Annotated in this window: 55 protein-coding genes (2 of these 55 only partly in view); 32 read left to right on the top strand and 23 right to left on the bottom strand. The window is 66.4% G+C overall.

Annotated features, from left to right (window positions below; all coding sequences use genetic code 11):
* The 6 genes in view from QTI04_RS02510 to QTI04_RS02485 are tightly spaced (at most 37 nt apart) and all read right to left on the bottom strand, a layout consistent with a single transcriptional unit that may run on beyond the window.
* Window positions 1-248, bottom strand: the 5' end (the start) of a protein-coding gene (locus tag QTI04_RS02510; RefSeq protein ID WP_286614059.1) for an alpha/beta hydrolase. 622 nt of this gene lie to the left of the window's left edge; the window shows 248 of its 870 coding nt (coding positions 1-248); the start codon lies at window positions 246-248; its stop codon lies beyond the left edge, outside the window.
* Window positions 245-2596 carry a xanthine dehydrogenase family protein molybdopterin-binding subunit gene (locus QTI04_RS02505; RefSeq protein WP_286614058.1) on the bottom strand — a complete coding sequence of 784 codons (2352 nt, stop codon included), beginning with the start codon at window positions 2594-2596 and terminating at the stop codon, window positions 245-247. The genes QTI04_RS02510 and QTI04_RS02505 overlap by 4 nt, the downstream gene beginning before the upstream one ends.
* On the bottom strand, window positions 2593-3102 hold the full coding sequence (locus QTI04_RS02500) for a (2Fe-2S)-binding protein (RefSeq protein WP_286614057.1): 510 nt from the start codon (window positions 3100-3102) through the stop codon (window positions 2593-2595). Before QTI04_RS02500 ends, QTI04_RS02505 begins: the two co-directional genes overlap by 4 nt.
* On the bottom strand, window positions 3099-3950 hold the full coding sequence (locus QTI04_RS02495) for a xanthine dehydrogenase family protein subunit M (protein WP_286603905.1): 852 nt from the start codon (window positions 3948-3950) through the stop codon (window positions 3099-3101). Before QTI04_RS02495 ends, QTI04_RS02500 begins: the two co-directional genes overlap by 4 nt.
* A gap of 2 nt (window positions 3951-3952) precedes the next feature.
* On the bottom strand, window positions 3953-4435 hold the full coding sequence (locus QTI04_RS02490; RefSeq protein WP_286614056.1) for a CoxG family protein: 483 nt from the start codon (window positions 4433-4435) through the stop codon (window positions 3953-3955).
* A 37-nt stretch (window positions 4436-4472) separates the two neighbouring features.
* Window positions 4473-5549 carry a hypothetical protein gene (locus QTI04_RS02485; RefSeq protein ID WP_286614055.1) on the bottom strand — a complete coding sequence of 359 codons (1077 nt, stop codon included), beginning with the start codon at window positions 5547-5549 and terminating at the stop codon, window positions 4473-4475.
* A gap of 65 nt (window positions 5550-5614) precedes the next feature.
* Here QTI04_RS02485 and QTI04_RS02480 point away from each other — a divergent pair, with 65 nt between their 5' ends.
* The 6 genes from QTI04_RS02480 to QTI04_RS02455 all read left to right on the top strand — a co-directional run bounded on the left by QTI04_RS02480 (window position 5615) and on the right by QTI04_RS02455 (window position 12532).
* Window positions 5615-6304: a TetR/AcrR family transcriptional regulator gene (locus QTI04_RS02480; protein ID WP_286614054.1), complete on the top strand. Its 690-nt coding sequence runs from the start codon at window positions 5615-5617 to the stop codon at window positions 6302-6304.
* A gap of 196 nt (window positions 6305-6500) precedes the next feature.
* Window positions 6501-6893, top strand: a complete 393-nt coding sequence (locus QTI04_RS02475) for a TraR/DksA C4-type zinc finger protein (protein ID WP_286614053.1) — start codon at window positions 6501-6503, stop codon at window positions 6891-6893.
* A gap of 23 nt (window positions 6894-6916) precedes the next feature.
* The gene (locus QTI04_RS02470) at window positions 6917-9556 is read left to right on the top strand and encodes an excinuclease ABC subunit UvrA (RefSeq protein ID WP_286614153.1); all 2640 of its coding nucleotides are present in this window, start codon (window positions 6917-6919) and stop codon (window positions 9554-9556) included.
* A gap of 953 nt (window positions 9557-10509) precedes the next feature.
* Complete coding sequence (locus QTI04_RS02465) at window positions 10510-11355, top strand: zinc ribbon domain-containing protein (protein WP_286614052.1); 846 nt, start codon at window positions 10510-10512, stop codon at window positions 11353-11355.
* An 81-nt stretch (window positions 11356-11436) separates the two neighbouring features.
* The gene (locus QTI04_RS02460) at window positions 11437-12351 is read left to right on the top strand and encodes a LysR family transcriptional regulator (RefSeq protein ID WP_286603895.1); all 915 of its coding nucleotides are present in this window, start codon (window positions 11437-11439) and stop codon (window positions 12349-12351) included.
* 40 nt (window positions 12352-12391) lie between these two features.
* Complete coding sequence (locus QTI04_RS02455; RefSeq protein ID WP_286614051.1) at window positions 12392-12532, top strand: hypothetical protein; 141 nt, start codon at window positions 12392-12394, stop codon at window positions 12530-12532.
* A gap of 50 nt (window positions 12533-12582) precedes the next feature.
* Here the strand turns inward: QTI04_RS02455 and QTI04_RS02450 are convergent, their stop codons facing one another.
* Window positions 12583-12738 (bottom strand): hypothetical protein, encoded by a 156-nt coding sequence (locus tag QTI04_RS02450; RefSeq protein ID WP_286603894.1) that lies wholly within the window; start codon window positions 12736-12738, stop codon window positions 12583-12585.
* A gap of 219 nt (window positions 12739-12957) precedes the next feature.
* Between QTI04_RS02450 and QTI04_RS02445 the strand changes: the two genes are divergently transcribed.
* Window positions 12958-13740 carry an exodeoxyribonuclease III gene (locus QTI04_RS02445; RefSeq protein WP_286614050.1) on the top strand — a complete coding sequence of 261 codons (783 nt, stop codon included), beginning with the start codon at window positions 12958-12960 and terminating at the stop codon, window positions 13738-13740.
* Window positions 13741-14112: 372 nt separating this feature from the next.
* Here QTI04_RS02445 and QTI04_RS02440 read toward each other — a convergent pair whose 3' ends face one another.
* Together QTI04_RS02440 and QTI04_RS02435 are read right to left on the bottom strand one after the other, a co-directional pair.
* The gene (locus QTI04_RS02440; RefSeq protein ID WP_286614049.1) at window positions 14113-14979 is read right to left on the bottom strand and encodes an ester cyclase; all 867 of its coding nucleotides are present in this window, start codon (window positions 14977-14979) and stop codon (window positions 14113-14115) included.
* A 108-nt stretch (window positions 14980-15087) separates the two neighbouring features.
* Window positions 15088-15582 (bottom strand): cupin domain-containing protein, encoded by a 495-nt coding sequence (locus QTI04_RS02435; protein WP_286614048.1) that lies wholly within the window; start codon window positions 15580-15582, stop codon window positions 15088-15090.
* A 139-nt stretch (window positions 15583-15721) separates the two neighbouring features.
* Here QTI04_RS02435 and QTI04_RS02430 point away from each other — a divergent pair, with 139 nt between their 5' ends.
* The 11 genes from QTI04_RS02430 to acs all read left to right on the top strand — a co-directional run bounded on the left by QTI04_RS02430 (window position 15722) and on the right by acs (window position 28462).
* Entirely contained in the window at window positions 15722-16612 is an 891-nt protein-coding gene (locus tag QTI04_RS02430) for a LysR family transcriptional regulator (protein ID WP_286614047.1), read from the top strand.
* Window positions 16613-16970: 358 nt separating this feature from the next.
* The gene (locus tag QTI04_RS02425) at window positions 16971-18344 is read left to right on the top strand and encodes an amidohydrolase family protein (protein WP_286614046.1); all 1374 of its coding nucleotides are present in this window, start codon (window positions 16971-16973) and stop codon (window positions 18342-18344) included.
* Window positions 18345-18950: 606 nt separating this feature from the next.
* A complete protein-coding gene (locus QTI04_RS02420; protein WP_286603888.1) occupies window positions 18951-20324 on the top strand; it encodes an SLC13 family permease in 1374 nt (457 codons plus the stop codon).
* Window positions 20325-20363: 39 nt separating this feature from the next.
* The gene (gene mdcA / locus QTI04_RS02415) at window positions 20364-22046 is read left to right on the top strand and encodes a malonate decarboxylase subunit alpha (protein ID WP_286614045.1); all 1683 of its coding nucleotides are present in this window, start codon (window positions 20364-20366) and stop codon (window positions 22044-22046) included.
* 14 nt (window positions 22047-22060) lie between these two features.
* A complete protein-coding gene (mdcC, locus tag QTI04_RS02410) occupies window positions 22061-22393 on the top strand; it encodes a malonate decarboxylase acyl carrier protein (protein WP_286614044.1) in 333 nt (110 codons plus the stop codon).
* Entirely contained in the window at window positions 22390-23268 is an 879-nt protein-coding gene (locus QTI04_RS02405) for a biotin-independent malonate decarboxylase subunit beta (RefSeq protein ID WP_286614043.1), read from the top strand. The genes mdcC and QTI04_RS02405 overlap by 4 nt, the downstream gene beginning before the upstream one ends.
* Window positions 23269-23282: 14 nt before the next feature.
* On the top strand, window positions 23283-23984 hold the full coding sequence (locus QTI04_RS02400; protein ID WP_286603883.1) for a biotin-independent malonate decarboxylase subunit gamma: 702 nt from the start codon (window positions 23283-23285) through the stop codon (window positions 23982-23984).
* Window positions 23985-23998: 14 nt separating this feature from the next.
* The gene (gene mdcG, locus QTI04_RS02395) at window positions 23999-24682 is read left to right on the top strand and encodes a malonate decarboxylase holo-[acyl-carrier-protein] synthase (protein WP_286614042.1); all 684 of its coding nucleotides are present in this window, start codon (window positions 23999-24001) and stop codon (window positions 24680-24682) included.
* Window positions 24679-25542: a triphosphoribosyl-dephospho-CoA synthase MdcB gene (mdcB, locus tag QTI04_RS02390; RefSeq protein WP_286614041.1), complete on the top strand. Its 864-nt coding sequence runs from the start codon at window positions 24679-24681 to the stop codon at window positions 25540-25542. The genes mdcG and mdcB overlap by 4 nt, the downstream gene beginning before the upstream one ends.
* A complete protein-coding gene (locus QTI04_RS02385; protein WP_286614040.1) occupies window positions 25539-26447 on the top strand; it encodes an ACP S-malonyltransferase in 909 nt (302 codons plus the stop codon). Before mdcB ends, QTI04_RS02385 begins: the two co-directional genes overlap by 4 nt.
* Before the next feature lie 116 nt (window positions 26448-26563).
* Window positions 26564-28462: an acetate--CoA ligase gene (gene acs / locus QTI04_RS02380; protein WP_286614152.1), complete on the top strand. Its 1899-nt coding sequence runs from the start codon at window positions 26564-26566 to the stop codon at window positions 28460-28462.
* A 61-nt stretch (window positions 28463-28523) separates the two neighbouring features.
* Here the strand turns inward: acs and QTI04_RS02375 are convergent, their stop codons facing one another.
* From QTI04_RS02375 to QTI04_RS02355, 5 genes are all read right to left on the bottom strand, one after another.
* Window positions 28524-28751: a hypothetical protein gene (locus QTI04_RS02375; protein ID WP_286614039.1), complete on the bottom strand. Its 228-nt coding sequence runs from the start codon at window positions 28749-28751 to the stop codon at window positions 28524-28526.
* Between the two features lie 133 nt (window positions 28752-28884).
* The gene (locus tag QTI04_RS02370; protein WP_286614038.1) at window positions 28885-29964 is read right to left on the bottom strand and encodes a TAXI family TRAP transporter solute-binding subunit; all 1080 of its coding nucleotides are present in this window, start codon (window positions 29962-29964) and stop codon (window positions 28885-28887) included.
* Between the two features lie 29 nt (window positions 29965-29993).
* Window positions 29994-30707, bottom strand: a complete 714-nt coding sequence (locus tag QTI04_RS02365) for a hypothetical protein (protein WP_286614037.1) — start codon at window positions 30705-30707, stop codon at window positions 29994-29996.
* Window positions 30708-31043: 336 nt separating this feature from the next.
* Complete coding sequence (locus QTI04_RS02360; RefSeq protein ID WP_286604495.1) at window positions 31044-31325, bottom strand: hypothetical protein; 282 nt, start codon at window positions 31323-31325, stop codon at window positions 31044-31046.
* A gap of 61 nt (window positions 31326-31386) precedes the next feature.
* On the bottom strand, window positions 31387-31560 hold the full coding sequence (locus QTI04_RS02355; protein WP_286614036.1) for a hypothetical protein: 174 nt from the start codon (window positions 31558-31560) through the stop codon (window positions 31387-31389).
* Window positions 31561-31779: 219 nt separating this feature from the next.
* Between QTI04_RS02355 and QTI04_RS02350 the strand changes: the two genes are divergently transcribed.
* The 3 genes from QTI04_RS02350 to QTI04_RS02340 all read left to right on the top strand — a co-directional run bounded on the left by QTI04_RS02350 (window position 31780) and on the right by QTI04_RS02340 (window position 33447).
* On the top strand, window positions 31780-32430 hold the full coding sequence (locus tag QTI04_RS02350) for an ion channel (protein ID WP_286614035.1): 651 nt from the start codon (window positions 31780-31782) through the stop codon (window positions 32428-32430).
* 278 nt (window positions 32431-32708) lie between these two features.
* Window positions 32709-33095 (top strand): nuclear transport factor 2 family protein, encoded by a 387-nt coding sequence (locus QTI04_RS02345; protein ID WP_286614034.1) that lies wholly within the window; start codon window positions 32709-32711, stop codon window positions 33093-33095.
* A 130-nt stretch (window positions 33096-33225) separates the two neighbouring features.
* Complete coding sequence (locus QTI04_RS02340; protein ID WP_286614033.1) at window positions 33226-33447, top strand: hypothetical protein; 222 nt, start codon at window positions 33226-33228, stop codon at window positions 33445-33447.
* A 147-nt stretch (window positions 33448-33594) separates the two neighbouring features.
* Here the strand turns inward: QTI04_RS02340 and QTI04_RS02335 are convergent, their stop codons facing one another.
* Window positions 33595-34716: an ABC transporter substrate-binding protein gene (locus QTI04_RS02335; RefSeq protein ID WP_286614151.1), complete on the bottom strand. Its 1122-nt coding sequence runs from the start codon at window positions 34714-34716 to the stop codon at window positions 33595-33597.
* 1092 nt (window positions 34717-35808) lie between these two features.
* Between QTI04_RS02335 and QTI04_RS02330 the strand changes: the two genes are divergently transcribed.
* The 7 genes from QTI04_RS02330 to QTI04_RS02300 all read left to right on the top strand — a co-directional run bounded on the left by QTI04_RS02330 (window position 35809) and on the right by QTI04_RS02300 (window position 42837).
* A complete protein-coding gene (locus QTI04_RS02330; protein WP_286614032.1) occupies window positions 35809-36489 on the top strand; it encodes a hypothetical protein in 681 nt (226 codons plus the stop codon).
* 279 nt (window positions 36490-36768) lie between these two features.
* Window positions 36769-37890, top strand: coding sequence for an alpha/beta fold hydrolase (locus QTI04_RS02325; RefSeq protein WP_286614031.1), 1122 nt, complete (start codon window positions 36769-36771; stop codon window positions 37888-37890).
* A gap of 29 nt (window positions 37891-37919) precedes the next feature.
* The gene (locus tag QTI04_RS02320; RefSeq protein WP_286604505.1) at window positions 37920-38939 is read left to right on the top strand and encodes an ABC transporter substrate-binding protein; all 1020 of its coding nucleotides are present in this window, start codon (window positions 37920-37922) and stop codon (window positions 38937-38939) included.
* Window positions 38940-38992: 53 nt separating this feature from the next.
* Window positions 38993-39613, top strand: coding sequence for an SCO family protein (locus QTI04_RS02315; RefSeq protein WP_286604507.1), 621 nt, complete (start codon window positions 38993-38995; stop codon window positions 39611-39613).
* Between the two features lie 87 nt (window positions 39614-39700).
* The gene (locus QTI04_RS02310; RefSeq protein WP_286604681.1) at window positions 39701-41221 is read left to right on the top strand and encodes an ATP-binding protein; all 1521 of its coding nucleotides are present in this window, start codon (window positions 39701-39703) and stop codon (window positions 41219-41221) included.
* A gap of 193 nt (window positions 41222-41414) precedes the next feature.
* Window positions 41415-41627, top strand: a complete 213-nt coding sequence (locus QTI04_RS02305; RefSeq protein ID WP_286614030.1) for a hypothetical protein — start codon at window positions 41415-41417, stop codon at window positions 41625-41627.
* A 103-nt stretch (window positions 41628-41730) separates the two neighbouring features.
* Window positions 41731-42837 (top strand): hypothetical protein, encoded by a 1107-nt coding sequence (locus tag QTI04_RS02300; protein ID WP_286614029.1) that lies wholly within the window; start codon window positions 41731-41733, stop codon window positions 42835-42837.
* A gap of 85 nt (window positions 42838-42922) precedes the next feature.
* Here the strand turns inward: QTI04_RS02300 and QTI04_RS02295 are convergent, their stop codons facing one another.
* Complete coding sequence (locus QTI04_RS02295; protein WP_286614028.1) at window positions 42923-43417, bottom strand: hemerythrin domain-containing protein; 495 nt, start codon at window positions 43415-43417, stop codon at window positions 42923-42925.
* A gap of 203 nt (window positions 43418-43620) precedes the next feature.
* On the opposite strand from QTI04_RS02295, the gene ligD reads away from it, so the two are divergent.
* The gene (gene ligD / locus QTI04_RS02290) at window positions 43621-46212 is read left to right on the top strand and encodes a DNA ligase D (protein WP_286614027.1); all 2592 of its coding nucleotides are present in this window, start codon (window positions 43621-43623) and stop codon (window positions 46210-46212) included.
* A gap of 118 nt (window positions 46213-46330) precedes the next feature.
* Here ligD and QTI04_RS02285 read toward each other — a convergent pair whose 3' ends face one another.
* The 6 genes from QTI04_RS02285 to QTI04_RS02260 form a co-directional block, all read right to left on the bottom strand.
* Window positions 46331-46708: a response regulator gene (locus tag QTI04_RS02285; protein WP_286604515.1), complete on the bottom strand. Its 378-nt coding sequence runs from the start codon at window positions 46706-46708 to the stop codon at window positions 46331-46333.
* A 395-nt stretch (window positions 46709-47103) separates the two neighbouring features.
* The gene (locus tag QTI04_RS02280) at window positions 47104-48138 is read right to left on the bottom strand and encodes an RNA methyltransferase (protein ID WP_286614026.1); all 1035 of its coding nucleotides are present in this window, start codon (window positions 48136-48138) and stop codon (window positions 47104-47106) included.
* A 91-nt stretch (window positions 48139-48229) separates the two neighbouring features.
* The gene (locus QTI04_RS02275) at window positions 48230-49837 is read right to left on the bottom strand and encodes a GMC family oxidoreductase (protein WP_286614025.1); all 1608 of its coding nucleotides are present in this window, start codon (window positions 49835-49837) and stop codon (window positions 48230-48232) included.
* Entirely contained in the window at window positions 49834-50838 is a 1005-nt protein-coding gene (locus QTI04_RS02270) for an ABC transporter substrate-binding protein (RefSeq protein WP_286614024.1), read from the bottom strand. Before QTI04_RS02270 ends, QTI04_RS02275 begins: the two co-directional genes overlap by 4 nt.
* A gap of 37 nt (window positions 50839-50875) precedes the next feature.
* Window positions 50876-51703, bottom strand: a complete 828-nt coding sequence (locus tag QTI04_RS02265) for an ABC transporter ATP-binding protein (protein WP_286604521.1) — start codon at window positions 51701-51703, stop codon at window positions 50876-50878.
* Entirely contained in the window at window positions 51700-52470 is a 771-nt protein-coding gene (locus QTI04_RS02260) for an ABC transporter permease (RefSeq protein WP_286604523.1), read from the bottom strand. The genes QTI04_RS02265 and QTI04_RS02260 overlap by 4 nt, the downstream gene beginning before the upstream one ends.
* A gap of 145 nt (window positions 52471-52615) precedes the next feature.
* On the opposite strand from QTI04_RS02260, the gene QTI04_RS02255 reads away from it, so the two are divergent.
* Both QTI04_RS02255 and QTI04_RS02250 read left to right on the top strand, forming a co-directional pair.
* On the top strand, window positions 52616-53344 hold the full coding sequence (locus tag QTI04_RS02255; RefSeq protein WP_286604525.1) for a GntR family transcriptional regulator: 729 nt from the start codon (window positions 52616-52618) through the stop codon (window positions 53342-53344).
* Window positions 53345-53348: 4 nt separating this feature from the next.
* Window positions 53349-54509: a mandelate racemase/muconate lactonizing enzyme family protein gene (locus tag QTI04_RS02250; protein WP_286614023.1), complete on the top strand. Its 1161-nt coding sequence runs from the start codon at window positions 53349-53351 to the stop codon at window positions 54507-54509.
* 61 nt (window positions 54510-54570) lie between these two features.
* On the opposite strand, the gene QTI04_RS02245 is transcribed toward QTI04_RS02250, so the two are convergent.
* Complete coding sequence (locus QTI04_RS02245) at window positions 54571-55713, bottom strand: hypothetical protein (protein ID WP_286614022.1); 1143 nt, start codon at window positions 55711-55713, stop codon at window positions 54571-54573.
* Window positions 55714-55849: 136 nt separating this feature from the next.
* Here QTI04_RS02245 and QTI04_RS02240 point away from each other — a divergent pair, with 136 nt between their 5' ends.
* Window positions 55850-56149, top strand: partial view of a hemerythrin domain-containing protein gene (locus QTI04_RS02240; protein ID WP_286614021.1) — the 5' portion only. Its footprint extends 258 nt past the window's final position; the window shows 300 of its 558 coding nt (coding positions 1-300); it begins with the start codon at window positions 55850-55852; its stop codon lies beyond the right edge, outside the window.

Genomic DNA, 56149 nt, shown 5'->3' with positions numbered 1-56149 from the left:
GCCAGCAGCGCGGGCGCCATGAAGTACATCCATTCCTTGTAGCCGCTGGTCCAGCCGCCCCCGTGGAGGAAGACCAGCACCTCGCCGCTGGGCTGCGGCGGACGGAAGATCGCGAGCGTCTGGTACGGGTCGTCGCCATAGGCGGCCTCGTGGCCCGCGACGCCTTCGCCCAGTGCGAGGATGCGCTCCTGGTACGCCGCCCCGAGCGGCGACAGGGGCTCCTGCGGCGGGTAGCGGTCGAGCTTCACGCGGCGCCCTCCTCGCCGTCCTTCGCCAGCAAGCCGTTGAGCACCCGCTCGGCGCTCAGCGGCAACTGGTGAAGGCGCACGCCCGTCGCCTGCGCGATGCCGTTGGCGATGGCCGCCGCCACGCCATTGATGCCGATCTCGCCCACGCTCTTCGCGCCGAACGGCCCGCTCGGCTCGTTCGACTCGACGAGGTAGGCATGGATGCTGTCGGGCAGTTCGGCGAAGGTCGGAATCTTGTAGTCCATCAGGCTCGGGTTGGCGAGCCGCGCCCCGTCCCACACCATCTCCTCGGTGAGCGCGTAGCCCATGCCTTGCACGAAGGCGCCCTCGATCTGGCCCGTCGCCATGGTCGGATTGATGGCCCGACCGATGTCACAGGCGGACCACGCGTTCACGACGCGCACCTTGCCCGTCACCTCGTCGACCTCGACCTCGACCACCAGCGCATTGAAGCTGTAGATGCCGATCTGCGGGAACGGCAGCCCTTCGACCACCGCCCGCTTCGGGTCCACGGTCTTCTGGTCGAACACCCAGCTGTGCGTTCCGATGATCGGCCCGCCCGCCGCCCAATGCGCGCGGCCGGAGATCTCGGCGAAGCTCACCGAACGCTGCTCCACGCCCTTGATCGCGACCCGGCCGCCGGGCAGCAGCTCGAGGTCCTCGACCGAGCACTCGAGCATCTCGCCCGCATGCTGTTTCAGCTTGCCCTCGACCTCGGCCGCGGCACCGACCACCGAGCGACCGGCGACGTAAGTCACGCGACTGGCGGTCGTTCCCCAGTTGTAGGGCGAGCCATCCGTGTCCGGGCTGGCGATCGCCACCCGGTCCACCGGCAGCTTGAGCGCTTCCGCGCACATCTGCGTGAGCACGGTGTTCGAGCCCTGGCCGATGTCGACCGCCCCCGTGTTGAGCAGCACCGTGCCGTCTTCGAGCACACGCACGATGGCCCCCGAGGCGAGCAGTCCGCTGATGTGGGCCGTCAGCGCCACGCCGAACCCGCGCTGGCGGTCCGGCAGGCCTTCCGATGACGCCTTGGGCCAACCCGACGCCTTCTCGACGATGTCGACGCACTGCGCGAGTCCGTTCGACAGGATGGGCTGGCCGCCGAACCACGGGTCGCTGCCGGCCAGCATGTTGCGGCGGCGCAGCGCGATCGGATCCATGCCGAGCTGGTGCGCGATCTCGTCGAGCTGCGTCTCCGACGCGAAGGTCACCTGCGGCACGCCGAAGCCGCGGAAGGCGCCGAAACGCAGCTTGTTCGTGTACGCCACTCTTCCATGCGCATGCACGTTCGGAATGCGGTACGGGCCGCAGTTCATCAGCAGCGCGTAGCCGAGCACGCCCGGACTGTCGTCGCCATAGGCGCCGCCGTCGAGCAGCAGTTCCGTCTCGCGCGCCACGATCGTGCCGTCGCGCTTCACGCCCGTCTTCATGCGGATCGTCGCGGGATGGCGGGCGCGCACCGACTCGAAGTCTTCCTCGCGGCTCAGGATCAGCTTGACCGGCTTGCGCGCCTTCATCGCGAGCAGCACGACGGCGGGCTGCACGTGCGCCTCCATCTTGTTGCCGAAGCCTGCGCCGATGCGCGGCGTGAGGCAGCGCAGCCGCGTCATCGGCAGGCCCAGCGATTCGCACACGCTCGCCTGGACCCGGAACACCGACTGGTTGGCCGACCACAAGGTCACCCTGCCGGTCGCGTCGATCTCCGCGAGCGCGCCGCAGGGCTCCAGCGACAGGTGGGCCTGGGCCTGGGTCTGGTAGCTGCCTTCCACCACCAGGTCGCACTCGGCCCAGGCGTTGTCGGCGTCGCCTGCACGGAAGGAGGTGCGCGAACACAGGTTGCCCTCGGTGCCGGCATCGAAGACCTTCACATAAGAGGACGCTTCCTCATGGACCACGGCCGCGCCCGGCGCCAGCGCCTCGGCCGGATCGAGCACCGCGGGAAGCTCCTCGTAGTCGACGCGGATCAGGCGGGTGGCCTGCCGCGCGATGGCCTCGGTGTCGGCCGCCACGGCCGCGACGATCTCGCCGACATAGCGCACCTTCCCCTTCGCGAAGGCCGGCTCGTCCTTGATGAAGGCGCCCATGCGATGGGCATCGGGAAGGTCGTCCCCGGTGACGATCGCGCGAACGCCCGGGAGCGCCAGCGCCTCGCTCAGGTCGTAGCCACGGATGCGCGCATGCGGCAGATGGCTTTGCAGGATGGCGCCGTGGAGCATCCCCGGGCGAACCATGTCCGCGATGTACTGCGCGCTGCCCGTGAGCTTCTCGTTCGCTTCGAGCTGGGGGATGCCCTGGCCCACACCGCCCGCCGCCGCGGCGGTCGCTTCGAGGACCACGCCGCTCACGATGCGGCTCCCTCGGCAAGCAGCGACCGGGCCGCCGCCTGCACGGCCGCGACGATCTTCACGTAGCCGGTGCAGCGGCACAGGTTGCCCGACAGCGCGGTGCGGATGGCCCGCTCGTCAGGGTCGGGATCGCGCTGCAGCAGCGACCGGGCACTGACCAGCATGCCCGGCGTGCAGAAGCCGCACTGAAAGGCGCCGGTGCTCGCGAACGCCGCCTGCAGGGCCTGCATGTGCGGGCAGTCCAGCAAGCCTTCGAGCGTGCGCACCTGTGCGCTTTGGCAGTTGTGCGCCAGGCTCAGGCAGGCTCGCATCGGCACGCCGTCGACGCTGACGGTGCAGGCACCGCAGACGCCCTGGTTGCAGCCGCGCTTGGCGGCGGTCAGCTGCAGGCGATCGCGCAGCACGGTGAGCAGCGTGTCGTGCAAGGCCGCGCCGACCTGCGCGGCTTCGCCGTTCACGTGCACGGTCACGACGCCTGGCAGGGGCACGGACGACGGGTGGGTCATGCAGCACTCCGGTGAGCGGCTTCCACGGCGCGCACCGCGCGCAGCAGAAGCCTGGGAATCAAGAGAAGCCGGTAGTCCGCGCTGCCACGGACATCGTCGAGCGGGTCGGCGCGTTGCACGAGCCACTGCGCCGCACGCGCGATCGCGGCATCGCTGCGATCGGCGGAGAGCAGCGCATTGGCCTCGGGATCGGCCAGCGGGGTCGGCCCGCAGGCGCCGACCGCCACGCTCATGCTCGTGTCGCCGTGCAGGCACGCCGCGACCGAGGCGGTGGCGTAGTCGCCCGCCACGCGCGCGTGCTTGATGTACACGCCCGCGCCACGGTCGGGCGCGGGCAGCAGCACCGCCGTCACCAGTTCGCCGGGCTCGAGCGCGGTCAGGTACCAGTCGACGAAGAACTCGGCGGCCGGCACCATGCGCCGGCCTTGCACGGAAGCGATCTCGACGACGGCGCCCGCCGCGACCAGCGCGGGCGGGTAGTCCAGCCCCGGATCGGCGAACGAGATCGAGCCGCCGATCGTGCCCATGTTGCGCACCGTGGCATTGGCGATCTGCGAGGCCGCGTGCGGCACCACGTTGGCACTGCCGAGCGCCAGCGTGCAGTCGGCCGTCTCGCGGTGGCGCGTGAAGGCACCGATGCGCACGCGGCCGTCGTCCTGCACCGTGATGCCCTTGATCTCGTCGATGTCCGCCAGGCTGACCAGCGCGGCGGGTTCGATCACGCGCGCGTTGAGCATGGCCACCAGGGTGGCGCCGCCGGCCAGCGGCTTGGCCTCGGCGTCCTGCGCCAGCAGCGCCGTGGCCTCGTCGACGGTCTTCGGGCGATAGAGCCCCTGCAGCGTCGTCATGCTCAGTGGCTCACTGGCGTCGCGGCCTGGGAGGCGGCCGCGCCGATCTGCTCGAGCTTGCGCTGCAGGTTGGCGGCGAATTCGTCGCCCATGCTCTGCGCCTTCTTCTTCATCATGCCCAGCGCGAAGCGGCCGAGGCGGCCGGTCACCGAGACCTCGGAGCGGTAGCGCACCAGCGTGCCCTCGGGCGTCGGCTCCAGGCTCACGCGGCTGTCCGCCTGCAGGCTGCTGGCGTGGCCGCCCTCGTCGCCCCGCGTGACGGCCCAGACGTTCTGCTCGTCGCGCTTCGTGATCTGCACCTGCAGATCGAAACGCGCCTTGATGCCCGCCATCGCGATCACGACGACCGCACGGTAACGGTCCGCGTCGATGGCCTCCAGCTTCTCGCAGCCCGGCAGGCAGGAGGCCATCAGGCCCGCGTCGAACAGGTGAACCAGCAGTGACTGCGGCGCCGCCGCGATGGGGAATTGACCTTCGATCAGCATGAAGTGGGGCTCCGCAGGGAAATGGATTCGGTGCGCATCAGCGTGGCACGCGCTCGACGACCATCTTCGGATCGACCACGCGGCCGTCCTTCACCACGACGTTGCCGTCGAGCGCGATGGTGCAGTTGCGCATCGGCACGTCGTAGTGGCCGCGCGTCGTGCGCTTTCCGCCGCCTTGCGTGTTGGGACCGGTCGAGAACAGGAAGTTGCCCGGGAAGCTGCGCGCCGCAGCGCGGCTGCGCTCGGGCGCATCGCCATGCAGCGCCAGCGAATCCCAGCGGCACTGCGGATTGAGCCCCCAACCCAGGTGAGACAGTGCGTAGGGGTCGCGGTCGCCCTCGCTGACCTTGCCTTCACCCAGCCACTCGCGCATCAGCGCCGCGTCGAGCCCGCCCTCGATGCGCACGATGTGGCCGTCGCGGATTTCGAGCTCGATCGCATCCTGCACATACCGGCAGTACGGAAGGATCACGATGTCGCCCGGCGCGATCACCACGCGGCCCTGGGCGCTGCCCTCGTTCGGAAAGGTGTGCAGCAGCCCCACGCCCCAGTGATCGAAACGGCCCGGCTCGTCCGCCATGCCGTACTGGCTCATGACCGGGTACTCGCCGCAACGGTACGTGAGGTCGGTCCCGGCCTGGCTCGTCACGCTCACTTCGCGCGTCTTCCGGTACAGCGACTGCGCATGCAGCACGGCCTCCTTCAGGCCGGGCGGCGATTGCAGCTGATAGAGATCGTCCGGTGCGTCGATGATCATCTGGACGCGCACGCCCTTGGCCTGGACGTCGCGCAGCCACTTGGAGAACAGCGGCACATGGAAGATCAGCACCATGTCGACCGCCATCAGCGCCTCGAGCGTGCCCTTGCACTTGCCGATGGTCGGCACACCCACGCTGGTCCATCCGGGGATCGCGTTGACGCACATCTCGTAGATGTCGAAGCCGATGTCCTGCGCCGCCGCGAAGGCGGCCTCGATGTACTCGCGCCGCGTGCCGAGGTCGCTGACGATCGCGACCGTCTGCCCGGGCCCGACCCGGCACAACTCGAACTGCTGGCGAAAGAGGGACATGAGCTTCGCGGGGTTGAGCTCCTGGGTGCGGATCGCTGCTTGCATCGGTGGAATCCTCTGGTGCCCGCCAGCCAATCGGCGGATTGAGAACTACTTTAGGAATCAAGCAATTGGATGTCAATAGCGAATACCATTCATTTTTGAGAGAATCGTTCACCACCCTTGGAACAGGACCGGATCCCATGTCACAGACGAAGAAAAAAGATGTGCGCGAGGCGATCCTTGCAGCGTCCTTCCGGCTGTTCGCCGCGCAGGGCTACAGCGACAGCTCGATTCCCGCAATCGCGCGCGAGGCCGGCATCTCGACCGCGAACGTCTATGTCTACTTCCGCTCGAAGCTCGACATCCTCTACACGCTGTACGAGCCCTGGCTCAAGGAGCGCCTCGACCGGCTGGATCGTTCCCTGAAGCGGGTCGGCTCGCCGCAGGAGCGGCTCGAGCGCCTGCTCGTCATCCTGTGGCGTGACCTGCCGCGCGAGAACAACGGATTCGCCAAGAACATCATGCAGGCGCTCTCGACGACCCGGGGCGGCGACGACTACAGCCCGCACCTGCGGGAGCTGTTCCAGGAGCGCGTCGCGCTTTGGCTGGCCGACTGCCTCGCCGTCACCCGGGCCGAGAGCAACGTCATCGCAGGGATCGTGCTGATGGCCTTCGACGGGTTCGCGATGAACGTCCAGCTCGACCACGGCATGGCGTTCAACGCCAACGCGGCGCGCCTGTTCAGCCGGATGCTGGGCACCGCGTCGCCCGCGACGGGCGATGACGGCGAGGGCCCCCGGGCGCGCTCACACGACTGAGGGGAAGTTTTCCGCTTCCGGCCGTTGCCCGGCCTTGCGCATCATCCGCCGCGCGGTCCTCTTCACCAACCGCCCTCACGGACCGCGCCGCGCGCCGGCGCCAAATCCTTCCCACCGCGTCGAGGAATGCTGACATGGCGACCCTGATCGGCGAGCGAATTTCGATTCCCTGCAAGCGGAACACAAAGGAACTCTCATGGCCGACTTGACAGATGACCAGCTGCGGCAAATCCAGGAGCTGCTGGCGCGGCGCGAAGCCGAACTGCAAGCTGACGTGCACGACGCCAAGGATGCCGGTATCGCCTCGCTCGATCCGCGCCCCCGCGAGGTCCATGATCCGGTGGACAACGCCGACGAGCGATTCCTCGAAGGGCTCGATCACGTGCAACTCCTTCGCGACCAGGAGGAGCTGCGCGACATCGAGGAGGCGCGCGAGCGGATCCGCAAAGGCCGCTTCGGCGCGTGCCAGGAGTGCAGCCAACTCATCCCCTACGCCAGGCTGCTGGTGCAGCCGACGGCAAAGTTCTGCCTTGAGCACCAGGCCGAATGGGAAAGCACGCATCCGTCCGTCCCGCCCTTCGCCGCATGAAAAGCCCCGCGCGCCACAGCATCATGCGCCGGGACGATCTTCGCAAGCCAGTCGCGGACGAGCACGCGCTCACGAAATTCGTTCGCGTGCGCGGCGCCCGCGAGCACAACCTGAAGAACGTGGACGTGGACATTCCGCGCGACGCCCTGGTCGTCTTCACCGGCATCTCCGGATCCGGCAAGTCGTCGCTGGCCTTTGGCACGCTCTACGCGGAAGCGCAGCGGCGCTATTTCGAATCGGTGGCGCCGTATGCGCGCCGGCTGATCGACCAGGTGGGCGTCCCCGCGGTCGACTCCATCGATGGCCTGCCCCCGGCGGTGGCGCTTCGGCAGCAACGCGGCACGCCGAGCACGCGCTCGTCGGTCGGCAGCGTCACCACCCTCTCGAGCCTGCTGCGCATGCTCTACTCGCGCGCCGGAAGCTATCCGTCCCGGCAACCGATGCTGTATGCCGAGGACTTCTCGCCCAACACGCCGCAGGGTGCCTGCGCGAACTGCCACGGCCTCGGCCGGGTGTACGAGGTCACCGAAAAGTCGATGGTGCCCGACGACTCGCTGACGATTCGCGAGCGGGCCATCGCGGCATGGCCGCCGGCCTGGCACGGGCAGAACCTGCGCGACATCCTCGTGACGCTGGGCTACGACGTCGACACACCCTGGCGCGACCTGCCGAAGAAGGATCGCGACTGGATCCTCTTCACCGACGAGCAGCCGAGCGTGCCGGTCTATGCCGGATTCACGCCCGCCGAGACACGCGCCGCCCTGCGCCGCAAGATGGAGCCGAGCTACCAGGGCACTTTCACGGGCGCGAGGAAGTACGTCCTGCACACCTTTGCGACCACCCAGAGCGCCCTCATGAAGAAGCGCGTGTCGCGCTTCATGGTCGGGCGACTCTGCCCGGCCTGCCACGGCAAGCGGCTCAAGCGCGAGTCACTCAGCGTGACCTTCGCCGGCCTGGACATCAGCGAGATGTCGCAGATGCCGCTCGCGCAACTCATGCAAGTCCTGGCGCCGGCTGCCGACGACAAGCTCGCGCAAGAGGCAGACCGGGCGACGCTCAGCCGACCGGCCGCGCGCAAGGCCACCGAGCGCCGCGTCGCGGCGGGCGGCTCGGCCCACGAGAGCGCGCCGGATGTGCGCCGCACCGGCAACCTGTCCGAGGAAAAGCGCATCGCGGCGCAGCGCATCGCGCACGACGTGATCGACCGCCTGAAGACACTCCATGCGCTGGGCCTCGGCTACCTCTCGCTCGAGCGCAGCACGCCGACCCTCTCGCCCGGCGAGTTGCAGCGGTTGCGGCTGGCCACGCAGATCCGCTCGAATCTGTTCGGCGTCGTGTACGTGCTGGACGAGCCATCGGCGGGCCTGCATCCGGCCGACGGCGAGGCGCTGCACGTCGCGCTCGGTCAGCTCCAGCGATCAGGCAATTCGCTGTTTGTCGTCGAGCACGACCTCGAGGTGATGCGCCACGCGGACTGGATCGTGGACGTGGGTCCCGAGGCCGGCGAGCAAGGTGGACAGGTGCTCTACAGCGGCCCTCCCGATGGCCTGCGCGACGTTGCGACCTCCGCCACCGCCCGCTATCTCTTCGCGGGGCCGGCCCGGCGCCAGGCCGCCGCGCGTTCGCCGGCAGCTTGGCTGAAGCTCGAAGGCATCACGCGCAACAACCTTCGTCACCTGAACGCCGAGCTTCCGCTGGGTGTTTTCACGGCGGTGACCGGCGTGTCGGGCTCCGGCAAGTCCAGCCTCGTGAGCCAGGCACTCGTCGAGCTCGTGTCGGCGAGTCTTGGACACGAACCCCCGTTGCCCGAGGACGAGGGCGACGAACCGGCCGCCACGCCGCTGGGCGCGACAGCCGGCCGCATTGCCAGCGGCATGGACACGATCAGGCGGCTCGTGCGCGTGGATCAGAAGCCGATCGGGCGCACGCCGCGCTCCAACCTCGCCACCTACACCGGGCTCTTCGATCACGTGCGCAGGCTGTTTGCATCGACGAAGGCCGCACGTTCGCGGCGCTACGACGCGGGACGCTTCTCCTTCAACGTGCCCAAGGGCCGCTGCGTGACCTGCGAAGGCGAAGGCTTCGTGAGCGTGGAGATGCTCTTCATGCCCAGCGTGTATGCGCCCTGCCCCACCTGCCACGGTGCGCGCTACAACGAGCACACCCTCAGCGTCCGCTGGCGCGACAAGAACATCGCCGAAGTGCTCGGCTTGACGGTGAACGAAGCCTTGGCGCTCTTCGCCGAGGAGGCCGCGGTGCAGCGGCCCCTCCAGCTGCTGCAGGACATCGGCCTCGGCTACTTGCGGCTCGGGCAGCCTGCCACCGAGCTATCGGGTGGCGAAGCGCAGCGCATCAAGCTCGCGACCGAACTGCAACGCGCGCAGCGCGGCGACACGCTCTATGTCCTCGACGAGCCCACCACCGGCCTGCACCCCGCGGACGTCGACAAGCTGATGGCGCAACTCCATGGCCTGGTCGACTCCGGCAACACGGTGATTGTGGTGGAGCACGACATGCGCGTGGTTGCCATGAGCGACTGGGTCATCGACATGGGGCCTGGCGCGGGACAGCAAGGGGGACGCGTCGTGGCCGCCGGCACGCCCGCCGACGTCGCCAGCGCGCCCGGCAGCCGGACCGCGCCCTATCTCGCGTCAGCGGGTTGACGTCCCCACGGGACAAGCAATTCGAGCAGGCGCACGGCGTCAGGCGCGGCTCGCCCTCTCGAAGTCCGCGGCGAAGGCCTGGAAGCTCGGGAACTCGCCGAGCTTGCGGTCCCAGACGGCCTCGGCCTCCTTCACGCAGGAACGGCGGAGGGCATCGCCCTCGCGCGGCCTGGCATTCCTCGGCCGACTAAAAGCTCTGCGCGATCATCGGCTCCTCGTGGCCGCGTCGGTCACCCTCCGGCGCGGTTCATGCGCTCAACTTGGCAGTCGAAGCTTCCGGGATGCGTGGAACACACGGAGAACTGGCGTGGTGGTGGCGTGCCCGCGCAGCCGCAACATACGAAAAGGGCGCACAGAAGTGCGATATTCACAATCTTTGACATTGCGTTCTCCGCACTCAGCAACCGTCCATGCCCGATCAAGAATCGCGTGTTCAGCTATGAGTCTAGTCTTGGTGCTGAGGTATGCCAACGCACCGACAGCGAGGGACTTCAGTATCGGGTCGCAACCTCCGTAAGAGGGGGTCGACGCCACGGAATCAGGCGGTCGAAGCGGACAAAAAGAGAGCCATCGGTGGGTGGTCCACTCCAATGGCTCTGGAGACGCGCCGACGTTCGACATCGGCGCACTTGCAACCGCGCTTTGCCTGTCTGGTTGGACCGGAAGCGGCCCGACAGGTTCCTGCGACTTTCGTGCAATCGATGGGCGTTGCGCTCCTCGCAGGTATTGTCCACGAAATCCGGTGGAATGTTACTTTCTGTGTCGCGCGTGAACTTATGCACGCTGCGAAAGCGCATTCATCTGTCACTCTCGGCCCATGACCGACGGCCATCCGACGCAGATCCTCGTCGCCAGCGTTTTCGACCGCCGGCGGGCCCGGGCGAGGCCGGACCCACGCCCTGGGATTCTTGTGCACGCGGGGGCGGCGCGCGCGCCAGCCTGATCGTTGCGACATGGCGCTGATCTGTCCCAACTGCCAGGCGCGGAACCGTTCCATCGCGAAGTTCTGCATCGAATGCATCACCTCATTGCCCACGGGGTGCGCCGAGACGGATTTCGCCCCGACCCAGCTTGCTGCGTCCAAGACCTCCTACCTGGACCGGGCCTTTGCACTGAAGGCCCACTGGTCGAAGCCATCAGGCCAGCCGCGGGCAGAAGGCATCAGCGAAGCGGCGCCAGCGGCCAAAGGCGTGTGGATCAGCATCGCGGGACTGATGGCTGCCCTGGCCATCGGGTCCGCCGGATGGCTGGTCGCGGGGGCCGGCGGCTGGTACCTCTACACCGCCGGCAGCGCGCAAGTGGATCCGCCGCGCCCGCACTCGCCGGGGGTCGTCGCGGCGATTCCCGGTGATGAACCCTCACCGCCACCCGCACACGCACCCGCCCCCGTTGCGCCCACCTCGGATCAGGTCCGCGCCCCGGTGCAGCTTGCGCCCCCGGTCGAGGAGAGTTCGGCCAGCCTCCCAAGCGACGACGACGGTCCAGCCGCTGCGCCCGCTGTCGCCACCCGGCGTGCGCCGCCGAGACGGGCCGCGGCCCTCGCCGCGTCGCCACCCGCTCAGGACGTCGCGGCGCCGGCATCCCAGGCGCCCTCTTCCACCGACGCCGACGATCCGAAGCCGAAGGCACCCGCAGCGCCGGAGCCCGCCGCAGCGTGCTCCAGCCTGAACTTCATCGCCAAGTCCCAATGCATGGCGGCGCAGTGTCTCAAGCGCGAATTCCGGTCGCACGCGCAATGCGAAGCGGTGCGGCGCCGGCAACGTCTCGAAGAGGAGAAGCGAAACCCGCCCGCGCCATGACGCTGCGGTGGACAGCCAGGACGCTCTCACGGCGCTCGGCTGCGAAGTTGACTTACGATTCGCAACCTAAGCAGGCCGACCATGCACCTCCACGTCGACGAAGAGATCACCTTTCGCAGGCTCGAGATCCTCTTGGTCTTCATGGAGACTGGCAACCTCGCGCGCGCGGCCGAGATTCTCGAGATCAGTCCCGTCAGTGTCCACCGCGCCTTGCATGCGCTGGAAACAGGGCTGCGCTGCGCCCTGTTCCGGCACGAGGGCCGCAACCTGCACCCGACCGAAGCCGCGCAGGCCCTGGCGGAGGTCGCCCGGGACGTGCTTCGCAGCATGGCAGCGGGCGTGCGTTCGACGCGCGAAGTGGCGGGCTATTCGGCCGATCGCATCCGCATCGGATCGCTCTATTCGCTGACCAACCGCACGGTGCCGACGCTGGTCATGGGCATGAAACTGCGCAAGCCCGACATCCAGACCGAACTCATCCTGGGCTCCAACGCCGACCTGCTGCAGAAGCTGCGTGACGGCGCGGTCGATGCGGCGTTGATGGGCACGCCCGAAGGTGCCTCCGACCTCGAGTCCGAACCCTTGTTCGAGGACGACATCTACTTCGCCGCGCCCGTGGGTTCGCGCTACGCGGCGATGGAACAGATCGACCTGGCCGCCTGCGCCCACGAGCGATTCGTCACGCTGAGCGAAGGGTTCGTGACCTACAGCGGATTCGTGGACTCGTTTCGCGTGGCCGGCTTCACGCCCCACGTGGTCATGAAGACCGGCGACATCTTCTCCCTGATGAACCTGGTCAGCGGCGGCGTCGGCTGCACGCTGTTGCCGGGGCGCGTGCGCACCGTGATGCCGCAGAAGGTGCAGTTGATTCCGCTGCAGTCCAGGTACCTGATGCGCCAGACCATCTCGCTCAATTTCCTGCGGACGCGCGAACGCGATCCCAACCTGCTCGCGCTGCTCTCGGTCTGCCGCATGTCGAAGGCAGAACTGGGCTGAGCACTGACTCACGGCGCAGGACCAGACGTGGCTCGGTGCGGTGGAACTGGTGGGTAACGACGGGCGGCCCTGGGAGATGCCGGAGCACCTCAAGAAGGCCAACGCCGTGCCGAGCAGGTGGTTCGACAAGAGCGCCACCCGCGAGACTCATCTGAACGCTTACGCGATGGCCTATCGCTAGATGAAGCGGCCGAAGTCGCCTTCTGGCGCTGCGACACGATGTCGGCAACCCTAGCGCTTTTCCTTCACGAAGCCGGCGGCATTCTCGTCGGCCCCGGGCTTGCCTTCGTCCGAATGTGGATTGCCCTGGTCGCTGTCGGTCGGAAACTCGGGCTCGACCGGATGCTGCGCGGGATCGTCCTCGGAGGGAATTTTGGGGTTTGGCATGAAAGGTTCCTTTGTCAGCACGGTAGCTCCATCTCAGGCGCCCGAATGTAGGAGAGCTGCGGGTCCCCGGTGCACCTGGGCGCTTTCGCGAGCAGCGGGCGTAGCCAGCATGGGCAGATCCGGGAGACGTCCATCGGGCACAAGGACGCCTCGTCCGACGTCCCTTGAGACCGTTGGTGGCGCAAGATCGTCCCATCCTTTCTCCTTCTGCGCCAAGTGATGAAGATCGCCACCTTCAACGTCAACGGCATTGGTAGCCGGCTCGATCGGTTGCTCGAATGGCTGGCAGAGACGAGACCGGATGTCGCCTGTCTGCAAGAATTGAAATCGCCCGATGCCAAACTGCCCCTGGAGGCGATCCGCAATGCCGGCTATGGCATCGTCGCATTCGGACAGCCATCCTGGAATGGTGTCGCGATCCTGGCGCGCGGGCGCGAACCGATCGAGACCGGACGCGGCGTGCCTGGCCTCGAGGCAGACCCCCAGAGGCGCTACATCGAGGCGGTCGTCGACGGCGTGGTGATCGGCTGCCTGTACCTGCCCAATGGCAATCCGCAGCCCGGACCGAAGTTCGACTACAAGCTGAGTTGGTTCGCGCGCTTCAATGAACATGCGAGCAAGCTGTTCGGGTGCGGCATGCCGGTCGTGCTGGCTGGCGACTACAACGTTGTGCCTACTGACGCCGACATCTACAACCCCGCCTCCTGGCGCGACGACGCGTTGCTGCAGCCAGAAAGCCGCGCGGCATTCAAGCACCTCTTGGAGCAGGGCTGGACCGACTCTGTTCGCGCCTGCCACCCCCATCGCGTGCCCTACACCTTCTGGACCTACTGGCGCAACCGCTACGGGCGCGACGCCGGCCTGCGGATCGACCATTTGCTGCTGAATGCCGAAGCGGCGCCGATGCTGCGCGGCGCCGGCGTGGATCGGGACGTGCGCGGACGCCCGGGCGCGAGCGACCATGCGCCTGCATGGACCGAGCTGGCAATCCCGAAAGACTGACACGCCGCGCGCATGATGGAAGGCTGCTAGCGCTTGGCGCTTGGCGCTTGGCGCTTGGCGCTGGGCGCAATGCAGCTTCCTGGAAGGACCTCGGAAGCGCGCTCTCGGCGGCCATGACCAGCCGTTCAATGTGCATGCCAGAAAGCAGCCGCTCGACGCCGCGCTCGACCCGCTGCGGAAGTTGAGACTGCTCCAGAGCACATTCGGCGCGGCGCTTCGCCCCAAGCAGTCCCAAATCGCCCGTTGCGATGCCAATCTTTCAAGCATGTGCTTGGGCGACATTCGAGCTCGCACTCAGGACGCGCTAGGGCGGGTGGCGTCAGTTCCGGGCAGACGATAGGCGCCAGCCGGACCGACAGCGGAGTCGCACCCTCAGGCGATCGCCTGCACAACTTCCCCGCAGCTACATCGGCCCGTGGACCCTGCCAGGGCCACCATCTTTTGGCAAGCGTGGCAGCGCCGGTATTGCTTGCCTTCCTGCAGCCGCGTGAAGACATCGATAGCGGCTCCCTCGATCCCGGTCGTCGCAAAGAATTTGGACATCGCCTGCGCATGCGGGCCGCTATGCATTGCAGACTTCATCTCCTCAGGAGACGCCCAAGTTGCGACCGTTGTCAAACGGTTCCCACCAACTACGCTGGTGAATGTCTGCATGGCATCGCCAGCAATGAGTTCAGCCAGGACCTGACGCGATAACTCGTTGACGAAGACCGTATTTTCGTCGTCACGCGCGACAATCTCCGTGACGGTCAATGTCTGGGCATCGGCCAAGAGCCTGCGACGCACCGTGGCGCCCTTACCCAACGTTATCGGCCCCCATTCCTTTGGCTGAACGATGATTTGCCACTCCATTTGCCGCTGCAAGGTGGCCGAGTCGAAATAGCCGACCACGCTCCTGATCCCGTCCGGGGAAGTATGAATCACATCTAGTCCAGGCAGGAAGGCCGGCCTCCCGGTCGGTGGGAGGCCCAGCAGCGACCCGGTGTTGGTCCCCAGCATGGTCCACGCGGCGCACACGACGCCGTCAGATGCCGAGTCCATGCGCCCCGGTTCGAAACTCAAGTCGGGAAACGCCGACCACAGCTGCTCCATGTACGACCGGAACGCCTCACCCGCAATCCGTCCTGCGGTGATGGGGTCACAGTACGTGCCACCCGGGGCAAACGTTTCGAGCACGGCTCCCGCATCGCGCAGGTTCCAAGCTGAGAAGTACCGCTGGGCCAGTTCCTCGGAATCCATGATCCTGCTCCTGGTTTGGTCGGCCACGCCCGCGGAGCGATGCGACACCAACTGCGTGCAGCGTGTCGCGAGCGTGCCCATCATGCATATGGGAGGTGTGTTGGGTCTTCACATGGACCGCGGCGGCGCCGTTACCAGCGGGGAGAGACCTGCAGTAGCGTGCGCAGCGTTTGCCGGTGCCGGCGGCCGCGCCGGAATCAGTCCATATTGCGCCATCACCTGAGCCAACCTGGCTCGATCAGGCGGCCCGCCTGCGTTGACGACGGCGCCAACATCGTGGAAATACTGCGGCCCGATGTCCGGTGTCATGATGACCAGTGCGCGCACCGCAGCATTGGCCTTGTTGATGAAGTGATGCGTCGAGCCCCGCGGCGTCGACATCCAGTCACCCGGCTCGAGGTCGCGCGACACCCCGTCGACGGAGTAGCGCAGCGTGCCATGAAGGACGTAGACGCACTCCTCGTTGTCGGTGTGGCTGTGTGGCGGGGGAACGATGGCCCCCGCAGGCACCGTCATCTCGAACACGCCCAACCCGCCCTTTTCCGCACCATCGACGAGATAGCGGATCTCGAGTTGGCCCACCTTGATCAATTCGCCGCTCATGACGCTCTCCTCGGTTCGTTGCCGGGCCGGGTATCGGGCCGGTGCGAAGAAATTTAGTCCGTTGCGGGAATCTGATAAATAGTGTTCAGTTCAACCCATTGTTGCCAGGGCATCACCAATGAAAAGCAGGCTGACCGGCATGAACGTGTTCGCGGAGGTGGTGGGCGCGAAGAGCTTTTCCGCCGCCGCTGACAAGCTCGGCATCTCAAAATCGCTGGCGAGCCGGGAGGTCAGCGCGCTGGAGCGCTCGCTGGCGGTGAAGCTGCTGAACCGCTCGACGCGCAAGCTCAGCCTGACCGAAGCCGGCAGCATCTTCTACGAGCACTGCGCGAACATCCTGCAGGAAGCGGAACTTGCCGAGCGACGCGTGACGCAGGCTCAGTCCGAGCCGGCCGGAGTCGTGAAGATGACCGCGATCCCGGCGTTCGCGGTGCGGCACGTGTTGCCCGCGATTGTCGAATTCCAGCAGCAGTATCCAAAGATCCAGGTCAGGCTCTCCTGCAGCAATCGCACGGTGGACTTGGGCGCCGAAGGCTTCGACCTCGGCATCCGTTCGTCGCCCCCGGCGCCGAATCTGGTCGCACGAAAGCTCGCGGTCAGCCGGCTCGTCTTGCTCGCCTCGCCGGCATATCTCGCGCAGCGCGGCACGCCGCGCCGGATCGAGGACGTGGAGAAGCACGACTGCGTGTTCTTTCCAATGCTCGCACCCAAAGGGGTCTGGACGTTCAGCCGCAGCGGGCGGAAATACACGCTGAAGGTTCCGGCTTCGTTCGAGACCGACGACTTGGAAGCCGTCCGCGCGGCCACCCTTTGCGGCCTCGGTGTGGGCCTGCTGCCGCTGCACATGGTGGGCGCGGACGTGCGGCAAGGAACCCTTGTGCCGTTGCTGCGGCAGTTCCAACCGGTGCCCGAGGGCGCCATCTATCTGGTCTACCTGCCCAATCGCACGCAGCCGTCGCGGGTGCGGGTGCTGATTGACTTTTTCATCGCGCGCTTCGGGCCTGTGCCGCCGTGGGAGGAGGGTTGGTGAAGTCCGACGGCGCAAGCAAGGCCAGGTGAGGTGCCAAGAAACCGCCGGTAGCCAGCGGCAGCAACTGGCCGTTCAGCAACTTTGAGGAAGGTCGGCTTCCTTTGATCCTGAAAGACCGCAACGGGCCGGCCTGAAGCTCCGATTCGCGACTTGCGCAAGCCGCCGTTCGCGCACGATGTCGTCCTGATCGTCCGTTGGCGTTCTACGCACAACACAGCCCGCCCGCGGGTGCCTGGCTTGTGTGCTGGGGCCGAGCCCCGCGGCGCGGAGCAGAATCGGGAGGTCTCGTCGAAACCAAGGGGCTCATGGTGCCGTTGGCGGGCCGGCGGGGCTTCTTGATCCAACCGGGGGGACCACCATGCATGACAGCGACCCTGAGGGCAAGCGCCTTCCCATCAAGCTCGACAGCACCTCGAATGGCGAGTTCGCACCGGTGTCGCTGTGGCCGGCGAACATCGAAGCCAACCGCCTCGCACACGAGGCCGCGGCAACCAACGCGAAGCGGCTGGGATGCTCGAAGCGAGCGTTCCTGACCTCGTCCTGTGGCGCAGCCAGCACGCTGCTGGCCTTCAACGCGGCCAACGCCGCGGCCGGAAGGACCGGCGGCTTCTTCGAGCTACCCCGCGACGCCGTGCTGGATATGCAGCTCGCACGCGCGCAGGTCGGCCCCGCCAGGCAGGAGTTCATCCTCGACGTCCAGGGCCACTTCATCAACACGCCGAAAGGCAATTCGAAGAGCGCGGAGGTCTTCCTCAAGGAGGTGTTCATGGACAGCGACACCGACGTGATGGTGCTGTCCTTCGTACCCTCCGCGCGCGACGCCGAACCGGTCACGATCCAGGCCGCCGACGAGGTCCGCAGGCTGGTCGACAAGCTCGAAGGAACGCACCGGCTGCTGCTGCATGGACGCGTCAACCCGAACCAGCCCGGCGACCTCGAGGGCATGGACGAGTTGCACGAGAAGTGGGGCATCAGCGCCTGGAAGACCTATACGCAGTATGGACCGAACGGCAAGGGCTACTTCCTGCACGACGACGTCGGCATCCGGTTCATCGAGAAGGCTCGCGCGCTGAGCGTCAAGAACATCTGCATCCACAAGGGGCTGCCGTTCGGACCACGCTCCTACGAGCACAGCCAGTGCAGCGACATCGGCGTCGTCGCCACGCGTTACCCGGACGTGAACTTCCTGATCTATCACTCGGGCTTCGTCAGCACGGTGACCGAAAAGGCCTACGACGCGAGCGGTAAGAGCGACGGCATCGACACGCTGATTACGTCCTTGCGCAAACACCAGGTCAAGCCGAACAGCAACGTCTATGCGGAGCTGGGCAGCACGTGGCGCTTTTTGATGCGTGACCCCGAACAGGCGGCTCACGCCCTGGGGAAACTGATCGTCGCGTGCGGCGAGAACAACGTGCTATGGGGCACGGATTCGATCTGGTACGGCTCGCCGCAGGACCAGATCCAAGCCTTCCGGACGTTCCAGATCTCGGCGGAACTGCGCGAACGGCATGGTTATCCCGAGATGACGCCTGCGCTGCGGGCCAAGATATTCGGTCTCAACGCCGCGAACGTGTACGGCCTGGCGCCGACGGAAGTGAAGCGATACACCGCCTGCGACTCGGTCGCCCGAAAGCGCATGGCCTACCTGGAGAAACCCGACCCCCACTTCAGGACCTACGGGCCAAAGACGCGGCGCGAGTTCCTTAGGGTGTTCGATCCCGCTGCCTGAGCAGCGCAGCGGAGACTGTTGCGTTGGTGAAATCGTCAGCGTTCGTCGCCCTGCTAGGCCCGCTGAGGACCCTGACCGCCATCTCGCGACATTTGAAGCAGCCGTCGACGGGCAACGCCGTCCTGGCCGTCCATGGCCACCTGCGATCCGACCACTGCCCTACCCCAAAACCTCCTCACGATGTCAGCGAAGGTCAACTTCAAAAATAGACGAGCCGGTCGCGAAGAAAAGCCACGAGCGTCAGCTTTCAGCGGTCACCGACGTTCGCACCGGAAATTTGATCGACGGCAGTCAGTCTGAACCGGTAGTCCGGCCAACCGTGTTCGCCTGCAGGATCGAGTTGGCAGCCTGCTCCTGATTCTGGGCGAGGTCTCGAACGGCTCGAATGGGTTCCATCAATGAAGGTCTCTGACAGTCTTTTTTCCCGACACACTTTATCTATGCGATCACACCCACGACTGATCGTTCGGGTTAACCCGCGATCGTTTCAGTTGGCGTAAGGGTCGGCGAGGCCGCTTCATTGATCGTCCCGGCGGGGGTGCGTAATGTCCGTACCCAGACGTGCAGCCATTGCGCGTCGCACCCCCAACCTCCGGAGACGCATTGATGAGTTCTCATTGGATTTCGATTTACGCGCTGATCGGCATGTTCGTGCTCGCGACCGTGCTGCCGATCAACATGGGCGTGATCGCCTTCGTCGGCGCGTTCCTGGTCGGCACGCTGGTCGCCGGCATGAACGCCAAGGCCATCATGGGCGGCTTTCCCGCCGACCTGTTCCTCACGCTGGTCGGTATCACCTACCTCTTTGCGCTCGCACAGAACAACGGCACGATCGACTGGCTCGTCAAGCTCGCGGTGCGCGCCGTGCGCGGGCGCATCGCCGCCATTCCGTGGATCATGTTCTTCATCGCCGCGCTGCTCACGGCCGTGGGCGCGGTCAGCCCGGCCGCGGTGGCCATCATTGCGCCGATCGCGCTGGGCTTTGCGGCCAAGTACGGCATCAACCCCCTGCTCATGGGCCTGATGGTCGTGCACGGCGCGCAGGGCGGCGGCTTCTCCCCGATCAGCATCTACGGTGGCATCACCAACAAGATCGTGGCCCGGGCCGGCCTGCCGCTCAACGAGATGGCGACCATGCTGGCAAGCCTCGGCGTCAACCTGGCCGTGGCACTGCTGTTGTTCTTCATGTTCGGCGGGATGAAGCTGGTTCGCCAGAAGGCCGACCCCACGGGCGCCATGCCGGCCGTGCCCCGTGTCGCGCATGGCCAGGGTGGCGCCCAGGTGTATGGCGACGCGGAAGGCGAGTCGTTCTCGGAGGAGCGGCGCACCGCGACACCGGACGACGACTCGCTGATGGACGCATCGCCGGCGACCCCTGCGGAAAAGGGCTCGCGCCTCTACCAGATCGCCACCGTGGGGGGCCTGCTGGCGCTGGCCGTGCTGACGCTGTTCTTCAAGCAGGACATCGGCTTCGTGTCGATCACCATCGGCCTGCTGCTCACCCTGATGGCGCCCAATCTGCAGAAGCGCGCACTGGGACAGGTGTCGTGGCCCGAGATCATGCTGATCGTCGGCGTCAGCACCTACGTCGGCGTCATGGAAAAGATGGGAACGATCGACTTCGTGGGTCACAGCGTGGCGGGCCTGACCTCGCCGCTGATGGCGGCCCTGCTGCTGTGCTTCGTGGGCGCCGTGGTGTCCGCCTTCGCCTCGTCGACCGCGGTGCTGGGCTCGCTGATTCCGCTCGCGGTGCCCTTCCTGCAAGGCGAGGCCGGTGTCAGCGCGATCGGCTTCATCGCGGCGATGGCCGTGTCCTCCACCATCGTCGACGTCAGCCCGTTCTCGACCAACGGCGCGCTCGTGCTCGCCAATGCGAAGGGGGTGGACCGCGACGTGTTCTTCCGGCATCTGATGGTGTACGGCGCCATCGTGACCGTCGTGGCCCCCGTGGTGGTGTGGCTGCTCTTCGTGGTGCTGTAAGGCGCCGCCTTCATCGAACCTGCTCAACGCATTCACCCCATGAACTCCAGCCCCTGGACCTCCAAGGCCGATGACCGCGCCGCCCGGATGGCGCGCGCCGCCGCCGCACTCGGCACGCGGCTCGCCGGCAAGCACGTCGACACCGAAGCCATCGGCACGCTGCTCGAAGCGGTGCTTTCGCCCGGCGACCGCGTCTGCCTCGAAGGCAACAACCAGAAGCAGGCGGACTTCCTCGCGCAGGCGCTCGTGCAGGTCGATCCGCAGCGCGTCCACGGCTTGCACATGGTGCAGTCGGTGCTGGCGCTGCCGGAGCACCTGGACGTGTTCGAGAACGGCGTGGCTTCGCGCCTGGACTTCAGCTTCTCGGGGCCCCAGGGCGCGCGCCTGGCCAAGCTGGTGTCGGGCGGCCGCATCGAGATCGGCGCCATCCACACCTACCTCGAGTTGTTCGCGCGCTACTTCGTCGACCTCACGCCCAAGGTGGCGCTGGTCGCCGCGCATGCCGCGGACGCCGAAGGCAATCTCTACACCGGCCCCAACACCGAAGACACACCGGCCATCGTCGAGGCCACGGCGTTCTCCGGCGGCATCGTGATCGCGCAGGTGAACGAGCTCGTCGACGGCAAGCGCACGACGCTGCCGCGCATCGACATCCCGGCCGACTGGGTGAGCTTCGTGGTGAAGGCACCGCGTCCCAACTTCATCGAGCCGCTCTTCACCCGCGACCCGGCGCAGATCAGCGAGGTCCAGATCCTGATGGCGATGATGGCGATCAAGGGCATCTATGCCGAGTACGGCGTGCAGCGCCTGAACCACGGCATCGGCTTCGACACGGCCGCCATCGAGCTGCTGCTGCCGACCTATGCCGAATCCCTGGGCCTCAAGGGGAAGATCGGCAAGCACTGGGCGTTGAATCCGCACCCCGCCCTGATCCCCGCGATCGAGGCGGGCTGGGTCGAGTCCGTGCACTCCTTCGGCTCCGAGCTCGGCATGGAGGACTACATCCGCGCACGCTCCGACGTGTTCTTCACGGGTCCCGACGGCAGCCTGCGCAGCAACCGGGCGTTCTGCCAGGCGGCCGGCCACTACGCCTGCGACATGTTCATCGGCTCGACCCTGCAGATCGACCTCGACGGCAACAGTTCCACCGCGACGCTGGGCCGCATCTCGGGCTTCGGCGGCGCGCCCAACATGGGCGCCGATGCGCGCGGGCGCCGCCATTCGAGCCCGGCCTGGCTCAAGGCCGGGCGCGAGGCGCGTGCCGGACGCAGTGGCGCCGCCGGCACGCCACGCGGACAAAAGCTCGTGGTGCAGATGGTCGAGACGTTCCGGGAACACATGCAGCCGGCCTTCGTCGACCGGCTCGATGCCTGGACCCTGCAGGAGCAGGCCGCCATGGACCTGCCGCCGATCATGATCTACGGCGACGACGTCTCGCACATCCTGACCGAGGAAGGCATCGCCAACCTGCTGATGTGCCGCAGTGACGCCGAGCGCGAGCAGGCGATCCGCGGCGTGGCCGGCTACACCGCGATCGGCCTCGCGCGCGACCGGCGCGCGGTGGAGAACCTGCGCGACCGCGGCGTGATCCGCCGACCGCAGGACCTCGGCATCGACCCGCGCCAGGCCACGCGCAATCTGCTGGCCGCACGCAGCATGCGCGACCTGGTGCGCGCCTCGGGCGGGCTTTACCAGCCGCCCAAGCGCTTCAGAAACTGGTAGCAGGAGATTCAACGATGAGCGATGTTCCCGCAGGGCTCGAAACCCTGGACTTCTTCTTCTCTGGCGGTCGGCCTGCAGGCGCTTTCGTGCCGGTGCTGGTCGGCGTCGTCGGCTCCGGCAACCTCGAGGTGATGCTCGAGGCGGTCGAGGGCCCCGACTGCGCGGTGCGCGTCGAGACCTCGGCGCGTGGCTTCGGGCCGATCTGGCAGGCCGTGATGAACGACTTCCACGCGCGTCATCCGCTGGCCGGTGTGCGCGTCTCGATCAACGACATGGGCGCCACGCCGGCCGTGGTGAGCCTGCGACTCGACCAGGCCGTGGCCGAGATCACCGGAGGCCAGCCATGATCAGCTTTGCCGAATGCTCCGCGCGCGAGCGCCTGGCGCTGCTGCTCGACCCCGGCAGCTTTCATGAATGGCTGCCGCCCAGCGAACGGGTCACCAGCCCGCATTTGGCGCAGCTCGGCGTGCCCTCGGCCTTCGACGATGGCGTGGCGATCGGCCGCGCGACGCTCGATGGCCACGGCGTGTTCGTGGCCGCGCAGGAAGGCGCGTTCATGGGCGGCGGCGTCGGCGAGGTGCACGGCGCCAAGCTCGTCGGCCTGCTGCAGCGCGCGCAGCGCGACCGGCCGACGGCCGTGCTGATTCTGGCCGAATCGGGCGGCGTGCGGCTGCACGAAGCCAATGCCGGGCTGATCGCGGTGTCGGAAGTGATGCGCGCGCTGCTCGATGTGCGCGCCGCCGGCATCCCGGTGATCGTGCTGATCGGCGGCGCCAACGGCTGCTTCGGCGGCATGGGCATCGTGGCGCGCTGTGCCGACCACATCGTGATGAGCGATGTCGGGCGGCTGGCCATGTCGGGCCCCGAAGTCATCGAAGCGTCGCACGGCGTGGAGGAATTCGATTCACGCGACCGGGCGCTGGTCTGGCGCACGACCGGGGGCAAGCACCGCTGGCTCACCGGGGACTGCGACGCCCTGGTCGAAGACGACGTCGCCGCCTTTCGCGAAGCGGCCATCGCGGCGCTCGGCACGGCGAAGCCGTTGACCCTGGCCGCGCTCGAGGACGAGCACGCGCTGCTCACCCGGCGCCTGCTTGCCCTGCCGGGCGACAACACCGGCCGCGACGAAGCGGTGCTGCTCTGGCGCGCACTCGGCGTCGTCGATGCCGAGCAGGTTCCCGACCTGTCGGTCGACACCGTGCGCGCGCTGCGCGTCATCTAACCCGGGAGCACTACATGCAGTGGAATTCTCTTGTCACCCAGCTGTTCGGCCCCTACCACGGCATGCGCGCCGCGGGCGACTTCCTGCAGGGCGAAGTGATGTTCGAAGGCGAACCGCTCACGGTCATCGGCACCACGAATCACGCGCCGATCGGCGTCAGGCTCGCGCTCGCCCAGGCGCGCGTGGTGCTCGACACGGTCGCGCAGCACCCCGGCCGGGCGATCCTGCTGCTGATCGACACGCAGGGCCAGCAGCTGCGCCGGCGCGACGAGTTGCTCGGCATCAATCGTGCGATGGCGCACCTCGGCGCCAGCATCGACCTGGCACGGCGTCGCGGCCACCGGGTGATCGGACTGGTGTACGACCAGGCCCTGTCCGGCGGCTTCATCACCTCGGGCCTGATCGCCGATGCCTGCTATGCCCTGCCGGACGCCGAGATCCGGGTGATGCGCATTCCCGCGATGGCGCGCGTGACCAAGCTGCCCGAGGAAAAGCTCACGGCGCTGTCGCAGTCCAACCCCGTGTTCGCACCCGGCGTGCAGAACTATGTGGCGATGGGGGGCGTGCGTGCGCTGTGGCAGGGCGACCTGCAGGCCGCCCTGCGCGATGCGCTGGCCCACGCGCCGACCGACGATGTGCGCGCACGAGACGGCGCCGAACGCGGCGGGCGCCAGCTCGCCGCCCCTGTCGTGCAACGCGTGCTGGACGCGGCCTGAGACCGCAGCGCGCCATGGCCTGCCTGCGACGCCACCAACTCGCCCGGCTCACCGACGCCGGCTGGAGCACCCTGCTGCGACGGCCCTGGGACACGCAGGCGCGCGCGTGCCTGACACACTGGGCGACGCATCGTCTGCCGCTGGTGGTGACACGCCAGACGGTAGACGCCATCGACGACGGAGCGATCGCGCTGGGTCTGCCCTCCCCTGCGCAATGGGACCGGCGCCGGCTGGCGCTGCGGCTGCCGCACGCCGCGGTGCTTTGCCTCGACGAGTTTCCGGGCCTCGCCGCGGTGCAAGCGCTGCTGCCACTTTCGGCGCAGCGGCCGGTCCGCGCGCTCCTGGACGCGCTCGACACCGCTGGCGCGACGGCGCACGTCTTCGGCAGCTACGGCTGGCAGGCGATCAGCGGGCTCGCGCACGTGCGGGCGGAGTCCGACCTCGATCTCTGGGTCGCCGTCGACGGGATGGAACAGGCCGATGCCGTCGCGCAGGTGCTCCAGTCCTTCGGCGTCACTCGGCCCCGGCTGGACGGCGAACTCGTCTTCCGAGACGGTGCATCGGTCGCCTGGCGCGAATGGATCGAATGGCGCGCCGGACGCGCGCGCGCCGTGATGGTCAGGCGCCTGGACAGCGTGGCCCTGCAGCGCGACACCGCATGGTGCGAGCGTGCAGAATTGGCGGAGGCGGTCGCATGAAGACAGCGGCACTGCGCCTCCACCGGCAGCCGCAACTCACGCCCGCCGCGATCGGGCGCGCCGCCACGCTCGCACTGCACGACGAGCTGTCGCTGACGCCGAAGCCGGGACTCGTGACATTGATCGACCGCGGCAGCCACGACGACATGGACGCGCACACCTTCGTGCGCAGCCTGTTCTCGCTGCGCCGCTATTTTTCGCAGATCGCCGAAGCCGGATGGGGCCTCGCGGAGTTCGCCGTGCTCGAGCGCTGCGGCATCGCGGCGGAAGCACGCATGCTCGCCGCCACCGGCGGCATCAACACGCATCGCGGGGCGATCTTCATGCTGGGACTGCTGTGCGCCGCGGCGGGCGCGGCCCTGCGCGAGGAAGGCGGGGCACTGCGACCGGAGGCCCTGCGGGGCGCGCTGCGCCGGCATTGGGGCGATGCGCTCGCCAGCCGCAGCCAACGCGCGCCCACGCTGCCCGGCGGCATCGCCGCGCAACGCCTCGGCCTTCGCAGCGCGTCCCAAGAAGCGGCGCTCGCCTTCCCGGTCCTGTTCGACACGGCGCTGCCCGCGCTGACGGCGGCACTGGCGCGCGGCCTGACGCCGCAGCAGGCGCGGCTCGACACGCTGTTCCACACCATGGCCGTGCTGGATGACAGCAATCTCGCGCACCGCGGCGGTCTCGCCGGCCTGCGCTACGCGCAGCGCACGGCGCAGGCGTTTCTGGACCGGGGCGGTGTCGCCCGGCCCGACGGACTGCAGGAGGCGCACGCCATTGCAGGCGAGTTCGTGGCACGGCGCCTGTCGCCCGGCGGCGCGGCCGACACGCTCGCCGCAGCCTGCTGGCTCGCGCGCGTCGGTGGAGGCGCATGAGCTTCGCGCTGCTGTTCTCGGGCCAGGGCAACCAGCATCCGGCGATGCTGCCGTGGCTTGCCGACGATGCCGTCGTGCGCGACATGCGCGCGCGCCTCGGCGTCGCGGACTGGCGCGGCGCGCTGGCCGATCCTGCCTGGGCCGAACGCAACGACAACGCGCAGAGCTTGCTCACCGGCCTCGCGCTGGCAGCGTGGAAGCAACTCGCACCCCTCGTGGCGCCCCCGGCTGCCATCGCGGGCTACAGCGTCGGGGAACTCGCGGCTTTCAGCGCGGCCGGCGTGCTCGAAGCCGGGCCGACCCTCGCGCTGGCGCAGCAGCGCGCCGAGGCCATGGATGCCTGTGCGGCGCAGGCCCCCGGCGGGCTGCTGGCCGTCACCGGTCTTTCCGGGCCCCGGCTGGAACAGCTGTGCGTGGACACCGGCCTCGCACTCGCCATCCGCAACGGCCCGGAGAGCGTGATCCTCGGCGGCCCGAGCGCCGCATTGGGACAGGCCGAGCGCATCGCCTCGCTCGAAGGCGCGCAGTGCACGCGGCTGCGCGTCAACGTCGCCTCCCACACGCCGTGGATGCGCGAGGCGGCGGACCGCTTCGCGCGGGCGCTCGAAAGCGTTTCCTTTCATGCGCCGCAAGTCGCTCTCTTCAGCAATGCGGCGGACCGCATCCGCGACGCAGCCGCTGCCCGGCATGCGCTGGCCGCACAGATCGCCACCACCGTCCGGTGGGACGAGTGCATGGACAACGTCATGGCACGACACATCCACTGCGTGCTGGAGATCGGGCCCGGCCAGGCGCTGGCCCGCATGTGGAACCAGCGCTACCCCACCGTCCCGGCGCGTGCCTGCGACGAATTTCGCAGTGCCGCTGCGGTCGCCGCCTGGCTGACCCGCCATGCCGACCGATGACCGCTATCCGTTTCGATGTCTTAACCCCAGGCCCCAGGAGATTGATCGTGACCCCAAATGAAGCAAAGACCCGTCTGATTCCCGTGCCGGACAGCCGGGACGCCCATGTGTCCGGCATGGCCGCCTACCACCAGCTGGTGGCCGAGGCGGAGGCCGACTACAGCGGCTACTGGTCGCGCCTCGCGCGCGAGTTCCTGAGCTGGAAGACGCCCTTCACCCGAGGTCTCGACGACAGCCAGGCGCCCTTCTTCAAGTGGTTCGAGGACGGCACGCTGAACGTGTCCTACAACTGCCTGGACCGTCAGGTCGAGGGTGGGCTGGGCGACAAGACCGCGATCATCTTCGAGGCCGACGACGGGCAGGTGACGCGGGTCAGCTACCGCGAGCTGCTGGCACGCACCTGCCGCCTGGCGAACGCGTTGAAGGCCCGCGGTGTCAGGAAGGGAGATCGCGTCGTCATCTACATGTCGATGAGCGTGGAGGGGGTGGTCGCGATGCAGGCCTGCGCACGGATCGGGGCCACGCATTCGGTGGTCTTCGGCGGCTTCTCCGCGCAAAGCCTGCGTGACCGCATCCACGACGTCGGCGCGGTGATGGTCATCACCGCCGACGAGCAGGTGCGCGGCGGCAAGCACTTGCCACTCAAGGCCATCGTCGACGATGCGATCGCACTGGGTGGGTGCGAGACCGTGGCCGATGTGCTCGTCTATCGGCGCACCGGCGGCGCGATCGGCTGGGACGCCTCACGCGACCGCTGGCTGCACGAGGAGACGCAGCAACAGCCGGAGACCTGCGAACCCGAATGGGTGGGCGCCGAGCATCCGCTCTTCGTGCTGTACACGTCGGGCTCGACCGGCAAGCCCAAGGGCGTGCAGCATTCCAGCGGCGGCTACCTGCTGCACGCGGCGCTGACCACCCGATGGACCTTCGACCTTAAGCCCGACGACGTGTTCTGGTGCACTGCAGACATCGGCTGGGTCACCGGCCACACCTACATCACCTACGGCCCGCTCGCCCTCGGCGCGACCGAGGTCATGTTCGAGGGGGTGCCAACCTACCCCGATGCGGGCCGCTTCTGGAAGATGATCCAGGACCACCAGGTCAGCGTGTTCTACACGGCGCCCACCGCGATCCGGTCGCTCATCAAGGCCTCGGAAAGCAACGAGGCGGTGCACCCCAAGAGCTACGACCTGTCGAGCCTGCGCATCCTGGGATCGGTCGGCGAGCCGATCAACCCGGCCGCCTGGGAGTGGTACCACGCGCATGTCGGCGGCGGTCGCTGTCCGATTGTCGATACTTTTTGGCAGACTGAAACAGGCGGCCACATGATCACGCCGCTGCCCGGTGCGACGCCGCTGGTGCCGGGCTCCTGCACGCTGACCTTCCCCGGCATCGCGGCGGCGATCGTCGACGAGACCGGCACCGACGTGCCCAACGGCCAGGGCGGCATCCTGGTCGTGAAGAAGCCCTGGCCGAGCATGATCCGCACGATCTGGGGCGACCCCGAACGCTTCAAGGCCAGCTACTACCCGCCTGAACTCAAGGGCTACTACCTCGCCGGTGACGGCGCCATCCGCGATGCCGGGACCGGCTACTTCACGATCACCGGGCGCATCGACGACGTGCTCAATGTCTCGGGGCACCGCATGGGCACGATGGAGATCGAATCGGCGCTGGTGTCGTGCACGGAACTCGTGGCCGAAGCCGCCGTGGTCGGCCGTCCCGACGAGACGACGGGCGAGGCGATCTGCGCCTTCGTCGTCCTGAAGCGCGCACGGCCCGAAGGTGAAGAGGCCCGGAAGATCGCCAACGAGCTGCGCAACTGGGTGGCCAGGGAAATCGGGCCGATCGCGAAGCCCAAGGACATCCGCTTCGGTGACAACCTGCCGAAGACGCGCAGCGGCAAGATCATGCGCAGGCTGCTGCGCTCTGTCGCCAAGGATGAAGCCATCACGCAGGACACCTCCACGCTGGAGAACCCGGCCATCCTGGAACAGCTGGCGCAAAAGAACTGAGCGCGCCGGTCAGGCCGTGGACCTCGAGGCGGCTGCAGCCTACCGCCGCCTGCAACTCGACTCAGGCGCCTCGCGCACTCGTAGCGAACGCCGCCGCGCGGAACTCCGCGGCCAGGGCCGGTTGGCTGCTCTGATAGCGGTCTGCCAGCGCATCGAGCTGGGCCGCCGTCCGGGCACTGGCGAGACGCTTGAAGAGACTCCAGGCCGACGCCAGCGGGTGACGCCCCTGGCCCCGATCGGCATCACGAGAAACGCGACCTTTCGAGCCGCTGACAGACTGGTCCAGCATGAGGGTTCCCTTGAGTTTTCGCATGCCAATTGGCATGGGTCGATTATAAGGGTTTACCCTAGTTTCTGCTGACGTGGGCGCGGCCGCGCGTCGGGACGCGGCTTCCTGCACTGCCAGCTTCGCTCTTGCCAGCTCAGCTCTTGCAAATGCCGAGCACCACTTCCTGCTCGGTGCAGTTGCGCGTTGGTGCCTGCGTCTTGGTCGAGGTCGGCGTCGGCGTGTTGAGGCTCCTCTGGCCGGCAATGCACGCACGCAAGCGCTTTTCCATCGGGCCGTAGTAGCGCCACCCTTGGCTCAGCGCAGGGAGCTCGAGCTTCACCTGCTTCCACTTGGGATGCCCGTTGGCCTGGAGCTTGTCGAAGTTGGTGCACAGCGACTCGGCAAACCGGGCGAGATTGCCGACGGTCGACTGCAGACCGTAGTCATAGGTGACCAGGTAGGCCTTCACCGTGAGGGTCGGCGTGTCGGCCGTGAGCCATGTGGGGTAGCTCGTGGCGCGGATGGCCGCGGGAAAGTAGGTCTTCTTCGCGCGCGCCGATTCAGGTGCCGACTCGTCCAGCTTCAGGATCTTGATGAACTTGCGCGCCTCGGGCTTCATGTCCGCGAACAGCTTGGCCGGCTGTCCGGCCACGATGATGGCGACGTCGATCGTCTTGTCCACGGTGAGCTTGACCAGCGCATCCTCGTTCGTCAGGTACTGCGCGTTCGCAGCCGATATCGGCTCCTCGAACATCAGCTGATAGAGCGTTCTCGCCGTGAGTGCCGTGCCGCTGCCCAACGGGCCGACGCTGATCTTCTTGTTCTTGATCTCGTGGATGGATTCCAGCGGCGAGTCCGCGCGGGCGACGAAGTAGATCTCCTCGTCATAGAGCGGCATGATCAGACGCAGCGGTCGAATGATGTTGCCGGCATCGGCGTTGCCCGCCTTCGCTTCGTCCAGGAAGGCCTGGTACACGTCGGACTGCACCAGCGCCAGCTTCACCCCCGGTTCGAAGCGCATGCGCTGCACGTTCTCCGCCGAGCCCTTGGACTCCAGGACTTCCAGGTCGATGCCCGCAGGATCGGCCACCCACTTGGCAAGGTCGTTGCCGATCTGGATGTAGGTGCCGGTCTTCGAAGCGGTGACGATCTTGTACTCCGCCCTCGGCGCAGCGGCTGCGGACGACAGGAAGATCATCCCCACCAGCACCGTCAGTAGGGTTGTGATTCGCATGCTGGCTCCAATGAAGAAAGTTTCGGACGTCACGGCTGCGGGCACATCGCCAGAGCGGCCAGTGCCTCGCTGCACCCCTCCTGCTTCGGCTCCGACACGCTCATCTCGGGTGCAGGGCCCGCCGCCATCTGCGGCGTCCCAGGCGAAACGGCCGGTGCTGCGGGCACCGACGGCTCACCCAGTCCGAGCGCGATGGCCACTTCCGAGGCGGTGTCTCGTGGCCGATCACGGGTGTCGGCTTGCGGCGGCCGTGCGGCTGGCGCTCGCCCTTGCACTTGCACTTGCACTTGCAGTGGACGGTCGAGCGTCCCCCCGGAATTCAGGACACCGGGCGCCAGATCAGCGGACCGCAGGTCGCTGCCGACCAGAGCGCCTTGGATCTGCTGCTCCACGCTCGCCCTGAGCGTGTCGAGATCGAGGTTGCGGCCCAGCACGAGCGTCAGCAAGACCACCAGCGACACCACGCCGATCGCCAGGCGAAGCGCGATCACGGAGCTGCCTGCCCGGTGACCCGGTGCACTGCCTTCCAGCAATCGCCTGAGTCCGAAGGCGTCCGGGCGGTTGAGCGCCGACTCCGGCCTCGCTGCCTCATTGGCCGCGTTCGTCGGAGCGTACAGCGCGAGCGCCGTGGCTTCGCCTGGCTGCACCGTGTCCGCGAAATCCACCTCGACCGGCGCTGCACGCGCTGTGGATGGAGCGCGATTCGGGCCGCTGGCTGGCTGCGCCTCGCCCATGCCATCCATTTCCAACTGATCGCTTCCGCAAAAGCGACAGAACCGATCGTCCTCCTGCACCAGCTCCTGGCAATGCTTGCAGGGCAGAAAGCACGCCGTGTCCGAAAATTCGGCCAGGCTCACGGCAGCCTGGCGGTTACCTATGACGTTCCACATTGAACGGTGACCGCTTGCCCGCTGGCGACAGTCTTCGAACGAGCTCTCATGGCATTCCTCCCGAACTGCGGCCGCGAATCCCAGCCGAGTTCCAATGTAGTGCCAAAGGAAACACGAAGCCAGCGCGCCGTGGCTCTTCGCTTGGCCTATGCCATATGGCGAGCGCGCGATCCAGGCCCACGCTCGCGACTAGAACGGATCACCCTGCAACAAGCTCGTCTTGCCGTTGAAGCTGAGTTCACAGCGGTCCTTGAAATCCAGGATCTTCGTTCTCCGGCCTTCCGCCAGATTCACCAGGTAGTACACCGCCTCCTCGTGCTTCAGCCAGGTGGTGGCGACGAGCTTCGGCGGACTCGATTCCAGGTCGATGGCGGCGTACCGCCCCGCCGAATGTCGGCTGAATCCGACCGGGATTTCGATGCCGGCTTCCCTGCAATAGGCCTCGATCTTCGCCTTGTATCGTTCGAACATCGCCGCTCCCAGTAGGTCGAGATGAGTCTGCGTTCAATGGCCACTGCGCCGTCGGGCCGCCTTACGAACGCTGCGGTTTCGGGCCGCCGAGCGGATCGGCCTCGTCCGATGCTTTCGCGGCGGAAGCCTCCTCTTCCTCGAGCCCAGCGGCCCGGTTTTCGGCTTCGGTCGGAGCGACCACCGGCAGCGGAGCGATGTCAGGGTCGATGTCTGGCGGTCGTCGGGCAATGGGCATGGTGCTTCCCTCTTGAGAGCCCCGACCTTCGCTTGCGCCGCGCTCGACGTGTGTAGGCGCAAAACCGTGTCGCAAGAAAGCTTCGGCCGACCGTTCAGATTCCCAAGGAAAAACCGAAGCGGGCAGAGGCATCGCCCGAGGCCTCGTGCCCTCCGAGGCGGGAGGAACTCAGCGTCACGCGGAGGAACCGGCGACACTGCGGCCATGAATCAACCGGGCATGCTGGGCAACATACGCCGCCATCCGTCGGCGATGCTGTTGATCGTGCAGCTCCTCGGCATCGTTCTCTATCCCTTTGTCGAGTCGACGCGCGCCGGAGCCCCCGCGCTGGCCGTCTTCGGGATGGTCGTGCTGTACGTGACGATCCGCATGGTCCGCCGCACGCCATGGCTGACGTGGATCAGCGTCGGCCTGGCGATCCCGACCACCGCCCTGCTCGTGCTGCAGGCGATGGCCGATCGGCCCGAACTGCTCGTGTGGTCCTCCGCCCTCGAGGCGGTGTTCTATTTCTATGCGACGGGCAGCTTGATCGCCTACATGCTGGCCGATCGGTATGCGACGCTCGACGAGCTGTTCGCCGTGGGCGCGACGTTCACGTTGCTGGCCTGGGCGTTCACTCACCTGTTCGTCGTGGTTCAGGCGCTCCAGCCCGGGAGTTTCCAGGCCGCAGTGAATCCGCAGCAGGCCAGGTCCTGGAGCGAGCTGATGTACCTGAGCTTCGCGCTGCTCTCGAGCACAGGGATCGGCGACGTCATCCCGGTCACGGTCCACGCCCGCGCCGTCGCGAGCCTCGCCATGTTCGCCGGCGTGATGTACCTGGCCATGGTCGTTTCCCGGCTGATCGGGCTCACGCTGCAGCCGCGTTCCTGAATGCTTGGCCGCCGAAGCCCGAGATCGGGACCTGGGGCACCTGCCGGGTCCCCGTATGGCCCCTGCCGGTCATCGCTTGAATACACGCACTCGGCGCCACGAGACCCTCCTCGGCTCGCCACCCGCGGCGGTATCATTTCTGTGGGGAGCAACAGCCGCTTGGCAAACACGATGCGTGCGTGCGTGCGTGCGTGCGTGCGTGCGTGCGTGCGTGCGTGCGTGCGTGCCCCATGCGCCAACGGAGCATCAGCGCGCAGGCGCTGCAAAGGTGTCCGATCATGCAGACGGTGATTCCCGAGGTGACCCCGGAATTCCTTCAGTCGTTTGCCGACGCGTGGAATCGGCACGACATCGACGCGCTCATGTCCTTCATGACCGAGGATTGCGTCTTCGAATCCTCCGCCGGGCCCGATGCCTGCGGACGCCGCGCCGTCGGCCGCGAGGCGGTGCGAGCGGCCTTCGCGCAAGTCTGGGCCGTCTTTCCCGATGCCCACTGGGCGAATGCGCGCCATTTCGTGCTCGGCGATCGCGCTGTCTCAGAATGGACGTTCACGGGGACGCCGGCGCATGGGACTCGCGTCGAAGTCCAGGGCTGCGACCTGTTCACGCTTCGGGACGGCAAGATCTTCCTGAAAAACTCCTATCGCAAGAATCGAACGCCCTAGCGGTGAATCGTCGAGAGGTTATTTCTTGACCTGTTGAGTCTGGTCAAGTAGGCGAGGCCTCAGTACCCTCTTGAGCTGACAGAGGTGCCGCGGCACCCTTGCGTCCACTGACATGGGTAGTGGACGCAGCATGGATACCCTGACCGAGAGAGAACACCCGAGGCAGCTGCCACGTGGCGTCCTGGGCGTGCGCAGCAATGGCAAGCGCATTTACGCCGATGAGTTCAAGGATGAACTGGTTCGACAATGTTTGATGCCCTGGGACTTCAGCCGCCACCGGCATGACGCACAGGGTCAACGCGAACCTGTTGCGGCGTTGGATCGTTCTGCATGGGGCCCGCGGTCGCGCTGAGCAGGCGCCGGCGCTATTGCCGGTGATGCTGCAAGCACCGCCTCCTGAGAGGACGCCTGCGCCGCCGTGTGCGCCTTTGGAGCCGCCGATCCACGCGAGGGGCAATGGTCACCGAAGCGCGGAGGTCGGGAGAGTGCAAGTAGCGGCTCAGTCAACAACAGCGTCGGACCGCCGCAGCAAGGATTGCCGGATGGTGACCCCGAGATCGTTCGCCGTCTTGCGATTGATCACCAGCTCGAACAATGTCGGTTGCTCGATTGGCAGATCTCCGGCCTTTTCGCCATGGAGAATGCGCGCGATCTGCTTGGCCGACTGACGCCACATCCCGGGGATGTTCGGCCCGTATGACATGAGACCGCCGGCGTCTGGCACTTCTCGGAATGCGAACATCGACGGTAGCCGCCTCTCCGTGGCCAGCTTGGCGATGCGCGCGGCGAATGCGTAAGCAAGTTGATCGCTGAACATCATGAGCGCATCGGGGCGCTCAGCCGCGATGGAGTCGAAGACCGGCTCGAGATCGTCGACCTTGCGGAATTCGAACGGTACGAGTGTCACCCCAAGCACGCGGGCCGCGTCGCGCAACTCGCGCCAGTCGGCCTTGAACTCCGAGTACCCAGGATTCCAAAGGATCGCAATCCGCTTCGCCTGCGGGACCGCCTGAAGCAGGAGCTCAAGACGTTTGCTTGCCAGCTGGGGCGTCAGCTTGGACATGCCCGTGATGTTGCCACCGGGGTGCTTGAAGCTCTTGACGATGCCCAACTCGACCAGGTCGTCATTGCAGGTCGGCACCACGATCGGGATCGTCTGCGTGGCGCGCCGCGCCGCGTCGAGCGGAGCGCCACAGACCCCCACCACGATTAAATCCACCGAGGACTTGACCAGCTCCTGCGTCAGCGGCTCGAACAGCTCTGGCCGCCCGGCGGTGAAGCGCAGATCGAGCGTGTAGTCTCGCCCTTCGACCATGCCTTGATCGCCCAAGCCGGCCAGCAGCGATTTCCAGACGGAGTACCTGCGCACCTGCGCCTCGTCGGAACCAATACCGACAGCTCCGATTCGGGGCAGTCGCGCGGGAGTCTGCGCCAGTGCATCGGCCGTGACGGCCACCGTGATCATCATCATCGGCACGAGGACGCCGGCGGCCCGTCGCAGCTTTGATCTGGTCCGGCGTTCGATGACGTTCGCATTGCCCATAAGGACTCCTCGCGATGCGAAGATGGCAAATGCTGCGCCTTCGGAAGTCGCCTGGCAAACTGTCACTTCAGCGAACACCAAGCCCCTGGCGGATCTCCGAAGCCGCGCCATGCACCCGGGCAGCCGCTTCGGAGAAGAGCCTACGCCCGGTCTGGGCCGGCCCGTTTGTTCGATCGCCCGCGTAGCCCTTCACCGCGTATTCCTTCATCTGGTCGCATTTCCGCCACTGACCCCCGCCCGGGCGCTGAGACGGCGCCTCCAGCGTCCTGCCCGGCATGTCAAAAGCCATGGCGAACTTTTGTTCTCAGCCTCAAAATCCACGACCCCATAAGCGGAGGGCGCGCGATGCGAAAGAGATTGCATGTGAGCTAGCCTGCGATGAGATCCAGGTTACAGCTGCTCCTCTGTGTTGCTGCTGCGACGGCGGGGCAAGACGTGGAAGCAGCGCGGCTGCAGCCGTCGGACCTCGAACTCACGACGGTCTACTGTGTCGGCGTCCTGAAGAATAGGCTCGCCATGCTTCGCGAGCATTCGCAGCCGTCAAGAAGCGCAACTGATGCTCTCCGCAGGGACTTGAAGCGCCTTGGGAATTTCATAGACCCTCGTCTCGGCAATTTGGATTCCGCGCGTCTGGCGATCGCCCGGAGACGCGCCAATGATGACTTCATGAGTTGGCATGCCGACGTTGGGGCGTGCATGCATCGGTGCGCTGGTGAAGGGGAACGCCTGAGCCGCGAGAAGCGGGGTACCTGCTGGTCCGGGTGTTCCCATACTGGCGCTGCCTCGGAGCGCATGAAGATATGCAGCACCATCGATTGGCTGCCGCCATGAGTTCGGGTCCCGCAGCCCATCCGCCAGCGAAGCCATTTTCCGCGGGCGGACCCTCCGCGGACGGAACCGGCGGCCAGGCGTCTTTGTCGACCAATCCTTCACCTTCGGGAGTTGCGGCGTCCGACGATCGCGGCGGGTGGAGCCTCCCCAGCCTTCCACGCCTTTTGGCGATCCACTAGCGAAGGGCCCCCGATCATGCATCGATGGACAGACTGGGTGGGTATGTGCGCTGTCAAGCGACATCAGGAACTGACCCCCCGCATTGACTCACCTGGACTGTTACCGGGTGACATTGCGCCGTGTGAGCACTCGGCGAGTCCGACCAACAGCGGGCTGAAGATGAAGTTCCCGCAGTACAACGGGCCCGACATGATGCAGCACATGCTGATCACGGAGGGCCTCGGCATTTCGCACTTGCTCGCGGTGGTCGGAATCTCGTCCGGCGGCTCGTACAGCATTCAGCTCGCGGTGAGCTATCCGGACTTCATGGACGGCATCGTGCCGATCTCCGGGGGCGGCTTCTACGGCAAGACGGGGAGACTTCGCGGGTCACTCCGGAATTCGATCATCGAGTCCTGCGCGGGCTGGAACGAGGGCAACTACGACGAGAACCCGAAAGCCTGCGCAACGAGCTACATCTCCGTGCCGATCCCCTACTTTTACAGTCGCGATTGGTGGGAGCGGCACATTGACACGGCCGAGGCTCACCAGCGTTGGCGCGTGGCGATGGGCGCCTTCACCCTCGACGTCCAAGATACCCGCGACCTTTACTACTTGGAGCGATCGTACGAGAAGGGCTGGGTCACGGACACGCCGGGATTCAACGGGAGCATGCAGGCGGCGTTGGGTTCTATCAAGGCGAAGGCGCTCTTCATCCATTCGTTCCAGGACGAACTCGTCCCGCCGAAAAATATCGCCGACGAGGCGAAGCTGATTCCGAAGGCGTGCGACCTCGCTATCGATTCTGACGCCGACACACCATCTGGTACAACGCCGAACCACAGGCCACCGTGGCCGTAAGTCGCGCGATCAAGGCCTTCCTTTACGAGTTGACTGCGAACAAGACAGCCGCTCGCTGATTCGTTACCTCTCATAGCCATTCCGCGAGGCTTCATGCGCGAGGGCGCCGGATCGTGTGCGCCGACCGATGGAAGATTTGGCGCCAGACCACGAAGCGGCTCTCGGTTCGCCGCCGCCCTGGCATGTCGGATCACACTCGACATCGCCGGCCTGGAGGAGTAACTTCCCCCGATCGGTCTGCCACCAATCCCGTCCCGAACTTCAAAAAGGATGGAAGTGATGAAGGCGCTGTCGAAGCTGTGGCTGTGCTCAGCATTCGCCCTTGCCCTTGGTGTGGCGGGTCCAGCCTGTGCCCACTGGGAAGACCAACCTCCCCATCAGATGGCCCAGCTCGGGGATCTCAAGCTCGAGAGCGGCAGCGTGATTCCGAATCTGAAGATGAGCTACGTCACGCACGGCAAGCTCAATGCCGCGAAGGACAACGCGATCCTGTTCCTGCACGGATTCGGTGGAAACCATCACGGCATGGATCATCACATCGGGCCGGGGCGCGCCCTCGACACAGACAAATTCTTCATCATTTGCTCCGATGCCCTCGGGGCGACGCAAATCGGCTACGAGCATTCGACGAGTCCGACCAATAGCGGCTTGAAGATGGCGTTCCCACAATACAGCGGCCGCGACATGGTGAACGCACAGCACAAGCTTCTCACCGAGGGGTTGGGTATCTCGCACCTCCTTGCGGTGACAGGGATGTCGTCTGGCGCGCTATACAGCACTCAGCTCGCAGTGAGCTACCCCGAATTCGTGGACGGCATTGTCCCGATTGTCGGCAGCAGCTTCAGTACCAGCACGGGCCGCTTCCGTTGGCCGCTCATGGTCTCGATGCTTGAGTCCTGCGCCGGCTGGAACGGAGGCAACTATGACCAGAATCCCAAGGAGTGCGCAACACAAGCACTGTCCGTCCAAACGCTCTACTTCTACACCCCCGAGTGGTGGGACCAGCACCTCGACACTCCAGAGGCCTATCAGCGTTGGCGCGTGGCGTTCGGGGCTTACTACCTGGACGTTCAGGATGCCCGCGACCTCTACTACCTGTACAAATCCTTCTACGACTTCTGGCTCGGCGATACGCCGGGATTTGACGGCAACATAGAGGCAGCGTTGGCGTCGATCAAGGCAAAGGCGCTCTACATCTATGCGCCGAAAGATCAAATCTTCTCGCCGAAGAACATCCTCGCGGAAGTGGCGCTCATTCCGAAAGCACGCGCAGTCGAAATCGACTCGATCGCCGGTCATACCATTTGGTACGACGCCGACCCACAGGCCACCGTGGCCATAAGCCGCGCAATCAAAGGCTTCCTCGCGGAACTGACGGCGAGCAAGACCACCGGTCGCTGAATGGACCACACCGAACCGGGCCAAGCACCATGAGCACGATCACATCGCTGGGACTGAGTCGCCGAGAATTTCTTGAGGATGCGTCCGCCCTCGGGGCGGCCGGATTGCTGGGCTTCACCCACGGCCCAGCCGTCGCCGATGATGACTCGCCGCCCGAGACTCGCACGGTACGCTTCTGCCATTCGCCTTCGATCTGCATTGCGCCGCAGTACCTTGCCGGGGAACTGTTGCGAAACGAAGGGTTCAGCGATGTCCAATACCTCCCCCTTGGCACGCGCGCGGGCCCGGACGCGCTGGCCAGCGGCAAGGCGGACATCACGATGTGGTACACGACCGGCTTCCTGCCGGTGATGGATGCGGGAAAGGGTGTTGTGTTGCTGGCTGGAGTGCACCTGGGCTGCTGGGAGCTGTTCGGGCACGGCAACATGCGCAGTCTGAGCGACCTGAAGGGCAAGACCGTCGTCTGCGAGAAGTACTTGGGGGGCGACCAGATTCTTCTGACAAGCATGCTCTCTTATGCAGGCTTCCAGCCGAATGACGTGAAGTGGCTGGCGCGCCCAGGCGGTAGCGCAATGGATGCCTTCATCGACAAGCGTGCCGATGCATTCTTGGCTTTCCCGCCAGAGCCGCAGGAGTTGCGCGCTAGGAAGATTGGCCAAGTGCTGCTCGACACCAACGTTGATCGACCTTGGTCGCAGTACTACTGCTGCATGATCGGCGCGAACCGAGACTACGTTCAGCGCAACCCTGTGGCTACCAAGCACGTGCTGCGCGCAATCTTCAAGGCCGTCGAGTTGTGCAAGGCGCAGCCGCAACAGGCGGCCGGATACCTCCGCGACCATGGCTACGAAACGCGCTACGACATCGGGGTCCAGTCCCTAAAGAAGCTGAACTACGACTACCGAACGGTCAATCCCGAAGACACGTTGCGCTTTCACGCGCTGCGCCTGCGCGACGTCGGCCTCATCAAGTCAACTCCGCAAAAGCTCATTGCGGATGGTACGGATTGGCGGTTTCTGAACGAGCTGAAGCGGGAACTGAAGGCCTGAGCTTGAGGCATCGACTGGCGATGGCATGAGCCGCGCAGCAAGGAGCCGACGACATGAAGATTCAAACGATGCCAAGCCGTCGTCACCTCTTGAATGGTGCTATCGGCGTTTGGCTGGCGCCGGCGCCGCTACTTGCGAATGCGCTGACCATCAAGGCTGCGCCAGACGGCATCGAGCGCCTACCCGTGCTCGGGCCGGCACCGCACTTTGCGCTTGAGTCTGCGACGGGCACGCGCGTTACGCTCGCTGACCTACGCGGCAAGGTCCTGCTGGTCACCTTCGTGTTCACGACCTGCTCCACCAGTTGCCCCATTCTGGTGGCCAAGTTGGCCGAGCTCGGGCGAGCCATGGGCCGCGAGTTCGGCACTCGGTACGCGTTCGTGGCCATCACCGTGGACCCATTGACCGATACGCCGGCACGCCTGCGAACGTACGCGGCTTCGTTCGGCGCCGATACACCAGGCTGGTATTTCCTGACTGGAGCGCCGAAGGCCATCGACGACGCGGTTCGGGGCTTTGGGTCGTATGCGAAGGCAGCAGAAACTGGTGGCGTCGACCATTTGTTCCTGACTTCGCTGGTCGATCGCGCCGGCATGATGCGGGTGCAATACATGGGCACCAACTTCAACTCCAGAGAAATGCAGAGAGACCTGCAGATGCTGGCTAGCGAGTGAGATTCGCCAAGAGCGACAAGCGCAGGCGAACAAGCAGAGGTTGACGCGCAAATGAATGCACCACTGCTTCGATGGCTGCCATTGGCCGTGGCTCGCGCGCCGGCCACCTTGCACACAAAGCTGCTGGTTGCGTTTCTCACCATGGTGGGGCTTCTGATCGCAGTCGGAGCGGTCAGCTTGGCCGAACTAGGTCGACTGAACCAGCGTGCCGAGGACTTCGTTCAGCTGCAGCGCAAGATTGCCGCATACCGGCAGATTGAGCAAAGCACCACTGCGCAGCTGTACAGCGTGGCCACTGCGATGTTGGCGCCGGACCCATCCACCCTTGACGCGACCCTGCGTCAACTCCACCAGTTCGGCTACGACCTGGACCGGCTGAGGTTCGTTGCGCAGGATGAAGTCGAGGTGCTGCAGCGCGTACGCCTCGCGTACGAGGGATTCACCGCCGCGGTGGGCGAAGTGATCGAACTGGTGAGGGCCGGCAAGGCGACTGAGGGGCGAATTGCGCAAGTCGAGCGCGTAGGGCCCCTCGCAGAACGACTCGAGCGCCTGACGAACGAACTCGTCAACAAGGCCGAGGCTGAAATGCTTGCGCGCATTGACGAAAGCCACGACGGTTACGCGGCCTCGCGGAGATGGGTCGTGGCGTTTGCCGTCGGAAGCATCGTTCTGGCACTGGGGCTCGGCTACGCGATCTCGCTATCCCTGATCGGCCCGCTGCGACAGATGGGCGGGCGCTTTGATCAAATCGCTGCTGGAGATTTCAAGAGCCAGGTAGTCGTCCCCAACCGCGACGAGCTGGGCGCTCTGGCCGGTAATCTCAATCACATGAGCGACGAGCTGGAACGCCTGTACCGGGAGATTCAGGAAAAGAGTAGGCAGATCGAGGCGGCGAACCGGCACAAGTCGGAATTCCTGGCCGCCATGTCCCATGAGCTTCGCACCCCGCTGAACGCGATCATCGGCTTCTCTGAGGTGCTCGCCGAGAAGATGGTGGGGGACGTCAACGACCGGCAACTCGACTATTTGCAAGACATCCACGGCTCGGGTCACCATCTTCTGACCTTGATCAACGACATCCTCGACCTGTCGAAGATCGAGGCGGGCCGAATGGAACTCGAACTATCAAGGTTCAACCTGCGCGAGGTGCTCGACGCGGCAGCCATGCTGATTCGCGAGCGCGCCGCTCGAAGCGGCTTGACGTTGGCGCTCGAAGCGGCAGGAGCACCGGAGGAATGGGTGGCCGATCAGCGCAAGATCAAGCAGGTGGTGATCAACCTGCTGTCGAATGCCGTCAAGTTCACGCCCATGGGCGGCAACGTGACCCTCCGCGCGCGGCACCTGAAAGGCTCAGACGGCAGTTCCGTCGAGATCGCGGTGATCGACAACGGCGTTGGCATCGCACTCGATGAGCAGGCCTTGGTATTTGAAGAGTTCCGCCAGGCATCGGGTGATCAGTTGGGCAAGTCCGAAGGTACAGGGCTGGGTCTGACGCTGGCGAAACGCTTCGTCGAACTGCATGGCGGAGCCATGCGCTTGACGAGTGCGCCAGGCAAGGGGTCGACATTTGCGTTCACCCTGCCCGAGCGCCCCGCGGAGGCTACTTGATCAATCGCGCGAACGCCCATGCGTTCTTTGCGATCGCACATGCGGGTTACCATCCCTGCCGGGTCTGATCCGGTTGGTGAGTTCGCACCCTCTTTGGCGCAGTTGCTGGCGGCGCTGAACAGGATTGGCGGCGGCGGATCAATTAATCAGGAGTTCTGTTCCAGTCACGGGCTGGCTTCGCCGAGGAGTCTGGATGAAAATCTTCGCAAGCGTCGAACTGATTGAATACGAAACCCAGGATGAAGGGCCGCCCGGGCAAAAAGGCCGACTGAACATCCAGCTTGCACCCGACCGCACGGCACGAGATCTCGACGACCTGACCCAATTGCTTGGCCAAGCACGCGCTGGTCAACAGCCCTCCACCTACGATGGGGATCTCATTGACGTGGTATGCATGGCGGGCTAGTTGGCGCATGACAATGACGCCAAAACATTGGGGACTTGCGTGTGTCGGTGCTCTCGCATCGGGTGCCCTGGTGCATGCCACCTTCCCTTCGAGGACTCAGCAGTTGGGTGCCCTCGCGCCTGCGATTGACGCGCTGAAGCAATACGCTCCGTGGTCTTACAAAGCGCACGGCGCGGCCCACCACCAGGCGCGATTGGCGCTTGCACAGCCAGGGGCCGATCGCGACAACCCGCTAGTTGGATTCACTCCTCTCGGGGGAATCGCCGGGCGCAACGCCCTGGATGAAATCTATTTCAAGGGAGTTCCGTCGACACCGCAGTCCGTCGATGCCGCTCGTTTGCTCTTAAGCAGAGGACGTCTGAGTGCCGATGAGATGCTTCCGATGATCCGGATACTTGGGCGTCTTCACGACCGTGACAACACGACGGGGGAAAACGGCGCCATCGCGCTCGAACTCAAGGCCCTGACCACCCACCCGGACAAGCAGGTCGCAGCCATGGCCGCCGTCAGCTATGCGCGGCTGGGGTACCAGCCCGGGACCGAGTCCGTTCTCAAGCGAGCGCTCGACAATGGCGTGTTGGCTCCGGAGTCCTACTACCACGAGTTGGCGCATCTCGTGGCGAGCGCACCGCTGGAAAAGCAGCAAGAGTACCTGGCGGAACTACGCGCCAATCCGCATCGCATCGCAACCGATGTGTTGACGGTCGCTCTCAACAGCAGGGAAGAATTCAATGCAGCATCGTTCCTCAAGGCGTCACCGGATATGGCGAGACTTCTGCGTGCCAATGAACCCGGCTTCGACTACGGCGCAGGCCAGTACGGCGCGGTGGATGTGATCCGGTATCGGGAATGGTTGCGCGCGAGCGCCGCCATTGAGAACGCGAAGACCGGACGCCCCCTGGACGAGATCATCATCGCCAAGTTGAGCGAGCGCGGCACCGACGCGCGCAAACTCGTGGCCTACCTGTCCTCGTCGGAGGCGATTCCACTCCTCGCGAACGCGGCACCGGATTCGCAGGTTCAACGCCTTGTCGAGGCCGCCCGGCGCTACTCCATGGAAAACCCGAACAACACCGACGTGGCCGACACGGTTGGACTCATCGAGTCGCGGATGAAATACCCGCCACCCGCAAGCGCATCAAGGCCCGGCTTCTCTCCACCCCCGGGACCATCCTCTGGGCCGTCTTCGGCGCCGCCGAAACTGAGGTAATTGCCCCCAGCTCCGGCAACTGCATGCCCGCGAAATCAACCCTGGCGCGAGCGCGGGGCCGCACCCGGCGGCCCGCCTCGCCTCCTCAGGCCATCGCTCCCGTCAGCTCTTCCATCAGCTCTTCCTTGCGCGCCGCGAGCTGTTCGCGCATGGCGACCAGGTCCAGGCCCTTGGCCGCACGCGCCTTCACGAAGATCTCGTTGCGCTCTTCCTTCACGTGGTGATCGATGTACTCCCCAAGCACCTTGACCTTCGCGTCGAACATCTCGTCCGCGTCCGTCGAGCCTTCGAGCTGGGCGATCAGGTCCTTCGCGGTGCCGTGCTCGACCTCGGCCTCGTCGAGCAGGTCGGTCTCCTTGATCGCCTCGCGCAGCGCCGGATAGAAGATCTCCTCTTCAACTTGCGCATGGACCGAGAGCTCCATGCAGATCTCCTTGGCCAGATCGCGCTTCTTCTGGGCTGCGCTGGCCGAGCGCGACTTGGCGAGGGTCTCGTAGTCGCCGAACATCTTCTTGACCTTGCGGTGATCGCCGTCGAGCAAGCTGCAGGCATCGGGGGTGGCGCGTTTGGTGGTGGGCATCGTGAACTCCTTGTCGTGGGATCGCGATGTTCAGGGGCGTCGCCAGCGATGCACGTAGGAGGCCAACGCTTGAAGCACCGCCAGCTTTGACTACGCGTTGCGCTCCTCGAGCCGATCGAACGCGGGCCCGAACAGGCGCCGCCGCGCCCGCTGCGAGCCACGGGCCGCTCGACATCCCGGGTGGCGGCCCGTAAATTTCACGGATGGCCGCACGCGACACCCCGACAGACCCGCTGGAGAGGTACTGGTCCAAACGCGACTTCTCGGTCACGTCCGAGCCTCGCGGACAACGGCACGCCTCCCGGCCGAAGGCCCTTTCGTTCGTGATCCAGAAGCACGCCGCGAGCCGCCTGCACTACGACTTCCGCCTCGAGTTGGACGGGGTGCTGCTTTCGTGGGCAGTCCCCAAGGGACCGAGCTACGACCCGGCCGACAAGCGCATGGCCATCCACGTGGAAGACCATCCGCTGTCCTACGGATCGTTTGAAGGAACGATCCCGCCCAAACAGTACGGCGCGGGCACGGTCATCGTCTGGGACAACGGCACCTGGGAGCCTGTCGGCGATCCGCATGACGCGCTCCAGCAAGGCAAGCTCGTGTTCCGGCTGCATGGCCAGAAGATGGCCGGCCTCTGGGAGCTCGTGAAGATCGCCAGGGGCGGCGAAAAGCAGGAGCCCTGGATCCTGTTCAAGAAGCGCGACGAGTTCGCGCGGCCGAAGGCGGAGTACGACGTGGTCAGCGCCTTGCCCGACAGCGTGATCGCGAAGCCGCTGAAGAAGCCCCCGGAGAACGAAGACGGCCAGCGTCCCGCGGGGAAAGCCGCGGCGAAACAAACGGGTCGACGCAACGCGGCGGACGGGGACCAGGGCATACACGGCGCGGTGAAGGCGCCGCTGCCCGCCAAGATGAGCCCGCAACTCGCGACCCTCGCGACCGGCGTGCCCGCGGCCGGGCGGTGGCTCTTCGAGATCAAGTTCGACGGCTACAGGATCATGGCGCGGATCCAGAACGGAAAGGCCAGCCTGATCACTCGCGGCGGCCACGACTGGTCCGCCAAGATGCCGGGCCTGGTGCGCGAGCTCGAACAGTTCGGGCTCGAATCGGCATGGCTGGACGGCGAGATCGTGGTGCTCGACGATCAAGGCCTGCCGAATTTCAATGCGCTGCAGAAGGCGTTCGACCGTCAGACGAACAGCGACCCGATCATCTACTTCTTGTTCGATGTTCCCTACTTCGAAGGCCACGACCTGCGGGAGGCGGCCCTCGAGTCCCGCCGGCAGCTGCTCAAGGCGCTCCTCGACGAAAAAGGGACCGAGCACGTGCGATACAGCGCGGCGTTCGAAGCCGATCCGGCCTCGGTGCTGAGCTCGGCCTGCCGCATGAACCTCGAGGGCGTGATCGCCAAGCGCGCGGATGCGCCCTACGCCTCCCGACGCACCGAGACATGGCTCAAGCTCAAATGCCAGCAGCGTCAAGAGTTCGTCATCGCCGGATACACGGACCGCACCGACGGCTCGCCCCAGATCGGCAGCCTTCTGCTGGGCGTGCACACCCCCCAGGGCGAGCTGGTGTCGGTGGGCAGCGTGGGCACCGGCTGGGATGCCGAGGAGGCGGCCGCGCTCAAGCGCAAGCTGTCGAAGATCGAGCTGGCGAAGTCGCCGTTTCCGGCGGGCGCGGCCCAGCCGGGGCGCTGGTCCAAGCGCGCGCCAGGCAGCGAGCGCTGGGTGGAGCCGCGCCTTGTGGCCGAGGTCGGCTTCGCGGAATGGACCCCCGACAACCAGATCCGCCATGCCTCCTTTGTGGCCCTGCGCACCGACAAGCCGCCTTCCGCCATCGTGCGCGAGACCGCCAGGCAGGTCGGCGCGGGGCCGGTCAAGACCGCGGGCCGCTCTGCCGTCGGCGGTATCCCGGTGAGCAACGCGAAGCGGATCATCGATCCCGGCTCGGGCCTCACCAAGCTCGAGCTGGTGCGCTACTACGAGTCCGTGGCCGACTGGATCCTCCCGCACCTCCAAGGCCGGCCTTGCTCGCTCGTGCGCGGCCCCTCGGGCATCCACGGCCAACTCTTCTTCCAGAAGCATGACGAGAAAATCAGCATTCCCGGCATTCAGGAACTGGACCCGGCGCTGTGGCCCGGCCACGGCGCGCTGCTCGAGGTGGGCACGGCGCAGGCCCTGGCCAGCGCAGCGCAGATGAACGTGATCGAGTTCCATACCTGGAACTCCACCGCCAAGAACATCGACAAGCCCGACCGCATGGTCTTCGACCTCGATCCCGGCGAGGGCACGTCGTGGCAGCACGTGCAGGAAGCGGCCGTCCTGGTCCGCGCCCTCCTGAACGAGCTCGGTCTCGAGGCCTGGCTCAAGACCAGCGGCGGAAAGGGCCTGCATGTCGTCGTCCCGCTGGCGCCGCGCTTCGACTACGAGACGGTCAAAGGCTTCTCGCAGGCCGTGGTGCAGCACCTGGCCAAGACCATCCCGGCGCGGTTCGTGGCGAAGAGCGGGCCCTCGAACCGCGTGGGCAAACTCTTCGTCGACTTCCTGCGCAACGGGCACGGCGCCACGACGGCTGCCGCGTTCTCGGCTCGCGCGCGGCCCGGGCTTGGCGTTTCGATGCCCATCGCATGGGACGATCTGGCGAAGCTCAAGAGCGGGGCCCAGTGGACGATTGCGACGGCGCGCGAACACCTGTCATTCCAGAGCTCGGACCCCTGGGCCGGCTACTGGAAGAAGAAGCAAACGCTCGGGGCGGCGATGAAGACCGTGGGCTACGCGCCCCCGAAGCGCGTGAAGTAGCCTGGCTCGCGATGCCAGGTCCGCCGACTCAGCGTCGGCCCCTTCCTTCACGGCAAGGAAGCCAATTCACCCAAGGGACATGAGATCGTCGTTTTGGAGCGCAGGCGCCTCGAAGGCATCAGGGGTGACGGGCTTCCATGCAGAACTCAAAGAACCGCTCGAGTTCACTCGCCTTGTCGAAGATGGCGTCGGCGCCAGCTGCCCTGCAAGCGGCCCGCATTGCGTCGGTGGCGTCGTTCGTCAGGACGGCGAGGCGCTGGCGCGGCTCCCGCCCCTCGCACCAGCGGATCACGCCCAGACCACTGCCGCGCTCCAGAAAGATGTCGACGACGGCAAGGTCCCACTGCCCCTTGTGCCGAGCCAGCCATTCGATTGCCTCGTCTTCCGATGCAGCCACAGCCATCACGTTCGCCGAGCTCAGGACTTCCAAAGCAGGAATCAGCTGCTCCCGGATATTGCAGTTGTCCTCCACGAGAAATACCGATAGCGCGAGCATGCGAGGCCTTCCTGGTCCAGAGTTTCGCCCACCGTAGAGCACTGCCTGCGCAGCGAGGTGAGCGCTCAGGAGTTGCCGAGGTAGGCGCCATTCGCCATCGGCCGCAGCGAGGCCGCGATGAAAAGTTGACGCCGCGACGTCCATCCGCCAAGGGTGCACTCTGAAGCCAGGGTCAGCTCTCGGCCCCAGTGGAAGTCCACGGCAAAAGCTGACAGTGGGCTCCGGGGCGCCGTTCGACGTGCAAGACGACCTCTCGGGCGGCGGACGGGAGGCTTCGGTCTGCGCGTAAACACCGAGGGCGGCTGTGCCAGGGCCTGGCGTGCGCACCGGCCGGTCACGAAGCAATTGAGCGACTTCGAGGTGTGGATCGCCGCCGTGGCCGACTCGGCGGAAGGCTAGCGCCGGTCTTCGGCCCTTCGAAGCGGGATACGTACTTCAGCGGCGCGGGCCCTCAACTGACCGCACCCACCGTCGACATCCTGTCCGGCCGAGTAGCGCAGCTTCGTCAGAATGCCCCGCTCATGCAGCGTGCGCGCCATCTGTTTGCAGCGCTCCCACGACGGGCGACGGAATCCGACGCCCTCCACGGCGTTGAATGGGATCAGGTTCAGCACACCGTACTTGCCGGAGAGCAGCCTGACGATGCCTTCGATCTCCTCCTGACCGTCGTTGACACCTTCCAGCAGCGTCCACTGGTACTGGATCGGGTAGCCGGTGGCTCGAGCGTAGCGTTCGCAGGCAGTGACCAGTGCCTCGGGCGTCAGGTTCGGCGCGCGCGGAAGAAGTCGTCTGCGCAAGTCGGCCCTGGTCGTGTGCAACGAGAGTGCCAACGCCGGTCTGACCCGTCCCTGCTGCAGTCTCTCGAACACGCGTGGATCGCCCACGGTGGAGAACACCAGGTTCTTGTGGCCGATGTTGCCCGCGGTGCCGAGCAGGTCGATCGCCTCCATGACGTTGTCCAGGTTGTGGGCCGGCTCACCCATGCCCATGAACACCACCTTGCGCACCGGACGGCGCATGCGCGCGAGGGCAACCTGGGCGATGATTTCGGCACTTCCCAATTGGCGCAGCAAGCCGTCGCGCCCCGTCATGCAGAACTGGCAACCGACGGCACACCCAATCTGCGACGAAACGCAAAGTCCGTCCCGAGGCAGCAAGACACTTTCGACGGTCTGACCGTCCGCCAATGCGACCAGCAGCCGCTCGGAACCATCGGCGCCGGGATGAACCGCGTGGATGCGCGCCAGTCCGGCCAGATCCGCTTCAATGCCCGGCAGGGCCTCCAGCAGGGACGATGGGAAAAAGCTCGCCGGCAGACGCTTGCCGCTGTCTCGGGGCAGCGCATGGGACCACAGCCGCAGGACCCGGTGCTCGTGCAAGGGACCCGCTCCGGCGTCCCGCAGTCGCCGCTTGAGTTCGAGGATTTGCATGCCACGGATTTTGCACCGCGGGCAGTGCGCATCCTGGGTGGGCGCGTGTGCGCGACGCGTGCGCCGAAGGTCGGCGACTGGCCGATGAAGGTCAAGCGCCGCTCAACAGAAGGTCGGCGCCCTTCTCCCCGATCAGGATCGCGGCCGCATTGGTGTTGGCCGAGGTCATGGTCGGCATCACCGATGCGTCGATCACGCGCAGTCCCTCCACGCCGCGCACGCGCAGCCTGGCATCGACGACCGAACGGGCGTCGCCGCCCATGCGGCAGGTGCCAACCGGATGGAACACCGTACCGCCCTTGGCGCGCGCGAACTGCGCGAGCTCCTCGTCGGTGCGCAGCGCGTTGCCCGGCAGGTGTTCGACGCCGGTCACCAGGTCGCGAAAGGCCGGTTGGGCGTAGATCTCGCGCAGGATCTTCAGGCCTTCCACCAACACGCGAATGTCCTGCGGCTCGGTGAGGTAGTTGGACACGATGCGCGGCGGCGCCAGCGGATCGGCCGAGCGCAACGACACCGTGCCTCGCGACTCTGGCCGGCACTGCGCCGCGGAGGCCGAAAAACCCGGGAAGCGGTGCAGCGCGTCGCCCGGCTTGTCGACCGACAGCGGCATCACGTTGAAGAGCACGTCGGCGCGCGGATCCTTGGCGACCGCCGTGCGAACCATGCCGCCGACCTGGCCCGCGCCGACCGTGAGTGGGCCGCGTTGGCCGAACAGCCATTGCGCGCCCATGCGGGCCAGCCCGAGCGGGCTGCGCACCTGGTCGTTGAGCGACATCCGCTCGCGCAGCTTGACGATCACACGCGCCTGGTAATGGTCCTGCAGGTTGGCGCCGACTTCCGGCGCGTCCGCCTGCACCGCGATGCCCTGCCGCCGCAGCGCCTCGGCCGGCCCGATGCCCGACAGCTGCAGCAGCTGCGGGCTCTGCAGCGCGCCGGCCGAGAGGATCACGTCGCCATCCGCCTCGGCACGGTGCAGCGCTCCGTCCTCGAGCCATTCCACGCCGGTCGCTCGGCCCCCTTCGAGAATCACGCGCGTCACATGCACGCCGGTGCGCACCTGCAGGTTCGGCCGCGCCATGGCGGGTGTCAGAAAGGCGCTGGCCGCATCGCACCGCCAGTGCCCGCGCAGCGTCAGCTGATACACGCCAAGGCCCTCGTCGCGGGCGCCGTTGAAATCATCACTGGCCGGAAAGCCCGCCTGTGCACCGGCCTCGAGCCAGGCCGCGCAATAGGGATGATCGTTGCGCAGGTCCGAGACGCCGAGCTCGCCGCCGCCGCCGTGGTATTCGCTTTCGCCACCCGCATAGCGCTCCGACTTCCTGAAAAACGGCAGCACCTCGCGGTAGCTCCAGCCCTCGGCGCCCGCACGTGCCCAGTCGTCGAAGTCCGCGTGCTGGCCGCGGATGTAGATCAGTCCGTTGATGGCGCTGGAGCCGCCCAGCACCCGCCCGCGCGGCCAGACGATGCCGCGGTTGCCGGTCTCGGGCTGGGGCTCGACGTCGAACTGCCACGAAAAGCGCGGATCGTAGATCGAGCGGAAGTAGCCCACCGGCAGGCGCAGCCAGAAATGACCGCCCGCACCGCCGGCCTCGAGCAGCAGCACGCGGCGTCCGGCGCCGCTGAGCCGGTTGGCCAGCACGCAACCGGCCGAGCCGGCGCCGACGATGATGTGGTCGAAGCCTGCGCGCGCAGCCGTCATGCCTTCACGAGGGCGGTGAACAGCGACGGATCGAAGTACTGCTGCGCTTTCAGCGCGTTCGGGATGTTGGCGGTCTGGACGAAGAAGTCCGTCACCTGCTGCAGCCATTGCGTGACCGTGCCGTCGGCGTACTTGGTGCGCCACTCGGCCGACGAGTAGTACTTGGAGGCCTTGAACTGCTCCTTGAACTCGGCCAGCGGCACTTCCTTGTACTGCGTCTTCTGCAGTTGCTCGGCGGCGACGTCGGGGCTGGACACGATCTGCTCGTTGGCCGGCAACCAGCCCGCGATGAGCTTGCCGAGCACCGCCTTGTTCTTCTCGTAGTAGTCGTTGCGCGCGGCCCACCCGCCGACGATGGCCGCCTGCGGGAAGAAGGCAGAGGCATCGACGATCTTGCTCGCCCCCGGCAGCTTCTGCCGTACCACCGAATCGAAGGGCGCCCACAGGGCCACCGCCGGCACGGCGCCGGAAATCAGCGAGGTCACGGCCTCGGACATGCGCTGATTGACCAGTTGCACGTCCTTGGCCGGGTCCAGCCCCGCGGAACGCAGCGCGCGATCGAGGAACACGTGGGCCGTGGTGCCGGTGGTGGTGGAGATCTGCTTGCCCTTGAGGTCGGCGAGGCTCTTGATGCCGGAATCGCCACGCACCCAGAGCTGGGCCGTCGCGTACTCGACGTCGTTGATCAGAAACACCTTGCCCTGCCCGCGGGCCGGGAAGTTGGACAGCACCGCGCCCGTGGCGAGCACGTCCAGGCTGCCGCCGATCATCGCCTGGAACAGCTCCAGCCCGGTCGTGAACAGAACGGGTTCCAGTTCCAGCCCCTGCTTCGCGAAGCTGCCCGACTGGATCCCCAGCCAGAGCTGACCGTCGACGGCCGGCGTATGCAGATAGCCGACCTTGACCTTGGTGCGCGACTGCGCAAGGGCCGGAAGACCGATGCCGAGGGCCGCGGTGGCGGCGACGGTGTGGCGAATGAAGCTTCTGCGCTGGATGGGCATGGGTGGGTCTCCTCTTGGGTTGAAAGCTGACGGTCGATCAATCGGCCACGCGCACCGTCTGGCGCGCCTGGGCCGCGTATTCCTGCATCACGAGCTCGCGGATCTGCGCGCGCAGGGCGCCGAAGCGCGGGTCCTCGTGCACGTCCTCCGCGCGCGGAAAGCCGAAGGGCACATCGATCACCGTGCGGATGCGCGCCGGTCGCGCCGTCACCACCACGATGCGCGAGGACAGGTAGATCGCCTCCTCGACCGAGTGCGTGATCAGCAGCACCGTCTTGCCTTCGGTCTGCAGGACTTCGAGCAGCAGGTCCTGCATCGCGCTTCGCGTCTGTGCGTCGAGCGCGCCGAAGGGCTCGTCCATCAACAGGAACTGGGGCCGCACCGCGTAGGCCCGCGCGATCGCCAACCGCTGGCGCATGCCGCCGGAGAGATGCTTGGGGAAATGGTCGGCAAAGTCCTTCAGGCCCATCAGCCCCATGTAGCGCTCGACGATGGCCTGGTGTTCCGGCTTCGGGACCTTGTTGCCTGCCAGCTTGAGGCCGAAGGCGATGTTCTGCCGCACCGTGAGCCAGGGGAAGACGCCGTACTCCTGGAAGATCACGCCGCGGTCCGGCCCGGGCCCAAGCACCGGCCGGCCGTCGAGCAGCACCTGCCCTGCGGTGGGCTGCACAAAGCCGCCGAGGATGTTCATCAGCGTCGTCTTGCCACATCCCGAGGGGCCGATGATCGAGACGAACTCGCCCTGGCGGATGTCGAACGACACGCCGTCGAGCACCCGCATCGGGCCCTGCGCGGTGGGGAAGTCCACCGACACATCGCGAAAGGAAACGCGCACCGGCGCGTCGGTCGTGCGGCCGCCGCTCATGCGATGCGGTCCTGCCAGGCCACCAGGCGGCGGCTCAGTGCGCGCAGCAGCAGGTCCATGACCAGCGCAACGAAGCCGATGCAGATGATGCCCACGTAGATGATGTCGAGCTGGAAGAAGGCCGAGGCGTTCTGGATCAACGCGCCCAACCCCTGCTGCGCGGCGATCAGTTCCGACGCCACCAGCGTGGCCCAGGCCACGCCCAGCGCCACGCGGATGGCGGTGAGGATATGCGGCACCGTCAGCGGCACGATCACCTTGGCGAAGATCTCGAAGTCGTTGGCCCCCAGGGTGCGTGCCACCCGCACGTAGATCGGGCTGATCTGCGCAATGCCTTCGTACATCACGATCACGCCGGCGAAGAACGAGGCGTAGAACAGGATCATGGTCTTGGCCGCCTCGCCGATTCCGAAGTACACGATCACCAGCGGGATCAGCGCGATGGGCGGCAAGGCGCGGAAGAAGTTGATCACCGGGTCCACGAAGGTGCGCAAGCTCTTGTACCAGCCCAGGCAGAAGCCCACCGGCACGGCCAGGAGCGTCCCCAGCGTGACGCCGATGAACACCCGCTGCGTGGACATCCACACGTCGAGCGGCAAGCGATCGCCCGCCAGCTCAATGAACTTGGCCGCCACCTGGTGCGGCGCCGGCACCAGCGCCGGATTCACCAGTCCGCTGGCACGCACCGCGTACCAAACCAACAAGAGCGCCAGCCAGGGCGCGAGGATCAGGGCAGCACGCCGGGGCGCCGAAAACGATGGCGACAAAACGGGTCTCCATGAAGCATGGCCAGCGGCCGTGTTGTTGTGCTCGATCAGTCAGGTCATACTATAGACCAGACCTTTAGCTGATCACAGCGACCGACCCGCCAGTCTTCGACTTTTTCCGCATAAGCTTCTGCCCCTGTTTCTCATGTCCGTCGCGCACTTTTCCGACAGCCCGATCCCCCGCTACCTGCAGGTCGCCGGCGTGCTGCGCCAACGCATCGCGCGCGGCCTGTGGCCCCAGGGACATCGACTGCCCTCGCTGGAAGCGCTCGGCGCGGAGTTCGGCGTGGCACGCGTCACCATGCGCCAGGCCATCGACCTGCTCGCGCGCGATCACCTGGTGTCGCCGCAGCAGGGCCGCGGCACCTTCGTGACCGGGCGCCCCGCCAACGAACGCTGGCTCAACGTGGTCACCACACTCGACGAGCTGGCTCGCGTGTACCGCGACACCGAGCCGCAGATCGTCAACATCGACGAATCGACCACCGCACCGGCGCTGCGTCCCGATGAAGGCACGCCGGCCGAGCGCTACGTGTTTATGCGCCGCGTGCACTCGCGCGATGGACAGCCGTACTGCGTGATCAACATCCACCTGGACGAGCGCATCTTCCGCCGCAGCCCCAGGCGCTTTCGCGACGAGACGGTGATCCCGCTGCTGACCTCGATGAAAAGCGTGACCATCGCGCACGCGCACCAGGTGCTGACCATCGGGACCGCCGACCTGGAGGTGGCCCACCTGCTCGGTGTTCCCGTCAACGCGCCCGTCGCCGAGGTGCGCCGCGTGTTCCGAGACGAGTCCGGCCGCGTGATCTACTTTGCCGAAGTGACCTACCGTGGCGATGCGATCCACGTCGAGATGAACCTCAAAGCATGACCCCATGACCGACGACGCCACACTGCCCTCCTCTTCGATCACCCTGGCCCGACTCGAAGCCCTGGTGTTCCGCTATCCCGTGAAGACGCCGGTGCGCACCTCCTTCGGCGTGATGCACGACCGCCCGGCCGTGTTCGTGCGCGCCGAGGATGCGGATGGCGCCGTCGGCTGGGGCGAGATCTGGTGCAACTTCCCCGCCTGCGGCGCGGAGCACCGCGCGCGCCTGCTCGAGACGGTGATGGCACCGCTCCTGCTGGACCAGCCGTTCGCGGGCCCGGCAGACGCCTGGGCCACGCTCACCGAGCGCACGGCGGTGCTGGCCATCCAGTCGGGCGAGCAGGGGCCGATCGCGCAAACGATCGCGGGCATCGACCTGGCCCTGTGGGACCTGAGCGCGCGTCGCGCCGGCCAGCCGCTGTGGCGCCACCTGGGCGGCACACGCAGCAGCGTTCCGGTCTACGCGAGCGGCATCAATCCCGACCAGCCGGAGCGCATGGCGCTGCGCCGGCGCGACGAAGGCTACCGAGCCTTCAAGCTCAAGGTCGGCTTCGGGCAGGAGCGCGACCTCGCCAACCTCGACGCGATGAGGCGCGCGCTGGGGGACGATACCGAGCTGATGGTGGACGCCAACCAAAGCTGGTCATTGGCCGAGGCGCAACGCATGACACCGCTGCTCGCACCCTACGCCCTGCGCTGGCTCGAAGAACCGCTGCGTGCCGATCGCCCATGGACAGACTGGCAAGCGTTGCAGGCCTCCACGCAGATTCCCCTGGCCGCCGGAGAAAACATCGCGGGTGGCGAAGCCTTCGATGCCGCACTGCACGCCGGCGTGCTGTCCGTGCTCCAGCCCGACGCGGCCAAGTGGGGCGGGATCTCGGGCTGCTGGCCCGTCATCCGCCGCGCCCAGGCGGCCGGTTTGCGCTACTGCCCCCACTACCTGGGTGCGGGTGTGGGCCTGCTGGCCTCGGCGCACCTGCTGGCAGCAGCGGGCGGCGACGGCCTGCTCGAAGTGGACGCCAACGACAACCCGTTGCGCACAGCCGTCGCGCCCGCCCTCCAACGCCTGGGCAACGACGGGTGCGTGAGCCTGGGCGATGCGTCGGGCATCGGCGTCGAGCCGGATCCGCATCGGATCGCCGAGGTCATCCGCGCCGCATCCGCTTGAGTCAGCACCCCGCAAGCGCGGCGGCCGACCGGCCCGTTTTCAGTCCAGCCTGCGCTGCGCCCTATGCGAGTACGCGGCGCTGCAGCCTTGGAGCGGCGACCTTGCAATTCTCGATCTCGAGAGCGAAGTGCATGCGCGAGCCGTCGACAGTCAGCTGCAGTTTGAGCCGCGCCGTGATCGCGCTGCACGCGAGTTGGAAGCTTGCCCACGTCGCCATCGCGTCACGTGCCGACATCGACGGCATCTCCACGGTCAAACCCTCGCCCAGCGCCTCCGAACGAAGCACGAGCGCATTGCGCCCGTCGCGGCGTCCCTCCATGTGCGCTCGCAGCCCCGGCACGGCGAACGGTGCGTCGCCGAGCTGCACCTCGCCCGAAAGCGCCGTGCGGCCCAACAACAGGCGCGCCTGCTCCGTCAATCCCTGGCTCGCGCCGCCGCTCTGGCGGAGCATCGCCTCAGCAAATTCCTGCAGGCGCAGCTTGCCGCGCTCGGAAACCCACGCGCCCAGCAACGCCCCGCGCCGCTCGAACTCGACGCCCCCGAGCGGCGCCGAGGGGAACTGGTACACGTAGCTGCGCCCATTCGGCGCATCGACATAGATGCCCATCCGGCTCACGCCCATGCGCGAGTCCGGACCCACGTTCTGCACGGTGGCGTCGTTGAAATCGATCTGTCCCTGCCGTATCGGCACCGTGACTTCGGCGTCGAACAGCAGGTGCGCGTCCGTGATCTGCCCGCGGATCGTGCCATCGGCCTGCGCCAATGGGCCCAGCGACGGCACATCCGGCACCGCGTGCGGCGCAAGGCGGCCGGCGGCAGGTGCCACGCTGCCCGCCGCGGGCAACGCGTCGCGTACCTTCTGAACTTCTACCGGCATCACCAAGGGTCCGGACAGCTTCACTCCCGAGAGCTCGGCTTCGATCGCCTCGACCGAAGAAAGATGCAGCCCGCCAGCCTCGGCCCGTACCTGCCCGGCCCCTCCACGCACGACCATGCGGCCGATCTCCAGGACCAGCGCCCCGGAGGAAATCCGGAGCGCTGTCGCCTCGAAGTTCCGGATCCCGACCTTGACGTCGCCGTCCTGTCCGGGTTCCCAGGTGACGCCTTCGAGCGAGCAGCGATTGCGCACGGCGGCTTCGGACGATGGGCCCAGGCTCATGCCGAGCACGAGTTCGATGATCGAGGACGCGAGCCGGACGGTCATGAGGCCACATTAGCAGACATCTCGCACCGCCCTGGAAGAGATCGTCCGACCTCGATTCCCTGATCTAGCTCAAAGAATCGCCTCCCATCCGGGCCTAGACTGGTCATCTCCCTCATCGGCTCTCGGAGGTTTCGATATGGCGGAATGGGTCGCGCAATGGCATGCCGAGCATGTCCGTTTCTCTCAGCTGCTGGACTTCCTGGATGCGCAGGTCGCTGAACTTCACGAAGGCGAAGACCCGGATCTGGGCGCCATGTGCGACGTCGTGTCCTATCTCAGCGAGTTTGGCGACCGCTTTCACCATCCGCGCGAGGACGTCGCGTTTGCTTGCATGGTGGCGCGCGATCCGGCGCTGCGCCTGCCGGTCAACCGCTTGCTGCAGGAACACCGCGCGATCGCTTTCGCGGGCGAGCAACTCGTCGCGCTGCTGAGCGAG

The sequence above is a fragment of the Variovorax sp. J22R115 genome, from assembly GCF_030317005.1.
Lineage (GTDB): Bacteria > Pseudomonadota > Gammaproteobacteria > Burkholderiales > Burkholderiaceae_C > Variovorax.
Note: the sequence above shows the minus strand (reverse complement) of the source record. Positions and strands in the feature narration are given on the sequence as shown.

Excerpts from the sequence above, each read along its gene's own strand:
- QTI04_RS02500 (WP_286614057.1), bottom strand. The coding sequence starts at position 3,102 with ATGACCCACCCGTCGTCCGTGCCCCTGCCAGGCGTCGTGACCGTGCAC.
- QTI04_RS02495 (WP_286603905.1), bottom strand. The coding sequence starts at position 3,950 with ATGACGACGCTGCAGGGGCTCTATCGCCCGAAGACCGTCGACGAGGCC.
- QTI04_RS02490 (WP_286614056.1), bottom strand. The coding sequence starts at position 4,435 with ATGCTGATCGAAGGTCAATTCCCCATCGCGGCGGCGCCGCAGTCACTG.
- QTI04_RS02485 (WP_286614055.1), bottom strand. The coding sequence starts at position 5,549 with ATGCAAGCAGCGATCCGCACCCAGGAGCTCAACCCCGCGAAGCTCATG.
- QTI04_RS02475 (WP_286614053.1), top strand. The coding sequence starts at position 6,501 with ATGGCCGACTTGACAGATGACCAGCTGCGGCAAATCCAGGAGCTGCTG.
- QTI04_RS02470 (WP_286614153.1), top strand. The coding sequence starts at position 6,917 with ATGCGCCGGGACGATCTTCGCAAGCCAGTCGCGGACGAGCACGCGCTC.
- QTI04_RS02465 (WP_286614052.1), top strand. The coding sequence starts at position 10,510 with ATGGCGCTGATCTGTCCCAACTGCCAGGCGCGGAACCGTTCCATCGCG.
- QTI04_RS02460 (WP_286603895.1), top strand. The coding sequence starts at position 11,437 with ATGCACCTCCACGTCGACGAAGAGATCACCTTTCGCAGGCTCGAGATC.
- QTI04_RS02450 (WP_286603894.1), bottom strand. The coding sequence starts at position 12,738 with ATGCCAAACCCCAAAATTCCCTCCGAGGACGATCCCGCGCAGCATCCG.
- QTI04_RS02445 (WP_286614050.1), top strand. The coding sequence starts at position 12,958 with ATGAAGATCGCCACCTTCAACGTCAACGGCATTGGTAGCCGGCTCGAT.
- QTI04_RS02440 (WP_286614049.1), bottom strand. The coding sequence starts at position 14,979 with ATGGATTCCGAGGAACTGGCCCAGCGGTACTTCTCAGCTTGGAACCTG.
- QTI04_RS02435 (WP_286614048.1), bottom strand. The coding sequence starts at position 15,582 with ATGAGCGGCGAATTGATCAAGGTGGGCCAACTCGAGATCCGCTATCTC.
- QTI04_RS02430 (WP_286614047.1), top strand. The coding sequence starts at position 15,722 with ATGAACGTGTTCGCGGAGGTGGTGGGCGCGAAGAGCTTTTCCGCCGCC.
- QTI04_RS02425 (WP_286614046.1), top strand. The coding sequence starts at position 16,971 with ATGCATGACAGCGACCCTGAGGGCAAGCGCCTTCCCATCAAGCTCGAC.
- QTI04_RS02420 (WP_286603888.1), top strand. The coding sequence starts at position 18,951 with ATGAGTTCTCATTGGATTTCGATTTACGCGCTGATCGGCATGTTCGTG.
- mdcA (WP_286614045.1), top strand. The coding sequence starts at position 20,364 with ATGAACTCCAGCCCCTGGACCTCCAAGGCCGATGACCGCGCCGCCCGG.
- mdcC (WP_286614044.1), top strand. The coding sequence starts at position 22,061 with ATGAGCGATGTTCCCGCAGGGCTCGAAACCCTGGACTTCTTCTTCTCT.
- QTI04_RS02405 (WP_286614043.1), top strand. The coding sequence starts at position 22,390 with ATGATCAGCTTTGCCGAATGCTCCGCGCGCGAGCGCCTGGCGCTGCTG.
- QTI04_RS02400 (WP_286603883.1), top strand. The coding sequence starts at position 23,283 with ATGCAGTGGAATTCTCTTGTCACCCAGCTGTTCGGCCCCTACCACGGC.
- mdcG (WP_286614042.1), top strand. The coding sequence starts at position 23,999 with ATGGCCTGCCTGCGACGCCACCAACTCGCCCGGCTCACCGACGCCGGC.
- mdcB (WP_286614041.1), top strand. The coding sequence starts at position 24,679 with ATGAAGACAGCGGCACTGCGCCTCCACCGGCAGCCGCAACTCACGCCC.
- QTI04_RS02385 (WP_286614040.1), top strand. The coding sequence starts at position 25,539 with ATGAGCTTCGCGCTGCTGTTCTCGGGCCAGGGCAACCAGCATCCGGCG.
- acs (WP_286614152.1), top strand. The coding sequence starts at position 26,564 with ATGGCCGCCTACCACCAGCTGGTGGCCGAGGCGGAGGCCGACTACAGC.
- QTI04_RS02375 (WP_286614039.1), bottom strand. The coding sequence starts at position 28,751 with ATGCTGGACCAGTCTGTCAGCGGCTCGAAAGGTCGCGTTTCTCGTGAT.
- QTI04_RS02370 (WP_286614038.1), bottom strand. The coding sequence starts at position 29,964 with ATGCGAATCACAACCCTACTGACGGTGCTGGTGGGGATGATCTTCCTG.
- QTI04_RS02365 (WP_286614037.1), bottom strand. The coding sequence starts at position 30,707 with ATGGATGGCATGGGCGAGGCGCAGCCAGCCAGCGGCCCGAATCGCGCT.
- QTI04_RS02360 (WP_286604495.1), bottom strand. The coding sequence starts at position 31,325 with ATGTTCGAACGATACAAGGCGAAGATCGAGGCCTATTGCAGGGAAGCC.
- QTI04_RS02355 (WP_286614036.1), bottom strand. The coding sequence starts at position 31,560 with ATGCCCATTGCCCGACGACCGCCAGACATCGACCCTGACATCGCTCCG.
- QTI04_RS02350 (WP_286614035.1), top strand. The coding sequence starts at position 31,780 with ATGCTGGGCAACATACGCCGCCATCCGTCGGCGATGCTGTTGATCGTG.
- QTI04_RS02345 (WP_286614034.1), top strand. The coding sequence starts at position 32,709 with ATGCAGACGGTGATTCCCGAGGTGACCCCGGAATTCCTTCAGTCGTTT.
- QTI04_RS02340 (WP_286614033.1), top strand. The coding sequence starts at position 33,226 with ATGGATACCCTGACCGAGAGAGAACACCCGAGGCAGCTGCCACGTGGC.
- QTI04_RS02330 (WP_286614032.1), top strand. The coding sequence starts at position 35,809 with ATGAAGTTCCCGCAGTACAACGGGCCCGACATGATGCAGCACATGCTG.
- QTI04_RS02325 (WP_286614031.1), top strand. The coding sequence starts at position 36,769 with ATGAAGGCGCTGTCGAAGCTGTGGCTGTGCTCAGCATTCGCCCTTGCC.
- QTI04_RS02320 (WP_286604505.1), top strand. The coding sequence starts at position 37,920 with ATGAGCACGATCACATCGCTGGGACTGAGTCGCCGAGAATTTCTTGAG.
- QTI04_RS02315 (WP_286604507.1), top strand. The coding sequence starts at position 38,993 with ATGAAGATTCAAACGATGCCAAGCCGTCGTCACCTCTTGAATGGTGCT.
- QTI04_RS02305 (WP_286614030.1), top strand. The coding sequence starts at position 41,415 with ATGAAAATCTTCGCAAGCGTCGAACTGATTGAATACGAAACCCAGGAT.
- QTI04_RS02295 (WP_286614028.1), bottom strand. The coding sequence starts at position 43,417 with ATGCCCACCACCAAACGCGCCACCCCCGATGCCTGCAGCTTGCTCGAC.
- ligD (WP_286614027.1), top strand. The coding sequence starts at position 43,621 with ATGGCCGCACGCGACACCCCGACAGACCCGCTGGAGAGGTACTGGTCC.
- QTI04_RS02285 (WP_286604515.1), bottom strand. The coding sequence starts at position 46,708 with ATGCTCGCGCTATCGGTATTTCTCGTGGAGGACAACTGCAATATCCGG.
- QTI04_RS02280 (WP_286614026.1), bottom strand. The coding sequence starts at position 48,138 with ATGCAAATCCTCGAACTCAAGCGGCGACTGCGGGACGCCGGAGCGGGT.
- QTI04_RS02275 (WP_286614025.1), bottom strand. The coding sequence starts at position 49,837 with ATGACGGCTGCGCGCGCAGGCTTCGACCACATCATCGTCGGCGCCGGC.
- QTI04_RS02270 (WP_286614024.1), bottom strand. The coding sequence starts at position 50,838 with ATGCCCATCCAGCGCAGAAGCTTCATTCGCCACACCGTCGCCGCCACC.
- QTI04_RS02265 (WP_286604521.1), bottom strand. The coding sequence starts at position 51,703 with ATGAGCGGCGGCCGCACGACCGACGCGCCGGTGCGCGTTTCCTTTCGC.
- QTI04_RS02255 (WP_286604525.1), top strand. The coding sequence starts at position 52,616 with ATGTCCGTCGCGCACTTTTCCGACAGCCCGATCCCCCGCTACCTGCAG.
- QTI04_RS02250 (WP_286614023.1), top strand. The coding sequence starts at position 53,349 with ATGACCGACGACGCCACACTGCCCTCCTCTTCGATCACCCTGGCCCGA.
- QTI04_RS02245 (WP_286614022.1), bottom strand. The coding sequence starts at position 55,713 with ATGACCGTCCGGCTCGCGTCCTCGATCATCGAACTCGTGCTCGGCATG.